A 57,671-nucleotide genomic window follows, 5' to 3' on the forward strand; every position below is an offset into this window, starting at 1 on the left:
TTTCGCCACTCTCGGCATGCGGGCACTCCTCGGTCCCTCGCTTCGAAAGGTCGGGCCGGCGGCCCAACTTACTGCCATTTCGCCACTCTCGACATGCGGGCACTCCTCGGTCCCTCGCTTCGAAAGGTCGGGCCGGCGGCCCAACTTACTGCCATTTCGCCACTCTCGGCATGCGGGCGCCCCTCGGTCCCTCGCTTCGAAGGGTCGGGCCGGCGGCCCAACTTACTGCCATTTCGGCTCTCTCGGCATGCGGGCACTCCTCGGTCCCTCGCTTCGAAAGGTCGGGCCGGCGGCCCAACTTACTGCCTTCCCGGCTCTCTCGACATGCGGGTACTTCTGGGTCATTTGGTCCGTAACGTCAGGTGGTACAAGGCATTGAGTTTCCGGTGCCAGTCCGGTGCTCGACCGGGTTTCGCCTCGCTCGCGTTCTGCGGTGGCCAGCCGTTGCCCGCTGGGCTAGAATAGTCCGTTTAAGGTTTTAATTGATTTCCGGATCGGATATGCTTTTCAGCACAAACAGCTACGATTACCAAGGAACATTCATTCTCTCCGAATCGAGAGATCGAGAAGTGACCGCCGCGGACAGGTTTCCGCGAACAGTGACTTTCTGCTCTCCCTTCCGCACATTCAGACGCCACGAAACCCGTCGAAATGATCGCGGCTCGCGCTCGAAATACCTGCCAAATGTCGGGACGGCGCGGCGGAACGAAAAAATCGTGCGTCCGACGTGATGGACGCACTCTGTAAGGATGAGGCAAATGACAGACGCAAAAGGATTTAGTTGCTACATCATCGGTCAAAACCGCCTGTTGATCGAATGCGCGGAAATCCTGTTGAAAAAAGGGCATGAAATACGCGGCATCATTTCCGCCACGGACGCCATCATCGGTTGGGCACAACACCACGATGTGCCCATCCTCGATCCGGCTTCCGATTACGAGTCCGAGATCACCAAACGGCCCTTCGACTACTTCTTCAGCATCACCCATCTCGCCATGCTGCCGGACAACGTCATTCAAGCGCCCAGTAAAGCGGCCATCAACTTCCACGACGGTCCCCTGCCCGACTACGCCGGACTGAACACGCCGGCCTGGGCCCTGATCAACGGCGAACAGCGCTACGGCATTTCCTGGCACCTGATCTCCTCCGGCGTGGATACCGGCGACATCCTGAAGCAGAAGATGTTCGACGTAGTTCCCCGCGAAACCTCGCTGTCCATCAACACCAAATGTTTCGAAACGGCCATGGAGGCCTTCTCCGAACTCGCGGACGAATTGGTGGCGGGCACCGAAACCCGCACCCCGCAGGATCTCGCCGGACGCCGCGTCTTCAAGCGCAGCGATCGCCCACCCGCGGCCTGTACCATCGATTGGCAGAAAGACGCCACCTCCCTGGAAAACTTCGTACGCGCCCTGTTCTTCGGCCCCTACGAGAACCCGATCGGCTCGCCCAAAATCACGAAAGACGGCAAAATCTTTCTGGTGACCCGCGCCCGCGCGCTCGACGAAGAGGCGGACGAGGATCCGGGCATCATCGCCGAGGTGAGCGACGACCACATCCACGTCTGCACCGGCGAAGGCCTGCTGAGCCTGATGGGTTTCACCCGGACCTGCGGCACGGAAGTCAGCGTCAAGGAAGTGGTCGAAGCCCTGGATCTGGACGAGGGCGAGAGCCTGGACGTGCTGGATCAGGCCACCGCGGATCGACTCACCGCCCACGCCGAAGTCCTGGCCAAGTCCGAGCCGTTCTGGGTCCGCCGCCTGGGCCGGCTGGAACCGATCGAGATTCCCTACGCCTCCGCCGACACGGTTCGAGAAGCGGCGAGCTACGGCGACGCACCGATCGCCGTCCCCCAATCGTTCCGCGATCGCTTCGATGCGGCCGGGCTGGGCGATGCCATGGTCACCGCGGCCGCCGCCTACCTGTCGCGCATCGGCGGTAAGGACCTGTTCCACATCGCCTACACCGATCCGGCCATGGCCAAGGCACGCGAAGGCTTCGAACACCTGGCCGCCGAACGCGTCCCGCTGCGCGCCAAGCTCAGCCCCTCCAGCGGCTTCGGCAAGGCCCAGACGACGCTCGCCAAGGAGTTGGCGAAAGTACGCAGCCGCGGCTCCTGGCTGGGCGACATCATGGCCCGCTACCCGGAACTGCACCAGCGCCCCGAGCTGCTGACCGGTAAGCTGGTCCCCGTCAGCATCGAAGTCCGCGATCCGGGCGAGACGGTCGAACCGGCACCGGGCACCCAACTCGCCTTCGTGATCTCGCCCGACGGCCAAACCTGCCGCTGCATCTACGACACCAACGCCCTGTCCAGCGGCGCCATGAACATGCTCCAGAAGCAGTTCGCCAACTTCCTCGACAACGCGGCCGCCAACCCCGAACAGCCGCTGGCCGAACTGGACATCCTGTCCCCCGAGGAACGGCGCCAAATTCTGCAGGACTTCAACCAGACGGCGGTCGATCTGGGCCCCGACATCTGCGTCCACCAACTCTTCGAAGAACAGGCCGCCCGTCACCCCGACAAGACCGCGGTCGTCTTCGAAGGCGAGGAAGTCACCTACGGCGAGCTGAACCGACGCGCCAACCTGTTGGCCCACCACCTGCGCGGCCAGGGCATCGGCCCCGACAAACTGGTGGGCATCAGCGTGGAGCGTTCGGTCAACCTGATGGTCGCCATCATGGGTACCTTGAAAGCGGGCGGCGCCTACGTGCCGTTGGATCCCGACTACCCGACCGATCGCCTGGCCTACATGATCGAGGATTCCGAAATCCCGGTTCTGATCACCCAGGACAGCCTGCTGCACGACCTGCCTCAACACAGCGCCCTCACGGTGCGCATCGACGGCGAATGGCCGATCATCGAACAGGGCTCCGAAGAGAATCCGGACAGCGGCGTCACCGGTAGTCACATGTCCTACGTAATCTACACTTCGGGCTCCACCGGAAAACCCAAGGGCGTCATGGTCGAGCACCGCAACGTGGTGAACTTCTTCCACGGCATGGACAGCCGCATCCCCCACGAAAACGGCGGCACTTGGCTGGCGGTGACCAGCCTGTCCTTCGACATCTCGGTCCTGGAGCTGTTCTGGACCCTGGCCCGCGGCTTCAAGCTGGTGGTCTACCTGGATCGCGCCCGCAACGCCGCCCCCGTCTCGGCCAAGATCGCCGGCAAGGGCATGGACATCGGCCTCTTCTACTGGGGCAACGACGACGGGCCCGGCCACCAGAAGTACAAGCTGCTGCTGGAAGGCGCCCGCTTCGCCGACGAAAACGGGTTCAGCTCCGTTTCGACACCGGAACGTCACTTCCACGCCTTCGGGGGCCCCTACCCCAACCCGGCCGTCACCGGCGCCGCCGTCGCGGCCGTCACCAAGCGCGTCGACATCCGCTCCGGCAGTTGCGTGCTGCCGCTGCACCACCCGATCCGCGTGGCCGAGGAATGGGCCGTGCTGGACAATCTCTCCAACGGACGGGTCGGTCTGGCCTTCGCCTCCGGTTGGCAGCCGGACGACTTCGTCCTGCGCCCCGAGAACTACAAAGAGTTCAAAAAGAAGATGTTCGAGAACATCGAGGTCGTTCGGAAGTTGTGGCGCGGTGAAGCGGTCGACTTCGAAGGCGGCCTGGGCAACCAGGTTCCGGTGGTCACCCAACCGCGACCGGTTCAAAAAGAACTGCCCTTCTGGATCACCACCGCGGGCAACCCCGACACCTACCGCCTGGCCGCACGCGCCGGCGGCAACATTCTCACCCACCTTCTCGGCCAGAGTGTCGAGGAGGTCGCCGAAAAGATCCGCATCTACCGCGACGAGCTGAAAGCCTGCGGGCGCGATCCCAAATCCGGCAAGGTCACCCTGATGCTGCACACCTTCGTCGGCGATGACGACGACGAGGTATTCGAGCTGGTACGCAAGCCGATGAAAGAGTACCTGGGCAGCTCGGTCAGCCTGGTCAAGAATTACGCCTGGGCCTTCCCGGCTTTCAAGCGTCCGGAAGGTCAGGAGGGCGGCGCCCTCAACGACATCGACCTGGGTGGTTTGGACGAAGCCGAAATGGACGGCGTTCTGGAGTTCGCGTTCGAGCGTTACTTCGAGACCAGCGGCCTGTTCGGCACGCCCGAGCGCTGCATGGAGATGATCAACCGGCTCAAGGAGATCGGCGTCGACGAGATCGCGGCCCTGATCGACTTCGGCATTCCCACGGAACAGGTCCAGGGCATGCTGCCACGCCTCAAGGAGGTGCTGGACCTGGCCAACGCCAACGTGGGCACGGGCGACGGCAACGACTATTCCCTGGCGGCCCAAATCCGGCGCCACCAGGTCACCCACATGCAGTGCACGCCGTCCATGGCGCGCATGATGTTGATGCACGACGAGACCCGCGAGGCGATCGGCACCATCCAGCACATGATGGTCGGCGGCGAGGCCTTCCCGGTCGCCCTGGCCGAAGAACTGACCGACCTGGTCAAGGGTTCCGTGACCAACATGTACGGTCCCACCGAAACCACCATCTGGTCTTCCACCCAATCGGTCGAACCCGGCCTGTCGTCGATCCCGATCGGTACGCCGATCGCCAACACCCAGCTCTACGTGCTGGACGGCCACGGTCAACCGGTTCCGGCCGGTGTACCGGGCGAGTTGTTCATCGGCGGGCACGGCGTGGTGCGCGGATACCTGAAGCGCCCCCAACTGACGAGCGAGCGCTTCGTGGCCAACCCCTTCGTGGAGGACCGTCAGGCCCGCATGTACCGCACCGGCGACCTGGCGCGCTGGCGCGAGGACGGCGTGCTCGAGTTCCTGGGCCGCATCGACCACCAAGTCAAGATTCGCGGCTACCGCATCGAGCTGGGCGAGATCGAAACCGTGCTCAACAGCCACGCGGGCGTCGTCGAGGGTGTGGTCATCGCCCGCGAGGACACACCGGGCGACCAGCGCCTGGTGGCCTACTACACCTCGCACGAGCCGGCCCCGGACGAAGGCGAGCTGCGCGGCCTGATGCGCGCGAAGCTGCCCGAGTACATGGTCCCCTCGCTGCTCGTCGAGATGGACGCGCTGCCGCACACCCCCAACAAGAAGATCGACCGCAAGGCCCTGCCCGCACCGGAGTCGCTGGAGAAGAAGTCGAAAGCCGAGTTCGTCGCACCCGAGAGCGAGCTGGAGACCAAGGTCGCCGAAATCTGGCAGGAGACCCTGGGCGTCGACAAGGTGGGCACCGAGGACAACTTCTTCGACATCGGCGGCCATTCGCTGCTGGTCGTCCGCATGCACCGCATGATGCGCGAGCGCCTGGCCGACGTGTCGGTCCAACTGACCGACCTCTATCGGTTCCCGACCATCAAATCGCTGGTCAACTTCCTGAACAGCGACGGCACCAGCGAAAACGTGGCGAAGAGCGCCGATCGCGCCGCCCGCCGTCGCGAGCGCATGCAGCGTCGTCGCCGGCGTCGCTGAGCGAATCAAGCGCAGGCCCGGCAGACACGCATGCAGCCGGGCTCGCGATCATCCCCAAACACTGAGGCGGGCAGGCCCCGATTGGGCCTCCCGCCTTTTTTGGTTGATTTTCGCTTGCAGGGCTTCCCCAGGGTCACCGTTCACGGATCGGCCGGGTTTTCGAGGCGGGATCAGGACTCTTCGTCCCGGGAACGCAGGGGAATGCCAGGATCCGCAGAACCTGGACGAGACCACGGCAGGCCCCGATGTTCGAGGCTTCCCTTCCCGGCTTTGGCGATTCCGGGCTTCCCGGTTTTTGTGTCACCGACGGTAGGCCGAGCCCATGCACGAGACCAACCGCGTCTCAGTCGCCGTAGATCTTCGTGTCCATCATGAACGCCAGCCAGGCGAAGGCGAAGTCGTTGCCGTGCGCGATCGGCTTCAGGGACTTGCCCTTCATCGGGCCCGCGATCGCGGTGCCGGTGATATCCCATTCGCTCTTGGTCTGGGCATCGACGAACAGCCCGTCACGATAGGAGAATTTCAACACCTTGCCGTCTACTTCGGGATCGAACACACCGGTGGCGCCGATGTCCTCCGAAGCGGCGATCTCCTTTTTATCCAGGGCCGAAGCCGCACCCTCGGCATGAAAGACGACAATCTTGCGCTTGGCGATCTTGTCGTGAATCACGCGCTTTTGGCGGGTTCGGCTGTAGGGGTAGGCCTTGGCCTTTTTGCCGATTTTCACGGTGATCACGCGCTCCATCGGCGGTAAACGCTCGTCGAGCGCGTCTTTGAAGAGAAAGGGCTTGCGGTCCGTCTCGTCGTAATCGACGTAGGGATTCTGACCGTAGGCGCGATCGTGGCCTGTCTCGCGCGACAGGACCTTGCCCTGGGGATGCGCCTTCCGGAACTGGGCGAACCCGATCAATTGGCTGGGGACCACATCCAGGAACTTGCCGGCGTGGGTGCCCACCAGGCCTTCGCCGGTGAATTGTTGCCATAACGATTCGGTTTGGCGGTCGTACATCACCAGATCCGATTTGCGCAAAAAGCCGGACACGCCGAAGTCGAGCACCGCGCCTTCGAAGCGGCGGTCGAACACCGCGGTGGCGTTGCAGAGCGGGCAAAAAGTCACCGACACGGGGGTACCCCCGACCGTATCGTTCACGATTTCGTGCCACATGAGGATTTGCAGCGGGTAGGCCCGCGCGTCGTCACCGACCTTCAGGGCGATCACGGGATCTTTGGCATCGAGCCACGCGGCCGCATCGGAGACGGTGACGAACACGGGATCGTCGATCGGGGGAATGCCGTCTTTGCCGGGGCCGCCGGCGAGCAATTCGCCGAGATCGATTTCGGATTTGGTGAGGTCGGTCTTCCAGGTCTGGAGAATTTTCACGGGGTCGGGTCGCTTCTTCTTTTGGGCGAACGCATGTGGGGCCATCGTCAGGCAGAGACACACTGCGACGATGCGCGTGATTTGGGCCAGCATCACGAAAACTCCTTGAGTGAGGTATCTAAGGTTATTAAAAGAAATGACATCAGCATAACACCCAGGGAACGCCAATACTTCCCCCGCATGCGCCAAAAACCGAACGGGACGGATGGCAGGAAATACCGGATGCTTGGATGCGCATTGTCCACCATCAACCGCATGCTTGGATGTTCGTCGTCCCGGATCAACCCCATGCTTGGTTGTTCGTTGTTCGCGGCCAACCGCATGCTTGGATGTTCGTCGTCCGGAATCAACCCCATGCTTGGTTGATCGTTGCCCGTGGCCAACCGCATGCTTGGTTGTTCGTCGTCCGGGGTCAACCGCATGCTTGGATGTTCGTCGTCCCGGATCAACCGCATGCTTGGTTCTTCGTCGTCCCGGATCAACCGCATGCTTGGTTGATCGTTGCTCGTGGCCAACCGCATGCTTGGATGTTCGTCGTCCGGAATCAACCGCATGCTTGGTTCTTCGTCGTCCCGGATCAACCGCATGCTTCGTTAATCGTTGTTCGCGGCCAACTGCATGCTTGGTTGATCGTTGCTCGTGGCCAACCGCATGCTTGGATGTTCGTCGTCCGGGATCAACCCCATGCTTGGTTGATCGTTGCCCGTGGCCAACCGCATGCTTGGTTGTTCGTTGTCCGGGATCAACCGCATGCTTGGTTGATCGTTGCTCGTGGCCAATCCTGAAGGGATGGCCGACCTCATGTTTGGACCACAAATAATTTAAAACGCGGGCCTCTGGCCCGCCACCAGCAGGGACCCTGTAAGGGTCACACATTACAGCGAAGGGTTAAGGAGGCGGCGCCGACGCAACCCTGGTTGTTTGGAGTGCCCGAACCCCAGCCCTGGAGGGGCGGAACTACCAAGCGCCTCCCGGAGTTCCCGTCACCTCCGTGGAGCCCTTCGCGGAATTTCCGTCACCTCCGTGGAGCCCTTCGCCGAATTTCCGTCAAGTCCGTGGAGCCCTTCGCGGAGCCGCCCCTTCAGGGCTGGGGTCCGGGAACCTCGAACAACCAGGGTTACGGTGCCTTGGCGGCACCTCACCCTTCGCTGTACTGTGTCGTCCCTTCAGGACGCCCGCTGGTGGCGTGCCTTCGGCACGCATTTTTATTTAACGTTGATCCAAACATGGGTTTGGCCATCCCTCCAGGATTGGCCCGGGACACCGCCCGTCCAATGATGGGTCAAGAAGGAACGTTGGCCATCCCTCCAGGATTGGCCCGGGACACCGCCCGTCCAATGATGGGTCAAGAAGGAACGTTGGCCATCCCTCCAGGATTGGCCCGGGACACCGCCCGTCCAATGATGGGTCGAGAAGGAACGTTGGCCATCCCTTCCGGATTCGCCCGGGACGACCCACATCCATCCATGGATTCATGGATGGGAAACGTTGGCCACCCCTTCAGGATTCGCCCGGGACGACCCACATCCATCCATGGATTCATGGGTGGGAACCGTTGGCCATCCCTTCAGGATTCGCCCGGGGCGCCGCCCATCATGGATCGATTACCGGGGAACGTTCCAGCCCCCCGGAATTCGATCATCTTGATTGGTACCTGTCGGACAGCGCCTCGTTCAGATGCGGCCTTCGGCCTCCTGGATGCACCGACGCAGCTTGGTCGCCAGAATCCGCACGTTCGGCTCCAACACCATGCTGTCGTGGTTACCCGGCACTTCGAACACTTCCAGTTCGCCCACGTGCGGCGTCCACAGGTTGTCCTCGAAGACGTATTCCATCTCCGAACTGACGTAGCGGTCGTCGCCCACCGGATAGCATTTGTCCAGCTTGGGCCGGAACAACTTGACCGGCCCCGTATAGTCCTTCAGGTCGTATTTCTCCAGCGACCGGTAGAAGGCGGCCTCGATATCCTGGCTGTGGAACGCGACCTGGGGCGTCTCCTCTTCGACCTCTTCGCCCATACGCCGCCGGATCTTCTTCAACTCCCAGGCATAGCGTTCCTCGGCCCATTCGCGCAAATGGGCGAAGCCGCGCTGCTTGAGCTTAATCAGGTGGATCTTGCGCCGGTCGGTTTTGGTCAGGTAGGGGCGCTTGGGGATCGGCGTGTCCAGCATGACCAGCAGACTCACCTCTTCACCCTGCTCGCGGAGCTGCTGGGCCATCTCGTAGGCCGTGATGCCGCCGCCGCTGAATCCGCCGATGAAATAAGGTCCCTTGGGCTGCACGGTGCGCACCTCGGCAAGGTAATCGCGCGCCATCTCCTCGAAATTCTCGTGGGGCTGGTCACCGCCGTAGAGGCCGCGTGCCTGCAGTCCGAAGAACTTGCGATCGGTGCCGATCAAATGCGCCAAATGTCTCAGATTCAATACGTTGCCGAACATGCCGGCAACCAGGAAAAACGGCGTTCGGTCGCCGCCCTTGCCCTGGTGCATGGCCACCAGGTGGGTGTAGCGACGCTTGCGCGATTCGCTCTCGGCCGATGTGCTCGCGGCCTGATCTCCCTCGGCCGCAGCCTGATCGCCCACCGCATCGCGGATCATGTCCGCGCAGCCCTCGATCGTGGGCGCCTCGAACAGGACCGAAATGGGGTACTCCACCTGATAGGCCTTCTTGATTTTGGCGAACAGCCGGACGGCGATCAACGAGTGGCCGCCGAGGTCGAAGAAACTGTCCTTGATGCCGATGTTGTTGACACCCAACAGTTCTTCCCAGATACCCGCCAAGGTCTTTTCAATCTCGTCACGGGGTTCGACGTACTCGCTCGAGAGCTCGGGTCGGTCGAATTTGGTCGACTCGTCGGCCTCTTCCTGTTCGCGAGTGGATTCCTCGGTCTGCTGGATCAGCTTGTGCAGATCCAGCGAACTGAAGATCACCTGGGGTGTGGCCTCGGCCTCCAGGATGTGGGCCAGGGCGCGGGTGCCCTCCTCGGGCAAAATCCCCTGGCCGAGGTTGTGCCGGAACATCTTCTCCGCGGGCGAGAGCTGGCGCTCGCCTTCGTCGTTGTGCTGGACCTCGAACTCCAATTCGGATGCGGAAGGCGGCTTGGCCACCGCGAAATCCGGTCCGCCGTCCAGCTTCTTGATGCTGAATTGCTCCACTTCCAGCAGGACCTTGCCCTGCTCGTCGGTAATCGTGATGTCGAAGGTCGCCGTCTCGCCCTCGGCCCGGTTGCGGCCGTGGTTGCGCATCCAACTGTACACCAGGCGCGGCAGGGGCCCGCGAATGCGCACACTCTTGTAGTTGACGGGAACCCAAAGCTGATCGGTGCCCTCGTAGCCTTCGATCAGGTCCATCGCGTATCCGGTCGCCAGATCCAACAATGCCGGGTGAAGCTGGTAGTCGGCCTGCTCGGCCTCGAACGCTTTTGGCAACTGCAGCTTGGCGATCGCCTCGCCGTCGCCGTAATCGGCGGTCTGCAGTACGCGCCAACGCGAACCGAACTGCATGAAGCGCTCCTGACCGGTGCGGAACCCGTCGGGATCCGCTTGGTGCTTTTGGGTGCAGCGCGCCCGTATCGCCTCCAGATCGACCGGATCCACGGCCGGCGAGGCGTAGGGAATCAAGCGGGCCTGGGCATGGGTTTCCCAGCCGATGCGGCCGTCGTCGAACACGCGCTTGCTCTGCACGTCGAACAACAGTTCGTCCTCGTCCGGGCGCATGCGCACGCGCATGTCCTTCTGCTCGTCGTCGGCGACGTAGAAGGGACGGAAGAAGTAGAGGTCGGCGATTTCGTAGGAATTCCGCTCGCCGCGCTCGACCAGCGCGGCCCGCGCCATTTCCAGGTACCCGGTACCGACCACGATCGCGTGGCCTTTCAGGGTCCGGTGCTGATCCAGAACCCACTGATTCTTGGTGGTGTAGGTGGCGCGCAACACCGAGATGCCGTGCTCGTCGGTTTCGCGGGTGTCGAACAGCGGGTGTTTGGCCGGCGCCAGGTCGCCGGAGGGCTCTTCACCACCCTGCATGCGCCCGGCGGCGTCGGCGGCCATGCCGACCTCGCCCCAGACGCCCCAGTTGATCGCGACCGTGTTGCGGTTGGGCAACGAGGCCCGGCTCTGGGCGTAACTGTTGAGAAAGGCGTTGGCGGCCACGTAATCGATCTGACCGGCCGGCGAGATCACACTACTGGTAGAGGAGAACAACACCATGAAATCCAGCTCGCGATCGCGGAACAACTCATCCAACATCAGCGTTCCGTGGATTTTGGGCGTGAACACATCCTCGATGTCGGACTGGGTCTTGAGCTGGATGAGATCGTCCTTGAGTACACCGGCCGTGTGCAGCACCCCGTCGATCGACCCGAACTGACGCTCGGCCTCTTCCACCACCTCGCGCATGGCGTCGATGTCGGTGACGTCGGCGACGCCCAGTTCCACCTCGGCGCCCAACTCTTCCAGGTGCCGAATCTTGGCGATGCGCTGGTGGGTGCGGTGGGTTTCCGGAGTGCTATCCAGCCAATGATCCCATTCCGAACGAGGCGGCAACGGGCTGCGGCTCATCAACACCAACTTGGCCTTGGCGTGCTCGGCCAGGTACTGGGCCATGACCAGGCCCAAACCGCCGAGACCGCCGGTGATCAGATAGGCGCCGCCGGCCTTGATGCGGTTGGGGACGCCCTTGACCTTGCGTGGCGCATTGCGATCGTAGTGCAACTCCCAACGGGTCTGACCGCGATAGGCACACAGGTGGTTGCCCGGTTCGGCCAGCAACTCGTCTTCCACCAGCGCCGCCAGGCGGTCGAGGCGGTAGGCCTCGGGAAACCGCTTGCGCCCGAAACTGAGCTGATCGATTTGGGGCAGTTCCACATCGACCGTGGCACAGGTGATTTCGGGGAATTCGCGGGGAATGACCTTGGCGGGACCCAACAGCGTGGCTTTTTCGGGATAGGGCAGGTCTTCCTCACCTACTTGAACGGTGCCGTTGGTGAGCACCACCATGTGCATCGGACCCGGCACGTTCTCGTTGGCGAACGCCTTGGCCAGGAAGAACAGGCTGTAGAAGCCGCGCTCCTGGTTGCGGTGGAAAAAGCTGGACCCCGGCCGGAACGATTCCTCGGCGGTCAACATCCAGCAGTGGGCGATGCGGTGCGGAGTCTTGCCGTTGTTGACCAGATCGCGCAGCAGGTCTTCGTATTCCTTGAGGCCGTGTTCCGGCGACAGCAGATACTCGTTGGGCGAAATCTTGTAGTAGGCGTCGCCCTCGCGCACGGTGACCGCTTCGTGGCCGTTGGCGTGCAGGAATGCCACGAGTCGCTTGCCGATGCCGGCATCGTCCAGAAAGACCAGCCAGGTGTAGGTCTGGTCTTCCGAGGAAGGAATCGGCCGGCGCTTTTTCCAGGCCGGCTGATAGTACCAATCCTCTTCCTTCCTCATTTTGTAGAGCATGTGGGCTGCGTCGTCTTCGGCGAGCTTGATCTTGCCGGGCTCGATGAAGAAGCGCTGGTGGCGGAAGGCGTAGGTGGGCAGCGAAACCCGATGGCGGAACTCGTCGCCGAAGATCTGCTTGAGATCGATGTCGAAACCCGCGGCCCAGAGCCGGCCGCGCGCGGCCAGCAGAAAGGCCCGGTCGTCGACGAGATCGCGCGGGTGACGCAGCGTGTGGAGCAGGTTGCTGGTCGGCGTAATGCCCGAATGTTGCTTGACCAACGAGACCAGGGTCCGCCCGGGTCCCACTTCCAGAAAGACGCGGTTCTTTTCCTCGAGCAGGATGGTGACCCCCTCGGCAAAGTGGACCGTGTTGCGCAGGTGACCGACCCAGTAGTCGGGACTGGTGGCTTCCTGGTCGGTGATCCAGGTACCGCTGCCGTTGGACACGAAGGGAATCTTGGGCGGATTGAGCTTGATGGAGCGCAGGTATTCGCCGAAGGGCAGGAGAATGTTCTCCAGCATGCGCGAGTGGGCGGCGATGTCGATCGGCACGCGACGGGCCTCGATCTCGCGCGCTTCAAGGTCGCGCAGCAAGGCGTCCAACGGTTCGGAGGGGCCGCTGACCACGCAGAACTCGGGACTGTTGATGGTGGCCAGGTCCAGGTCGGGGTGGTCGTTCAGAATCTCCCTGACCCTCTCCGGCGCGAGCCCCACGCTGATCATGCCGCCGCGCGGTACGGTTTCGAAGAGCTGGCCGCGCAGGGTCACCAGGCCCAGCGCATCCTTGAACGAGAAGACACCGGCCACGCAGGCGGCCGTGTTTTCGCCCAAGCTGTGGCCGATCAATGCCTTGGGTTCCACGCCCTGGTCGATCCAGTATTGGGTCAGGGCGTATTGCACGATGAAAATCAGCGGTAGCTGGACGGCCGGTCGCTGGAGCACCGTGTCCACTTCTTCGTCGCGACCCGCCTCGGCGAAAAACAGGTCCCGCGGATCCCAGTCGACACCATCCAGCTTGGCCAGGAGCTTGAGGCCGCGATCCACGTGTTTCTTGAAGACCGGCTCGGCTTCGTAGAGATCGCGGCCCATGCGCGGGTATTGGCAGCCGCCACCGGCGTACATGAACACCAGCGAGGGGGTACCGGATTCAACCGTGTGGGTGAACAGGCGGCGCGTGTCGCCGGACGCCAGTAACTCGGCCGCCTCGGCGGCATCGCGCACGGCCACCACGCGGCGGGTATCGAACGCACGCCGCCCGGTCAGGAGCGTGTAACACACATCGGCCATGTCCAGGTCGGGATGGGCCCGCAGGTGGGCCGCCAGGCGCTTGCCGTAATCGTCCAGGGCCGCGCGGTTGCGGGCCGACAGGGTGATCAGGTGGAAGGGGGCATCGTGGGGATCGGTGGGATCCCGTTCGGGCGCCTCTTCGACGATGGCGAAGGCGTTGGTGCCGCCGACACCGAGGCTGTTGATGCCGGCACGACGGGGCGTGTCGCCTTCCTTCCAGGGGTTGAGCTGGTGGTTCACGTAAAAGGGACTGCTTTCGAAATCGATCTGGGGGTTGGGCGCCTCCCAGTTCAGGCTGGGCGGCAGCTTGCGGCCCTGTAGGGCCAGGCTGGTCTTGATCAGGCTGGCCACGCCGGCGGCCGTATCCAGGTGACCGATATTGGTCTTCACCGAGCCGATGCCGCAGAAGCCCTTGCGTTTGGTGGTCTGGCGAAAGGCCTGGGTCAGCGCGGATACCTCGATCGGGTCGCCCATGGGCGTGCCGGTTCCGTGGCACTCTACATAATTGATGGTATCGGCCTCGAGGTTGGCGACAGCCAGGGCCTCGGCGATGGCCGCCGCCTGGCCGTCCACACTGGGCGCAAGGTACCCGACCTTGGCCGAACCGTCGTTGTTGATCGCCGAGCCCTTGATCACGGCATAGATGTGGTCGCCGTCGTCGAGCGCATCGTCCAGCCGCCGCAACACCACGACGCCCGCGCCGCTGCCGAACACCGTCCCCTTGGAGCGGTGGTCGAAGGCGCGGCAGTGGCCGTCCGGCGAGAGAATCTCGTTCTCCTTGAAGTAGTAGCCGCGACGATGGGGCATGTCGATCGTCACGCCGCCGGCCAGAGCCAAATCGGTTTCGCCGTTGAGCAGGTTCTGGCAGGCCGTGTGGACGGCCACCAGCGAGGTGGAACAGGCGGTCTGGACGTTGATGCTGGGACCGGTCAGGTTGAAACAGTAGGAAACCCGCGTGGAAAGAAAATCTTTGTCGTTGCCGGTGTGGCGCAGCAGGAACATGCCCACGTTGTCCACCAGGTCGGGATTCGTGAGCAGGTTGAACATAAAATAACTGCCCATGCCGCAACCGGCGTACACCCCGATGGAGCCGTCGTAGGTTTCGGGCAGGTGGCCGGCATCTTCCATCGCCTCCCAGGCACACTCCAGAAAATTGCGATGCTGGGGATCCATGATGGCCGCTTCTTTGGGGCTGAACCCGAAAAACTCCGCATCGAACTGCTCCATGTCCTGAAGCACGGCGCAGCGTTTCACGTAGTTGGGATGTTTCAGCGTTTCGGCCGAGACGCCCTCGGCCAACAACTGCTCGTCGGTCAGCGGAAGGATCGATTCCACGCCGTTCTGCAAATTGTGCCAGTACTCGTGAATGTTGCGCGCGCCTGGGAAACGGCAGGCCATGCCGACGATGGCGATATCGTTTTCGCCGCCTTCCTGGCCGTCGCCATTGCGTTCTTCCTCGTCGTAGTCCCGTTCAGTCATGGTTCAGTCCTCGTAACGCGAATGTGTGTGGGGAAAACCCGAAAGGGGGAGGGGTAGCGTCGAATAAAAGCAAGATCATAGCACCCAAAAATCAGCCCCGGAACCTGCCGGATGACGAAAAAGAGGGTTCCGGTAAAAAGGACGGCTCATCGGGGATCGGGGAACGATTGAGGCAAAAAATACCATGATTCGATTCAAAGAAAATGGGAAATCACGCCTGGTGAACGGCATTTTTGCGCCGCATCTCGGCACAGCCGAGAACTCGAAAGCGAGCGGAAAGGGGCCGTACCCGACCACAGGAAACTTGCCGCACCTCGGCATACCCGCTACAATGGAATCATGTTCCATCTAACCCCGAGACTCTTCGCTCTGGAATTCACGTTCAACCGGCCTCTCCTTCGACCCCGACACACCGGCCGGATGCCCGCTGGGGCTTCCATCCATTCCGATTCCTCCTGCATCTCCCCTTCGAACTCTGGACCTCGTCTCGGGCGGATTGCGAATGCGATCCGCGAAACTCAGTCATGAAGGTGATCCCATGAGAGACTTACAGGGAAAACAGGCTCTAGTAACCGGAAGTGCGCAAGGTATCGGGCTCCAAATTGCCAAACGGCTGGGCGAAGCCGGGGCCCACTTGGTCCTCACCGACATCAACCGCGCCAAACTGGACGAGGCCGCCGAAGAGCTGCGCGGCTTGGGCTACGAGGCGGCGGCCTTCGAAATGGACGTGACGGATTACGAATCGGTCACCGCCGCGCGCGACAAGATTCTGCGCGAAGCGGGACCCATCCACATCTTGGTCAACAACGCGGGCGTGGTGTTCGGCGGTTCCTTTTTGGATGTGGACATGTCGAAACACGAATTGACCTACAAGGTCAACACCATGGGCCTTGCCGCGGTGTGCCACGCCTTTCTACCCGGCATGATCGAACAGGAACAGGCCCACCTGGTGAACATCGCCAGTGCCTCGGGCCTGGTGGGCCTGCCCTTCGGCGCCACCTACGCCTCCAGCAAATGGTCGGTGATCGGCCTTTCGGAGTCGCTGCGGCTCGAACTGAAGCACCTGGGCAAGGAACACGTCAAGGTCACCACGGTCTGTCCCAGCTACGTCAAGACCGGCATGTTCGAAGGCGTCCGGGCCCCGATGCTGACGCCGTTCCTCACCCCGGAACAGTTGGCCGACAAGGTCTACGAAGCGGTACGCGACGATCAGATCTTCGTGCTCGAGCCCTTCATGGTGAAGCTGATCCCCTTCCTCAAGGGCGTCTTCCCCACGTTCGTCACCGACGTGCTCAGCGACATGCTCGGCGCCTCATCCAGCATGACCTCGTGGAAGGGTCACCAGAAGAAGGCGACCCATCGTCCGCAACTGCGCGCCGTGCCCAAGCAGGTTTCCTAAACGCGCTGATCGGGACCTTCGATCGAAGTGGCCATCTCGAGCGTTTCCGCATTTCTCGGAGAGGCGTCGCGCAGGACGTGTCGGTGCTGCACGACGTCTCCATCTCCAGGCGAACGCTGCCGAAACGAACCCCGTTCGCAGTGCCCGCATGCCGAGAGGGGCGTCGTGGTTGTAGGTTGGCCGGCCCGGCCGACGTTTCGAAGCGACGAGCATGGGGGTGCCCGCATGTAGAGAGGGGCGTCGTGGAGGTTGGCCGGCCCGGCCGACGTTTCGAAGCGACGAGCATGGGGGTGCCCGCATGTAGAGAGGGGCGTCGTGGAGGTTGGCCGGCCCGGCCGACGTTTCGAAGCGACGAGCATGGGGGTGCCCGCATGTAGAGAGGGGCGTCGTGGAGGTTGGCCGGCACTGCCTGCATTGGCCACTTCGGTTTGGAGGCCTTCCGCATCGAGATGGGCTTCGCTCTTGAATTAACGTTTTATTCCAAGTAGATTGCTTCGATTGGTGGAGCTGGCAGCTCCACCTACAGGCCCATCGACTCTCTCGTGATGCGGGAACTTTCCCCAGCGGTTCTTCGATCGGGAAAGCCGAAGCCGCTCAGGCGTCTTCGGCTTCGGCTTCGGCTTCGGCTTCGGCTCCAGCGTTCGCATCCGGGTCGGATCCGGCCATAAAGGCTTCCAACGCATCGAATCGGGATTCCCAGAACTTCTTGTAGTAGGCGATCAGCTCGGTGGCCGCCGACAGTGCTTCGGTCTTGAGGTTGCACCGATAGATCCGGCCCTCTTTCTCTTTGCTGATCAGGCCGGCCCGCTCCAGGATCTTGAGGTGCTTGGAGATCGCAGGCAGGGACATGTTGTGCGGCTCGGCCAGCTCGGAGACCGTACAGGTCTTGCGGCTGACCGCCAGCAGGATCGAACGCCGGGTTCGATCGGAAAGCGCTGAAAAAATGCGGTCCAGTTGTTCCTCTTGCGCTTCGGTTCGCTGCAGTTCTTCCAATAGTGAGTTCCTCGAGTTCGATGAAAGGGTGGTCTGGTTTCGGAGCACCGTCGATTCGGCGGCCGTACACCCGCGCGAAAGGCATTCGGTGGAGAGGGTGACGGCCAACGGCCGGCCCTCTCGCGGGGCGTCACATGGCCTTGTTCTGGAGGATATGTTGCCACATACCGTCGCGCCCTTCGATGCTTGCCTTGATATGGGGCCGCTCCATGAGCACGGGTCGCAGGTTCCGCCAGCCGGACAGCGCGTCGAGCGGGTTCGGCCGATCGTAGAGTTCGGCCAACTTTTCCACCAGGTCCAGCGAGACCAAGGCGATCAGATCGGCGTGACTGAGATGCTTGCCGGCGATGTAGGGATCGAAGACGCATACCTGAGCGAGGTACTGAACCCCTTCGTTCACCTGCGTGAAACCGGCATCGGTGACCGCTTGGTCCTCGGGTGCGCCGAAAAAGCCGGTCGGTACCAAGCTGCCGGCGGCACCGTTCACGTAGTGGGTGAGGAACTGGTGGATCTGCATGGCCCGACCGGCAACCATGGGCTCCTGCGGGAACAGGGCGGGATTGGGCTGTTGGGCTTCGGCGTAGGCCACGATGGCCAGGGACTCGCTGAGCACACCCGCTTCCGTTTCCATACAGGGAATCTTGCCGACGGGCGACATGGCCAAAAATCCCGAGGTTTTTTCATTGGGATGTTGGGGAACTTCTTCGAACGGCATGTTTTTCTCGAGCAGCGCCAATTTGGCGAAGTTGTAATAGCTGCTGGCGAACACGCCGTAGAGCTTCAGGGTCATGACTTTACCTCCTCACCGGATTCGCGACCGGCGTTTTGAAAGAAACGATCTAAATTGGTCAAGCAACCGGTCCAGCCCTGCTCGTGGAGACGCTGTTGCTCCGGTTCCTGGAATTGGGAATGGACCAAGGTCAGCAGGGTTCGCTCACCAATGGATTCGAAAGTCACCGAAACCAGCGTATCGGTGGCGACATGCGAGTTCCAGGTGAAGGAGATATGGCGCTGATCGACGATCTCGCGGTAGTGACCGTGATGGACGTATTCGCCGTCCTTGGCGATCATGCGCAGCTCATAAGCACCGCCTGGCCGGAAATCGAGGGTCGCCTCACAACGCATCTCGCCGGGGAAGAACCATTGACGCATGAACTGGGGATCGCTCCAGGCTTGGAAGACGCGGGCGACCGGCGCATCGATGGTGCGGGTCAGGGTCAGTGAAGACATGATTACTCCTTTGAAAGAACAGGTCTGGCAAAGAAATGCAAAAAGCTTAACCTTTCGGTTAAGTATAAAGCACTCCCCCGTCCCGTCAACCAAAAACTTAACCAAAGGGTTAATCTTTTCTCAAACGAGTTCCCCCGAATTTCTCCATTTCATTTAACTCACTCATATTCAACAATTTGTCCAAAAAAACAAATCAAGACCGAGCCCACCACGGATCCAATGGACTCGATTTCGGACGGTGAAACGCAAAAGGCCTGGCAAGGAAACCCTCCTCGGGGACTTCCTTGCCAGGCCTCTTTTTGGATCTTTTTCGCGATCTTGGGACTTCCCCGGATCAGGCTTCCTCGTAACCGCTTTGGAACCCGCCACCGAGAAAGAAAAGGACGGCGCCGAGTACGATCAGCCCGGATCGGATCAGCCAGCCGATCCCCTCTCCCCAGGCATCGATCCAGGCAAGGATGATGAACTCCATCTGGAGAAAGTAAAGAATGACGGAGCCCACGCCAAAGAACATCAAGGTCTTTCCAATTTCACGCATGTTTTCACCACTCGAAAAAATTTCGGTCATAGAGCAACCTGACCCATTGAATCACACAGACACCAAAAAGACAAAATAAAAACAATTTATTTTCGTCAATCAAACCCCTTAAAAGAGTCTATAAACACATCAACAGACCCAACAAAGGCGTCTTGGTCGTTATCTGAGAGGAACACATTCCTCCGCGACTCCCCCAGACAACCCATCGCACCAACAGTAACGGGACTTCGTTTTTCCCAAGGCAACCGAAGTCGCGCGTTGCCGAGGTCGCGGTGGGCCCTCGGCGCCCCCCATACCGACGCGACCTTCATGGACCCTGCACCGCTGTTGGCCCCATCCGGTGCCCATCGAGAAACAGGGTTTTTCTAAAAATGCACCTCTGAATCGGCAGGGTTGCCAACCCCAACCGGTATCGGCAGTCAGGTATCAGGTGTCAGCTCATAGCCTTTGCACGATGATCTTGCCAAGACCGGACTCCCGATACCTGACCGCGTGCCCATCCAGCCGGACCGCTCGGGAAGTAGAAATGATTTCGTTACCGGATGGGCACGATCGAGATGTCGCCCCGCCGCGATCGAAGATTGTTTCGCTGCCGCCCGGACACTAAATTAAAGACAACTACCCAGTGTGTCAGCAACAACATCGAGTCGCGAAACCCGTGTGACCCAATGGCTTTGCGCGGGCATTCCCGTCTCAGGGCCAGGGTCCGTCCAAGGGAGGCAGGCGATGAAGGTAACGCGCATTTCATGGATATTGATGTGGTGTGTCTCGAGTTGGGGCTGGTCGCAGCAAGTGGCGGACGAGACCCGCTTGGTGTTCCCCTGGGTTTCACACAACAATCAGTTTTCGAGCGTCGTGTTCGTCACCAACCTGGGCTTGTCGGAAGTGACGATCACCCTTACCGCCTATCGCGGCCAGAACGCGAGCGATTCGGTGCGGGAAGCCACCACGACCCGTACCATTCCCGCTCGAGGGTTCCTGGAAGAGGAAGCGAACGCCCTGTTCCCTCAACTGGGTATCGGTTCGGGGTTCACCATCCTGCTGGAGGCGGCGGCATCCGACATCGAGGGCGGCTGGGTGACCTACAATCTCACGACCGTGACCGGCAAGTCACCTTCGCAGGGCCGCGCCATTCCCATCCACGAGCTCACCGACAGCCGGCAAGTGGGTACGGGCCGCGAGATGCTGTTCCCCTACCTGCCCGTGCTCGAGGGGTCGATCTCGGCGCCGGCCATCGTCAACGTGGGCGATACGGCCGTCGATGTCACGCTCCACCTGTTCACGCGCGAGGGCACCCAGCTTCCGTCGGTCACCGTGCAAAACCTGGAGCCGTTACGTCCCCACGCGGTCCTGGCCAACGACCTGGCGGGCGGCCAACCCACATCCAATCTGCAGATCATCGCCGAAGGCCCCCAGGGTAGTTTCCTCACCGGGGTCTCGTTCGTCTTCAACGCGATCGGCGAGCCCTCCATCGGGAACGCCTACGCGACCGGAGTCACCGACGACAGCCAAGCCCTGTTCTTTCCCTGGGTATCGCGCAACGACCTCTTCGAAACGGTCGTGTTCATCAACAACCTGGGCGATTCGGAGATGGAGATCAACTTGAGCGCGCGCCGCGAGAACGGTCAATCGACCACGCAAACGCGGCGTGTCCCGGCCGGCGGATTTTTGGAGGAAAAGGCATCCAGTCTGTTCGACGCATTGGGTGCGGGCAGCGGCTTTTCGGTGTTCGTCGAAGCATCCGACCCGTCTCGGCTCTTCGGTGGTTGGGTCACCAACAACCTGGCCACGGACAGCAAATCGTCCCCGTCCCAGGGCAATGCGGTCCGGTTACCCGGCAGCGGCGGCAGTGACGACGTGGGCACCCAACTGGTCTACAATTTCCTGCCGGTCAAGGACGGCTTCACCTCGGGTCCGGTAGTCGCCAACGTGGGCGATGCCGCCGCGGACATTTCCCTGTTCTTCTTCGACGGGTCGGGCAACCGGGTCGGCAGCCAGGTACTCAGCGCGGTCCAGCCAATGCTGCCCTTCGCGAGGGTCGTGGGCGATCTGGTAACCAGCGGCGAGAACCTGTACATGGTGGCTCAGTCCGACCAACCGCTTGCCGGAACCTCCTTCGTGTTCAACGACCGCCAGGAGCCCTCGATGGGCAATGCCGTCGCCACCCTGTTGCCGGTCTCGCCGGAATTCGAGGTCGCGGGGGAAATGACCGTCGACGGTTCCGGCGGCCAAATCTCGGCCGGTGACTTGACCTTGACGGTCCCCGCGGCGGCATTCGCCGAATCGAACAGGGTCGCCATCCTCAGCGGCGACAGCGCTTCGACCCATGAATTGGCTACCGGACCGGGCTACTTTCTCTCGGGTCTACCCGTGGATTTCAACCAACCCCTGACGGTTTCGATCGACATGGCGGATCTGGACGGGAGCGCCTCTGCAGGCATCGGATTCTCGGACGAAAGTTTTCTGACCACCCAGGGCGCGACCCAAAAGACCTGGACCCTGCTGGATACTCAGCGTTCGGGCAACATCCTCACGGCCACGCTGCCGGCCCCGCCGGCGCTCAAAACGAGCAAGCGCCGAGACGGCGGACTGAATATCAGCGGCGAAATACGGGTACTTCTGTATGCCGAACACCTCAGCGACGAAGGACATTTCCACATCACCTACCCGCGACTGGGGACATCCGAGAGCGACGTCCGCAATTTGGGCGAGGCATTGGAAACGGCCTATTCGCGGATCCAAGCCCTCGGCTTCGACTACGGTGCGCGCACGGTTTGGCCGGTACGGGTCACCGTTCGCAGGCTGGATGATTCGGTCTTCGGCTACTACAGCAGTTCCGTGTTCGGCGACAATTACGGCTACCTGGAATTCAACTCGATCCACCTGGCCGAAACCGAGGAGATCAACGTCACGGCCGGCCACGAGTTCTTCCACCTGGTGGAAGCGCTGTACGATCCGCGAAACCGTTACTCCAAGGCCAAATTCGAATCGACCCACTACTGGTTGAGCGAAGCCTCGGCTTCCTGGATCGAGGAGCGCTTCACCGACACGCCGAACTGGGTGCCCGGCACCTTCGGCGGCAACGGCGAGGCCCCGTTTCGCGGCATGCACGCCGGTATCGGCAACGGCAGCCGGAATCACGGGTACGGCATGGCATCCCTCTACAAGCACCTGGTGGACACCCAGGGCGACGCCGTCTCGCTGAACATTTTCACCAAAATCCGCGATGAGGCCCATCCCGTCAAAGCGGTGGTCGACACCGCCGGCGAGGTGGCCGGCCTGCCATGGTGGACGAATTTCTTCCAACGCTACATGCAGGGCGAGATCTACGGACTCGAATCGGCCTTCTTCCTGGGTCTGCGCTCCGGACTCTTTCAAATCCAGGATCCCGACGACGAAACCGTCTTCAACTTCGGCCTGGCCGACCTGGCCGCGGCAATGTACCTGATCCGGCTGGACGATCCCGACATGCCGGAAAAGCGGAAAGCCGTCTTCGACATCAGCGGCGGCGACAGCCAGGTCATGGTGTTCCAGTTCAACCAGCAGTCCGGGACGATCCAGCACGTTTCGGGGCCGAGCACCTCGGCCTCGGTCGGCAATCTCAAAGGGTTGACCGAAGGCGGCTGGCACCTGATGGCCGTGGCGTTGAACCCACGCCACCTGAGCCCCTACACCGCCGTGACCCAGGTCAGCCTGAGCGTCAAGGTGGAGTTGGAGGAAAACCTCTTCACGGCCAATCTGTCCTTCCCCTCGGAGGGCCTGAGCTATGGGTACGAGGGAAATTTCATCGCCGGAGGGTTGGGCAGCCTGAACGATGTGCCCGGTTTTCCGTCCGTGGTCACCAGCGACGCCGAGATGATCACCCAAGGGAGCCTGCTGGACGACATTCTGATCACGATCGCCTTGAACAAGGGCCTCACGGCGCCGGGTACCTACTCGTTCGCGCTCATCCCCTTCGAAGACGGAGACGCCCTGCTCTTCATGTCCGATCCCCGAATCAAGGACGGGATCACCGACTTTCCCGTGACCTTCAGTTCGACCGGCGGCACGGTGAACCTGGAAGCCTACGGGGCCAACGAGGGCGACACCTTGTCGGGCACCTTCAACGCGAGCCTGCTCGGTGCCCGGCTGTTCCTCAACGAAGAGGGCGATACCGAAGCCGAGGAGATCACGGGAACGATCGACGGCAGGTTCGAGGCGGAGATCCTGCCCACGACGATCGGCAAGCGGACCCTGCTGCGCATCACCGACATATGCGCGATCTCGCTCCCCTCCGCGGAGTAGCCCGGGCCCCCCTTGCCGAGCCACGGGCAGACGGCAACCCGCTCAATCCGCTCCGACCAGCTTTTTCAACTCGGCCAGAGCGGCGTGCTCCGGAAAGTCGCGTTCCAGGCGATCGAGGGAATTCGCCGCCTTTTTCCCGAAGCCCTGCTCATGCTGGGCACGCACCAGCGCGTCCAACAGCATGGGGTGTGCGACGTGCCGGGAAACCGCCGCCATGATGCCCAGCTCGGTGCGCTTGTCCGCCACGGTTTGGGCGAGGCGGTAGCTGTAAAAGGCGTAGAGGGCCAGGTATTGGTGGTCGTAAGCGGCGGCTTGGCTGTTGAGCGCCAGGTCGATCTGATAGCTGCCCGAAACCCTGGCACGGGCAAGCAGTGCCATGGCGGCCTCGTCCTTGAACAAGGTGCGCGGCCGCAGCGTCAAACCGAGCTTGCTCACGAGCGCCTCGCCGGCGCGGGCCACCGAACCGGGGTTTTGCGCCGTGATCAGATTTCCATCCACCGCCACGTAGGGCAGCATCGGCGCGTTGGACACGTAGATCGCGTTCCGTTGGCGCATCCGGTCCTCGATGAAAAAGGGAAAGCGATCGAGCATCTCCGAGCTGAAGGCCTTTTCCTCGACATTGGTGAAGCTACAGATTTGTTTGCCGGCCACGAAAAAACCACCGTCCGGCGTTTTGATATCCGTCAAGGCCGCGGGTCCATGGCAGACCGCGGCAATGGGCCGTCCCGCCTTGACGAGTTCGGTAAGCAGCTTTTGGGTGCCGGGATCGGAAGGCAAATCCATCATGGCGCCACCGCCCCCCACGATGAAAATCCCGTCATACTTACCGGGGTCGGCGTTCTTGGCGGCGATCGTCGCTCCCAACTGCCGGAGCGCGGGCGTATGGTTCTTGAACCGTTGAATATAGGAAAGCGTGTCCTTGTTGGTTTTGACGGGAACGGCACCGCCCGCGGGACTGATGATGTCCAGGGCGATGCCATGGTCATGCAGGACCAGGTAGGCCTGGGCCAATTCCTCGAGGTCATAACTCAGGTCCGGCTTGAGCAGGCCATAACTGGAGATCAGGACAGCCACCCTTTTGCCGGTGGCTTGATTCCCTGAGAACCAGGCCCCCACAAACGGTGAAACGAACGCCAAAAACAGAAACACTTTCATCGTGAACACCTCCTGTTCGCTCCGAAAGATAGCAATCCATTTGTCGTGAATTCGTGAAGGTCCGCCAACGCACGACGACATGCACGAGGTTCTCTGGCCTGGAGGTGGTTTTCGGAGGCGGAAAAGGCGCCGGCGTCGTCCCCGGAAAAGCCCGGGAAGCAGCGCCGGAACGCGTAGAATAGGACCATGCAGACGCTTTCCATCCTGATCATCGAAGACAACGAAGATATTGCGGCACGCGTCGGCGATTACCTGCAGGGCCATGGGATGACGATCGATTTCGCGTTCCGCGCCGATCAGGGCATTCGATTGGCGTTGGAAAACCGCTACGATGTGGTCATCCTGGACCTCATGCTACCTGACGCCGACGGGGTCGACGTGTGTCGGCAGATCAAGGGCGATCATCCTCGCGAAGTGCCGGTTCTCATGTTGACGGCACGCGACAGCCTGGAAGACAAGGTGGTTGGTTTCCAGGCGGGCACCGACGATTACCTGACCAAACCCTTCGCTCTCGAAGAGGTGCTCGTCCGCTGCCAGGCCCTGGCCCGACGCCGAAACCTGCACCAGTCCAGGGAAATCGTCATCGGAACCCTGAGCGTGGACCGACACAGGCGAACCGTGTCGCGAGAGGGGCGACCCATTACCTTGAGCCCCACCGATTTCGACATCCTGCTCGCCATGGTGGAGGCCTACCCCAACGCCGTCGGCCGTCATGCCCTGACCCAAAAGATCTGGGGCGAGGACCATCCGGACAGCGACGTGTTGCGCTCGCACATCTACACCTTGAGGAAAGCCGTGGACAAACCGTTCGGAAGCCGAATGATCAAGACGATTCACGGCGTGGGCTTTCGGCTGGAGTGCGACGATGCGCTTTAAACGGGGTATCGCCACCCGCATCCAACGTTTCTTCCTCGGCTTCGCCCTGTTGATGAGCGCCGTTTTCAGCGTGTTGATTCTCGGTTATTCCTGGGTCATCGAAGACAACATCTTCAACCGCCTGGTGGAACGGGAGGCGGCCTTCATCGCGGATCAATACGCGAAAACCGGAATGGTCGTGGCACCGCGTCCGGCGTTCATGACCCTCTACGACTCTTGGGACCAGATGCCGGATCCGATTCCACGGCAACACCGTGCAGACCCCAACCGCATCGAATTCGACGACGCCGTCGATGGCACGATCCACACGCGCCAGGTTGACCTGGGCCCGACCACCGCGGTCCTGGCCGCGAACGTCTCGGGCTACGAAGTCAGCCGTGACTACCTGCCCACCGTCTCCTTGTGGCTGCTGCTCGGTATCGCCTTGACCTGTGCGTTGGCCGCCTGGGTTTCCTCGCTGGTGGCCAAGTCCGCGGTGGAGCCGCTCCGTCGCCTGACGGACGCCGTCGCCGAGGTCGGCCAACGGGACATGAAACCGGGATTCGCCAGGGATTACCCTGACGACGAAGTGGGTTTTCTGGCCGAGACGATCGAAGCGAGCATCACCCACCTCCAAACCGTTCTGCAACGAGAAACGGATTTCACCCGTGACGTGAGCCACGAGCTGCGCACGCCTGCCTCCGTCCTGACCCTCCTGAGCAACCAGTTGGAGACCGATTCGGACATGACGCCGGAGAACCGCAAGCTGCTCCAAAACACGGTGGTCGAGCTGAACCAGACCATCTCGACGCTGCTGGCCCTCGCCCGCGAGGAGAACATGGACATCCGCGAAACGGCCTTGTTACCCCTGCTGGAAGAAAGCGTGATCCATCACTTCCAACTGTCCCGCAACGACAGCTTCGACCTCCAAATCGAGGTTCCGTCCCCCGTGAAGGTTCGGTGCAATGCCCACCTCGCGACGATTTTGTTCAACAACCTGCTCACCAACGCGATGCGGTACGCGTCCGAGCCCGGGCTGCGCATCAGCGCCGATGACGGGCACCTGATCTTCGAGAACGCGGCGGACGGGGACGCCCCTCGCGCAAGCGGAGGCCTTGGTCTCGGCTTGAACCTGGCCAAACGGGTTTGCAATCGCTTCCATTGGACGATGCGCGTCGAGAGAACCGAATCGGTATTTCGCGTCAGGATCGAGTTTCCAGGCGGCTGAGAGCCAAGCTCGAAAGAGATACGAGATCTCGGCTCAGGTGATCGTGACCTCGGCTTCGGGCAGCTCCAGATGGGTGGCCACGATTTGCGCCTCCGCGGCAACCGCCTCGGTAAACGAGGCACGCCAACCGCTCAGCGGCGTCACCTTCACGCGTAGCCCACGCTTGCGCGGCTCGTGTTTCCAGGTGGCCACGATTTTGCCCCGGGCGTGGACCGTGGCGGTCACGTAAGCCCCGGGACGCCAGACCCGCTTGCCGTCCGCGGGCTCGGGAAGCAACCAGGACTTGTCTTTGTGGCCCATCAGCAGGCTGTCCCACAACGGCAACAAACGCACGGGCCAGTCCTCCTCGTCGCCAGGGGTTTCGCGGAGGGTATCGACATCGACGGCCAGGGCGAGCAAACCCTTGCGGTCACCGCATTCGACGGCGACGAGTTCACCCGCCAGAGCCGCCAACCAGTCCCGCACCTCCCGCACCCGGGCGCCGAAGAACTGAGCGATATCCGCCGGCGTGGCGGGGGCGTAGGAGGCCAGGTAACGACGGACCAACCGCGCCGCAGCTTGCACGGGATCCGGATCCTGTGGCCAGGCCATTTCGGGAAATAGCCAGGTGCGGGCACCGTAGAGTCGTTCGGCTCCCCGTTTCCCCGCGAGGGATACCGTGCCGCTCTGGGCGAGAGCCCACATCACCCGGGTCGTGGCGAATCGCAGGGGCTCCATCTGCGCCTTTTCCGCATAGGGCAGCAGGCCCTCCAAAAGGCTTTCCGGTACCAGTCCGTCCACTACGCCTTTGGTCATCAGCGCATCCGCGGCCTCGACCACCTCGCCACAGGCCGCCAGCGTCTCCAGGCTCGGCCGCGGGCCCAACCGGCGACCTGGCCCCCACTGATCCCGTGCGGCGACCACGTCCGCCCAATCGGCCAATTCGAAAAAGAAAAGCGTATCCCGCTGGCCCCAGGTGTGCACCAGTCCCTCGGGTACGGCGGTCAATGCCGCTTGCAGCGCCGCAACATTTGGCCTCGCCGCCATGCGCTGACTGAGCGCCAATCGGGCGGGCCCCTCCTGCTGGGCCTGTACGCCCACCAGAGCCCGCGCGACGCTGGCCGCGTCCGCCGCACCCGGCCCCGCCAAAAAACCCCGTCGCGCCCGGAACCAAAGCGCCTGTTCCTCGTTGATGGTGATGGTGTTCATCGCTCCCCCTCAGGCCGATCATAACCCGCCACGCCACCCGGTGGTACCGGCGGCCGTCGATCCATTCCCTGCTCGCCCGGCACCATGAACGCCAGGAAGGTGTCGATCACCAAACTGGGACTGCGCTTTTTCTTCGTCGTCATGTCGATGACGGCCGTGATCGCCTGACTGTCCGAAACCACGCGAACCAACTCGCCGCGCGCCACCTCTTCCGCGATCATGAACCAGGGCAGCACCGCCATCCCCACGCCTGCCAGAGCCGCCGCCTTGAGGCAGTTGTCGGCCGAGACCATCATCCGCGGTAACTTGGCCTGCACGCGCGGGAGCAAGTGCGGCGCATTGCGCTTCATCCAAATGGTGAAACCGGCACATCCCAAGGTGAAATCGACCACCGGCATCGCCACCACGGCCGCCAGGTCTTCGGGTGCGTGCTCCCGCAAAAACGCGGGCGTCGCGTAGAGCTGGTAGTCGACTCTCGCGAAGGGCCGCCGCTCGAACAGTTGGTAATTGCCGAACTCCACGATGAAGGCCACGTCCAGTTCGTTGTCGGTCAACAACCGCTCGAGGTCGCGATCCTCCTCCAAGGTCAATTGGAACCGAACGCCGGGATACGCCTTCTGGAACGCCGCCAAGCGCGGCATCAGCAGCGGCGCCGCGTACTCGGCGAAGATCCCCAACCGAATCACGCCCTCCACGCGCCCCAGCCCGTACCTCATGCGATCGACCACGGCGTCGATGGTGTCCAGATGCTCGTTGGCCAGGCTCACCAGGCGCTCGCCCTCGCGGGTGAGATAGACCCGACGATGGGCACGGGTCAGCAACGCCATGTTCAGGTCCGACTCCAGGGCGTGAATCTGTGCCGAAACCGCCTGCTGGGTGAGGTGTAATTGCCGCGCGGCCGCGGTGATGCCGCCGCTTCGGGCGACCACGGCGAGGGTTCTGAGTTTGTTGTAATCCACGGCTGCCTCACAAACTTCCACAAAATTTTCTTCATTTTCTTCAAGTATTTTTCGTTTTTGTTTGGGATTTGGCAACTCTATAGTTTGGATCAGGCCGCCTTACCCGGGGAGGCGGCACACTACAAATGAGAGGGCACTATGTTGATTGAAATGGTTCGCTACGCGTTGTCCCCGGGCGTCGCACCCGAGGAACACCGCCAAGCCGCCTTGGAAACCCACGAAACCGCCATATCCCAACTCCCGGGCTTTCGGGACCGGATTCTCTGCCCCCCGGGCATCCACGAGGAGTGGATCGACCTGGTCATTTGGGAGGATCGCCACGCCTTCGAGCACGCCTCGAAGAGCGTACACACCGACCCCAAGCTCGCCAAATGGATGGGCCAGATAAACGAGTCCTCGGTGGTCATGCAGGTCGGCGAGGTTCGCTGCGTCCACGGCACCGAGCCGCCGGCATTGAAGCACGCCGGATGCTGGCTGGGCGTCTGCTGGAAAACGCTGCCGGATGTCGACCAGGACGCCCACCTGGCACTCGACAAAGAGGTTCACCGCGACATCATGGCCAAGATCGACGGCTACCTGGGCGCCTACACGGCCAAGGACGAAAAGTCGGGCACCTGGTTCGAGCTGGTCGCCTGGCGCGATCAGGCCGCCGCCCATGCCGGCTCGGAAAAGGCCGTGGTCGATTGCCTGGCCCACCCCGTCTACAAACGCCACATGGAAGAATGTGACGAGGCCAGTGTTTCCATGACCTTCATCGAACCCAAGGTGGTGATGCCCGTCGTCACCAAGACCGGCTAACCGTCTCGCCCGGTGTCGCCTCGAGCGGCGGCCCGGGCCATTCCTCACTATTTGCACACAGTTGGGCCATCGCACAGAAAAAATGCCGCTCCCGGATATGATGAAACCCAAAGTGTGCGATTCGGGTGGATGCAATCGCTCAAGATGCTGAGGCGAAACGTGCTGGGAAAAGCGCAGGCGTACTTGGAAAGTACGTTGAGCATTTTCACAATGCGTTGCAGCCCAGCAGATTGTGCGGGTGCGCCGCCAAGAATCGCTCAATTTGGGTGAAACCACGGCCGATACGCCCTCGGGCCCGAGCAGGCGTCGGTCGTGATTCGCAACATTCCATCCATCCGATTCACCTTTTCGGGAGAGAAATATGCTGAAACCACTATCTTTTTCAATGGCCTTGCTGTGGTGTTCCAGCCACCTCTTCGGCCAGTCCTATCACGACCTCACCCAAAAAGCGGAAGCCAAATTCAAGGAAAAGGCCTACGCCCTGTCCGTCGATTACTATTTCCAGGCGTTCGACATCGATCCTCCCAATTCCGGCGAGGCGTTCGACTACTACCGTGCAGCCCGGGCTTCGGCACTCAATCGCGATCCGGAACAGGCGATCGAGTTCCTCGCCACCGCCGTGCGCATGGGTTGGACGGACGACGCCCACATGCGTAAAGACGCCACACTGCGCAGTCTCCACACCCATTGGCGCTGGAAAAACCTGGTCGCCCAAGCGGTGGAGAACCAGCAGATGTATCAATCCCAATTCAACGCACAGCTCGTCGATGAATTGAAATCGATCCGTACGGCGGACCAGGAAAATCGCGTTCAGTTGGACGCAACGATCAAAAAACACGGATCGAATTCACCCGAGGCGCGGGAACTGCGCGCCAAAATCCAGGCGACGGACAAGGTCAACCTCGCCAAGGTCGAGAAGATCATCGCCGAGCACGGTTATCCGGGCAAGTCGATGGTGGGCTACCAACAGACCACGGCCTTTCTCGTCATCCAACACGCGCCGCTGGAGGTGCAGGAGAAGTACCTGCCGCTGCTGTCCGCGGCGGCCGAATCGGGCGAATTGCCCAAGAGCTCCATGGCCCTGTTGGTGGACCGGGTGCTCGCCCGCACGGGCAAGAAACAGCGTTACGGCTCACAGGTCGTGCGGCAACCCGACGGTACCTACCAACTCCACCCCATCGAAGACGAAGCCAACGTGAACATCCGTCGCTTGAAAATGGGCCTGGAGCCTCTGGAACAGTACGTGGCCAAATGGGGCATCGAATATCGACCGACCATTCGAAACCATTGATCCCCAGAAATGCCTGTGGATTGAACAGGTTCCCGAATCCCCACACCACAAACCCGAAACCGTGCCTCTTCGGAAAGGGACCCCCCGCTTCCGAAGGGGCGCGCTCATTTCAGGCGGAAACCGGCATCGGTGTATGCTTTCAACTTCCGGTACAGCGTGGCGGTACCGATCCCCAGGGCCTTGGCCGTGTGGGTCTGGTTTCCCTCATGGGCCGCGAGCGACGAGAGGATGACCTCGCGTTCGATATCGGCCAGGCGTTTGGTAGGCGAGGCCGTGAAGTTCGGCATCACGGCGCCGCGCACGTCTTCGGGTAGATCGTCGCGCCCGATGCGATTGCCGAAGGCCAGCACCACCGCGTGCTCCACGGCGTTTTGCAACTCGCGCACGTTGCCGGGCCAGGTGTGGCGCTGAAGTTGATCGGCGGCCTCCGGATGAAAGCCCTCCAGGCCGTCGCGACCCAAGCGCTCGCACAGCTCGCGGAGAAAGTGGCGCGCCAGGGGCAGGATGTCCGCGCGCCGCTCGCGCAGGGGAGGCAATCGAAGGCCGATGACCTTCAAACGGTAATACAAATCCTGGCGGAACCGACCCGCGGCGACTTCCTCGGCGAGATCGCGATTGGTGGCGGCAATCAACCGCACATCGATGGCACGACTGTGATTTTCGCCCACCCGCCGAACTTCCCGTTCCTGCAACACCCGCAACAGCTTGACCTGCATCGTCTGGGGCAGCTCGCCGATTTCGTCCAGGAACAGCGTGCCGCCGGCGGCGGCCTCGAACAGCCCGGGTCGGTCCTGGGTCGCGCCCGTAAAGGCACCGCGCTTGTGGCCGAACAGCTCACTCTCCAGTAGGCTCTCGGTGACCGCACCGCAATTCACGGCCACGAACGGCCCGCGGAAGCGCGCCGATTCTTCGTGGATCAACCGCGCGAACCGTTCCTTACCGACACCGCTCTCGCCCGTAATCAACACGACCGAATCGACCTTGGCCACCCGCTTGGCCAAATCCATGGCGCGCAGCATGGCCGGAGAACGCCCGATGATCTTTTCCGAGAGAAGGGTCTCGTCCTCCAACCAACGGGAACGATTGCGCAGCTTGTTCTCCAATTTCTTGATCTTCTCGGCGGCCACTTGCAGCGCGTGGTCGAGGCAGGGCGAGAGAATCGGCGCCTCCAGCTCCTCGGCCTCGTCGCCCCAATCGGACTTGCGCTTGGCGACGAGGTAGCACACCGGATCGCCCTTGCCGCGGCACCGCACCTCGCGAGCCAGGATCTCCTCGCCATTGGCCTGACTCATGTAACCCGAAGCGAATCCGGTCAGGGCCCAACACACGGGCTCGCTGTCCTGACCCAAATGCAGAATGTGCTGTTCGGCCTCGTAGGATTGCTTCCAGATACACCAGGCGAACAGGTTGTCCTCCCGCTCCTCGGCGTCCTCGGGCACCTCGGCCAACACGTGGCCCTGAAGCTGGTGCAGGCGGGCTCCGGCGCGTCGCCACTCACCGTCGTCGTCCCAGGGGAAGTCGTCCTTGAGGTTCTGGGCGGTGACCCATCCGTGGTAGTAGCCCATGCGCATCAACAAGCCGCGGGCGACGTGGGTGCCGAACATCCGGACGAGTTCCTTGCGCAGGATGCCCAGGGCCATGGGATCGAAAATGAGGGCCCGACGGCCACCGAAATGGACGAGGCCGTCGCGGATTTCCAGCATTTCACGCAAGTCCAAATCAGAAAATTTCACAGCCACTCCCCTGCCCGCGATGCTTTGAAAAAGGCACCAGATGTACCCCCTTCATTTTGACACCGGCACTCGATCATTTTGATTGATCCATCTTAACGCAAAGCATTCCCCGGCAACCAGCTTTCCCCTCAAATGACTGAAATCTTTCGCGTTATCTCCTATACACCGGCATGGCACGATGGTTGTACTGAGGTCCGGTGTCCAATCAAACGCACGGAGGTTGCACGATGAGCCAGTACGAGACCCTGAAAGCCAAGATCGATGACCTGAACAACTCGATCCTCACCGGGAAAGCCCTGGAAGGATTCGACAAACACTACGCCGACAACGTCGAGATGCAGGAAAACGACGCGGAACCCTTCGTCGGAAAGGAACTGAACCGCAAGCGCGAAGAAGAATTTTTCGGCAGCATCACCGAGTTTCGCGGGGCTGCGGTGAAATCGGTGGCCGTGGGCGACAACGTCACGATGGTACTCTGGCACTTCGATTACACCCACAAGGACTGGGGTGTGAAGAAATACGACCAGGTGGCCATTCAAGAGTGGGAAAACGGATTGATCGTGCGCGAGCGCTTCATCTACAAACCGTAGCCGGGCCAGCCTTCGAAGCATTCCGCGACACCAAATTTCTCCACGAAAATCGACACTTCCTTTCTCAAAAATTCCCTTTTCAAGCGGGCTTCACGGCCCGCTTTTTTATTGCATCCGTGTCCCAGATCAAGTTCGGAATGTGTTCGTGCTCATTCGAATGCGCAAACACGACGATAGATGGTGGAAAGACGCAAAAAACTCGTGACATGCTTTCAACGGACGACAGAGTCGCCGCTATCCACATTCTTGACCACCTAAACCCACTTTTCGTTTTTTTGTAAGTGGCGTCGAGGCAACATCGCGGCTAATTCACTTAAATGGACCCATCCGTTGAGAAGACTTTTTTTACTCATTCACATCGTTTTTCTGAGCCTCACCATCCCGGCACGCCCAGGCGAAGCCGCCATCCAAGGCCAAGCCCGACCCACCGGCTGGATTCTGGTTCTCGAGTCCCCATCGCTTCGACAACGCCTGGCTCAATGGCGCCAGGCCCGGCTCGCGGAAGCCACCATCGCCACCAACCTGGAACAGGCGCGGCAGCGAAATCGAGCGGAACGAGATACGTTGATTCGCGATCTCCAAGCCGCGGGAAATTTCGGTGAGCCGACACAGGTCCGGCACTTCGAGCAATTGATTCACGCGATTGCCGTTCCGGCGAGCCAGGCGCAAATCTCCCGCTTTCAACGCCATCCGCTGGTCGCGGGCGTGTTTCCCGATCACCGACTGTCGGTACCGATGGACGCGGTGTCGCCGGCAGATGCGAAAACACCGCAAACCTCACCGTCGCCGGCGGGAAAGCGGACCGGTGCCGGCACGGGTATGCGTATCGGGATCCTCGACAGCGGCATCGACCACACCCATCCCGACCTGGGCGGCGGCTTTGGTGAGGGCTTCAAGGTCGCGGGCGGTTGGGATTTCGTCAACGGCGACGCGGATCCGTTCGACGACGTGGGACACGGCACCCTGGTGGCCGGCATCGCGGCCGCGGACGGCGTGGTTCAAGGCGTGGCTCCCGGCGCCCTGCTGATCGCCTACAAAGTGGCGGGCGCCGACGGCTCGGCCTCGACCAGCGCCACCATCGCCGCCCTCGAACGGGCGATGGATCCCGACGAGAATCCGCTGACCGACGATCACCTGGACATCGTCAATTTGAGCCTGAGCGGCGACGGCGGCCCCAACGAGCCCCTGGCCCAGGCCATCGACATGGCCGAGTCCGCCGGCATCTGCGTGATCACGGCGGCGGGCAACAGCGGCCGCTATGCCAATATCAAGGGGCCGGCGGCAGCGCGTGCGGCAATCACCGTGGGCGCCGCCAACGGCGACAGCGAGGTCGCGAACTTCAGCACACGCGGACCGGTGCGTGATCCGGGTGCGCCCGAGGTCATCAAACCCAACCTGATCGCACCGGGCACCGCCATCGTGACCACTCGCCTGGGCGGCGGTCACGGCAAGGCCAGCGGCACCAGCATGGCGGCCCCCCACGTCGCCGGAGCCGCGGCCCTGCTGCGCGAAGCCCATCCCAATTGGACGCCGGCCCGCATCAAGGCCAGCCTGATGAACCACGCGATCGATCTGGAGGAGAACCTGTTCGCCCAAGGCGCCGGCTCGATCGATCTCGATTCGGCCATGGAGCCTTTCGCGCTCCTGGAGCCGGCCGAGCTGTACCTGGGCCGCGTCAATCTCCACCGAACGCCGTGGCAATACACGACCCTGCTGACCCTCACGAATCCGGGCAGTGAACCGCAGGATTACGAACTCCAAATTGGCGCAGACCTTCCCGAGGGCATTCACCTGGAGATCGTGCCGAACCAGCTCACCCTGGCCGCGAACGAATCGCGCGAGGTGCAACTGCTCTGTCGGGTAGACACGGCCAACCCGCCGGCACCGGACCTGTTGGCACGCGGCCACGAGGGTCGCATCGAGGTGCACTCCCAGGACCGGGTGCTTTCCCATCCCTGGCTCCTCTCCCGCACGGTGATGTTGTCACCGCGATTCGACAAGCCGCTCTCGCGGCTTCAGATCTTCGACGACGAGGGCACCTTCGCTCGCGATTGGATCGCGACCGAAGACGACCCACTTCCCGAGGACTTCGCCTTCGAGGTACCGCCCACCCCGATCCACATGATTGCCTGGCTGCACGGCGACGACACGACGGGCGCGTACCTCCTCGTTCACGAACACGCCCTATTCGACCTCGACGACGCGCCCTCGTTCAAATCTGCCACGGCGGAACACCGCCTGGACCTGTCCTTGCTGGATCACGCGGGCATGCCTCTCGCGTGGCCGTCCGCCGCCCAACGCGACGTGCTGATCCGGCTTCGACACGAACCGACCCAAACGTTGTTCGCGATCCAACACCAGAAGATCCCGACCCTCGCCACCAACCAGATATCGAGCCAATTCTCCATCGACCAGGTCGCCATCGCCGAGTTCGCCTGGGATCCCCATACCTACGTGGCACGAGCCGGCCAGACCGGGGTGACGGCATCGTCCACTGAGACCGCCGACGCCCGCGACTTCAAGTCCATCACGTTCAGCCTGGACCAGGCCGATCTCCCGGGTGGCACCGTGCTCTTTCCCGACCTGCAAGTCGCCGGCATCGGTCAGCAGTTCATGTCGCAGAACACACTCCAACCCACACGCGACGCCACGGGCCACCCACTGCGCCACGCGTTGCTCCTCAGCCCGGACGACGAGCATGAATCACCTCAGTACCTGAGATGGGTGTGGTACCGCGGCAACTCCTCGGTCCAACCGGATTTCGAAAACCCGGTGGCGCAAAGCACCTGGTTCGGAGCCAATGATTCAGAGCGCCTGGTGCTGTATCCGCAATTGTCCCAGCTAAACCGCAACGCCTCGGGCCAGGACCTCACCGAGACCGGACGCATCCGCGTGAGCCAGGGCCTCAATTACTTCAATCCCACGTTTGCGATCAGCGATGCCCAGGTCCGCATTCAAAGCCCGGTCACCAACACCTTGTCGCCGATGCTGATCGCCGACGCCTGGCACGGCGGGAGTCAACGGGCGCTGGTCTACCAAATCGTCGACAGCAGCGGCATTCCGCGCTCGGGAACCTTCACCTCCACCAAGGCCCTCGACATCGAGCCGGGACCGGTGCAACTGGAACTGAGCTATCGAGGCTGGCAGGCCGACACCACCTGGAGCGGTTCGGTCGTGGTCGACGTGGACTCGACCCGCAAGGACGCCGATCCACCGCGTTTCACCGCACTGCGGCTGGAGCTCGATGGCCGCAGGGTGGAGGATCCCACACCGGGCACCGAGCTGGTGTTCGACGTCGCGGACGAAAGTGGCGTAGGTACGGTCACGGTGGATTGGCGACCCAACCAGGCCCCCGAATGGATCGCACTCGCTCCGGAGGTCTCGGATGGCACCTACCGCGTCGCCCTGCCCGAACCCGAGGGATCCCAACCCTTCACCGACCTGCGCATCGCCGCCACCGACGCGCTGGGCAACCGCCAGGAACAGCGAATGACTCGCGCCCTGGCCTGGCGCCGGGAGGTCTCGCTGGCCGACAGCCGGCTCTACGACCACTTGCTCGCGCTGCACGACGACAACGAGGACGGGTCGCTGAGCCTCGAAGAGGCGCGGCGGATCGAGACGATCTCGGCGCGCGGGCTGGGTTTGGAAAGCTTGGAGGGCATCCATTACCTCGAGAACCTGACCGACCTGGACGTGGCGGCAAACGCGCTGACCGAGCTGCCCGAGACGTTGGCGTCGTTGCCGCTGAGCGATCTGGACCTTTCGGACAACCAATTGAGCGAGGTCGAAGTGGTGACCCGGATCGCCACGATCCGCAGCCTGCGCCTGGAAGGGAACCTGCTCGGCCCCAACGATTGCCCCTCGATCGAGCGCCTGCGAGGTCACGCCGCGCTCGACCTGACCGTCGAGCCCCAGACCGATGTGGCCCAAATCGCGTGCGACTGCATGCCCCGGATCGTGGATCAGTCGTTGCGCGTCGAAGGTTGTTCGGGCGATGCGGTCTCGCTGGCGGTCGCGGCAGAATCCTGTCCCGAGCAGGGATTGGTCTACCAATGGTGGTTCGAGGATCAACGCGTGCAGGGGGCCAACGATGCGGAACTGGTCCTGAACGACTTCGACAGTGGCCAGGCCGGGTATTACCGAGTGGAGGTCGGCGGCTCGCAAGGCGTCATCGCTTCCGCATGGATCGAGGTGGCGGCCGTCGCGGTCGAAACGGGCGTTGCGGCCGAGACCGTGCTGGCCGCCGGCAGCGAGCCCACCATGTTGACGGCGGAGTTCTCCTGCGCGGCAGATGAACTGGTTTGGCACTGGCGAAATCTGGAGGATCAAAGCATCTTCGGGGCGCAGGCCAATCCGGTGGTCTTGGAGCCACGGCCGAACGCCACCGCCCACTACCGTTTGGAAGTGAGTCATCCGAGTACCGGCCATGAAGCGACCCACGACATCACCGTCCTGGTGCCCGCGGATCCGGAGCGATGGCCCGATCCCAACGACGACGGCCGCGCCGACATCGCCGATCACGCGGTGCTGCGCCCAGTTTGGTCGGAGACCGGGCACGGGTCGGACCTGGACGTGGACGGCGACGGCTTCGTCCGCGTGACAGACTTCCTCTACTTCCTGAGCGATACCCCGTAGGTTGGGTCCCCGCGAAGTTCCCGCATGCCGAGAGGGGCGTTGTGCCCGGTAGGTTCATCGGCCCGATGAACCATTCGAAGCAACCCACATAAATCCAGCAACTAACACTAGAGAGCGAAGCGTCGACGTTGGCCTATCCGTGTTCATCGAAGAACGGCAGTGCAAAATACCCACAAGCCCAGGGAGACGTCGCGTCTGTAGGTGGAGCAGCCTGCTCCACCATTCGAAGCAACTCACATAAATCCAGCAACCAATACCAAAGAGCAAAGCCCTCGTTCTCCCCCGAGCCGCTCACCGAAGGAACGTGCCCCAAGTTCCCGCATCTAAAAGGAGACGTCGCGTCTGTAGGTGGAGCAGGGGCGGTAAGCCAGCTTGCTCCACCATTCGAAGCAACTCACATAAAATCAACAATTAACACCAGAGAGCGAAGCCGCTGTTCTCCCCCGAGCCGCTCACCGAAGGAACGTGCCCCAAGTTCCCGCATTTAAAGAGAGACGTCGCGCTTGTAGGTGGAGCAAGGGCAGTAAGCCAGCTTGCTCCACCATTCGAAGCAACTCACATAAAACCAGAAACCAACACCAAAGAGCGAAGCCCTCGTTCTCCCTGTAACCGCACACCGAAGGGATGTGCCGCACAATGCCCGAATGTTGCTGAATACGCTCCGAAAAAATGTTCTCTCTTGGGACAACATGTTTATTTCAAAATCAATGCTTCGATCACGACGGCCTTCCCAGCTTACGAGCACTTTCGAGCTATCACTTCGGGGAGAGCCAGAGGGATGAGTTGGGCTTTGCTCTTGGGTGTAACCTGTTTTCGTTATTGGGGTTGCTTCGAAGTGTCGGCCGGGCCGGCCAACCTACTGCAATGGCAACACTCTGCGGGATACGGGTACTCCTAGATAAGGAGCTTCGATTGGTGGATCCAACGGATCCACCTACCTGGCACGACGACGCACTCGTCATGCGGGAACGCCCAAGCGTAGCGCTTCGGGCGGGGTCAGCCCGCCTCGAAGGCCGACGTCACCTGGATCCGACTTCGACCGCTTCCCAATGGCCGCACCACCACCCGCGTACCGATTCGCTCGATCAACGTCGGGATGTGCGAAATGACCCCCACTTGGCGGCCCGTCGCCTGCAAGCTGTCCAGCGCGTTGATCGCCAAATCCAGGCTCTCGGGATCCAGCGCGCCGAATCCCTCGTCGATGAACAGGCTTTCGACTTGGGTCGTTTCCGCGGATAACGACGCCAACCCCAACGCCAACGCCAGCGACACCAGGAAACTCTCGCCGCCCGACAGGCTGTTGACGCTTCGGATCTCGTCACCCATGTCGCGATCCAGGATTTGCAGCTCCAAGCTCTCGATGTGGGGCACCCGCTGGAGCTGGTACCGCCGAGCCAGGTCCTCCAAATGGCGGTTGGCGTAACCCAGCAGGGCATCCAGCGTGAGACTCTGCGCGTATTGGCGGAACTTTTTGCCGGTGGAACTGCCGATCAGATCCTTCATCGCCTTCCACAGCCCCGTTCGCTCACATTGGCGCGTGTACGCTTCTTGAAGATCCCGCTTGCCCGCGCGGATCTCGTCATCCCGCTCGAGACGGTGTTTGAATTGGTAAAAGGCCTGCTCTCGGTCGGCTCGGTCCTGACGCGTCTGCTCCAGGGTTTCGCGAACCTCCTTCAAAGACAGAGGGTTGGACGGCTCTTCGGATGCCTGATCCAAATGCGGCGGACGCTGCGCCGCGTGCTTCTCCAGTTGATGGGCTCGCTCCTGCAAGCGAACTTGGGCCGCCTGGTGGGCTTGCTGGCGGGTCTCGATGCGGGTGCGCTTCGCTTCCCAGGACGCCGGATCCTGATCGAGCCATTCCCGAATACGCGGCTCCGGGTGCGGTGCGTCGCTCAACGCCTCGTTCCATGCGGCCGCGGCCTCATCGAGGGCCTCTGCCTGTTCGCCGCGTTGCGCTTCCAAATCGTGCGCCCGTCGTTCGAGGACCGCCAGCTCGCGCGCCGCGTGTTCCTCGCCTCGCTTGATCCGCTCCAAGTGATCCGCCGCTCGCTGTTCGGCTCCCTCCAACGCTTCGGCCACCTCCACGGTGGGCTTGCCATCCAGCAATTCGGCGCGCTGTGCACGCTGGGCCTCGAGCGCGGTTTGGGCCTCGGTGACCTTCTGCCGCCAAAGCTGTTCGCGATCCCGAAGCGACGTCAGGTCGGTGACCAAACGCTGGCGATGGGGGTCGATCTCCTGAAGCTTGACTCGATGATCCGCCGCTTCTCGCTCCACGCGATGCCACGCGACGGCGCGCGACTCGGCCGTTTCACGCACCTCGAGCGGGTCCGCACCCAGGCGCGCCTCGAGATCGGAGACCCAGGCCAGCGGCTTCGCCAACACCGCCGACAGGTCGCGTTTCAACTGCTCCGCATGGAGAACCTCGCGTTCCTTGGCGCTCGAAATGGACTTTTCCTCCAACCTGTTTTGGACCGCTTTTTGGGATGCCTCCGCGATCTGGTCACGCTTGGCTCGTTGCTTGTCACAAAGCGCCTGGAGATCGGAAAGGTCCTTGCGCGCCGCTTTCAATCGGTGTTCGCGCCGATCGAGCGCATCGAGCTGGTCGTCGATGCGCGTACCTCGTGCGACCAACAGGCTCTCGCAATCGGGCGAGCCGGGATCTTCCGGCAGAGATTCGATGGCCACCGCCTGGTGGGCCGCACCCCATCGCGTCATCGCCTGGCTTTCCTCTTCCTGGAGCGACTCCAGATCCTGTTTCGATCTTTGCGCTTCGGTCCGCATCAGTTTGATTTCGGCCTCGGCGTGGCTCCGCTTTTCGGTTTCCCGGTTCAGGGTCGCTTCCAGCTCGCGCACTCGGGCGACCTGCTCGCCGAGGATCCGGTGCGCGGGCGCCTCGCTGGCGTAGGGATGCTCGGCGGCACCACAGACCGGGCAGGGCTGACCTTCCACCAGGGTGGCGCGCAGGTCGCGCACATCGCTGCCGGCCGCGAGCTTCAAACGATCCAAGGTGTCGCGAGCCTCGTTGTGGCGAACGGCGAGCCGTTCGCAGGCGGCCCGGCAGCTTTCGAGTTCTACCCGCGCTTTTTTTCCACGGGCGACGAGTTCGTCGTAGGCCTTGCCGGCCCGCTCCCGAGCCTGCTTGCACCGCAACAGTTCGGTCCGCTGTCGGCGAGCCTCGGCAAGCCTGTCCCGGGCCTGCAACAGGGCTTTGCGCTGCTCCGGCAAATCGGTCGCATCGATGTCCTCCAGCGCTCTTTCGGCCTCGCCCAACCGTCGCCGCAGTGCGTCCAGATCCGCCGTGGCCGCGGCATGAGCCTGGTTCAGCTCGCGTTCCCGTTCGGCGAAGGTCTCCGCGCGACGTTTCATTTCGGCGAGTGCGTGCGAGGCATCGGCCGCCGCCACGTGGGCCTTGTGGTAGCGGTCCAGTTCGTCGTGCCAGCGCGTCCACTGCCCGGCCAGCAACCCGATCTCTTCGTTCTGGGCAAACCACGATTCGGCTTGGGCCAGACACTCCAGCAAGCGATCCTTCGCAGCATCCAGCTCGGCCAACTCGGCTCGCTTGCGCGTCGCCTCCGTTTCGACCTTCTCGAGTGAATGGCGTGCCTCGGTCAGATCGCCGGCCGTTCGATCGATGGCGGCGTCCAGCTCGGCCGCGCGCGCAAGTTCCGGTTTGATTTTGATCAGGCGATTCCGCGCCTCGCTCCAGGTGACCTGGGCCGCCGCTTTCTCCGTTTCGGCCGCCTGATGCGCGGTGCGTTGCCGATCGCGCGCGGCGATAGCTTCGGCGCAGGCGATTTCGGTCCGGTCCAAGAGCTCGCGCGCCCGGTCATGGCGGTCGCGCAGAGGGCGCAACGTCTGAATGCGCCGGTACTGCGCCCATTCCTCCTGGATGTCGGCCGTGGCGGCCAGCGCTTCTTCCGCCAGGGCGGCCTCGGTCCGGGCCCGCGCCTCTTCCTCCTCCAGCTTCTCCGTCTGGGCCAGCCACCGTTCCGCCCGGTCCAATTCCTTTTCCCGTTCCTGGGACCGTTCCAATCCGGACTTGGCTTGGTCGCGCGCCAGGAGCGCGTCGGTCCGTGTCGCGTCGTCCATGACCTCGTGGAAATCCAGCTTCTCCCTCAACAGGTTCTCGGCGTCCTCCTCGGCCCGAGCCCGCTCGTGGCACCTGACCGAGAGCCGCGAATAGATATCCGTGCCGGTCATGCGCTCCAGCAGGTCGGAGCGCTCGCCCGTGTCGGCTTTCAGAAAGGCAGCGAAGTCACCCTGAGCCAGCAGGACCGAGCGACGGAACTGAGCGAAGGCGAGTCCGATTTTGCCTTCGATGAGGTGCAGCGTTTCCGTGAGCGTGCGCCCCAGGGTTTGCTCGGCGGCCACGTCGACCAGGCTCATTTCCACCTTTTTCAGGATCCCCTTGGTCGCGCCTCGCGAGACGCGCTCCACCCACCATCGGGCGCGGTAGATGCGCTCGTCGACACCCACGAATTCGGTCTCGGCGTGGCCTTTGGGCGCACCGCGCCGAATCAGGTTGCGGGGATCGGCATGGTTCAAGCGGTCGCCGCCCTCGTGGCCGATTTCCACACCGCGGCCCAGGTTTTCCAGGCGCGGAATCTTGTTGAACAAGCTGACGCAAAGCGCGTCCAGCAAGGTGCTTTTCCCGGCCCCGGTGGGTCCCGTGATGGCGAACAGGCCGGTCTCGTTGAGGGGCTCGGCGTTGAGTTCGACCGCGAAGGAACCGGCGATACTGGTCAGGTTCGCACCGCGAATGGCAAGAATCTTCATGACTAGCGCTCCATCAGGGTCGCTTCGAGCAGTTCGTGGAAGGCCTGGCGCATCGCCTTGGGCGGCTCGTCATCGAACTGGCTGCGGTACTTTCGCGCAAAGACTTCTTCCGGCTCGAGCTGGGCGAGATCGATGCTTTCGGCGGTATCGGCAAGGGTGCTGGTGGGCTTGGGATAACGCGTGCGAATCTTCAGGAGCCGAACCGCCTTGTCCGCCAGAGCCTCCTCGATTTGTTTGCGCAGCCCCGGTTCCGGCTGCGGCAGGAAGACCGTGACCTCCAGAAAGGGGTATTGCTCGGGCGGAAGGTCGGCGCCCCGTTCCGGAAGCTCGCGCAACTCCGCCAACACCTCGTCCAGGGTTTTGTCACCGCGCCCCTTGGGAATGCGGATGATGTCCACGGCGCGCGGCACGGGCAGCGGTTTGATCTCGCGACATCGTTCGCCGTCCAGCGAAACCAGCAGGACCTGATGGAGGTAGCCGGCCTCGTCCAAGGAGAGCGGCAACGGGGAGCCGGAATAGCGGACGTTGTCGCGACCACCCACGCGCTGTGCCTTGTGGAGATGGCCCAGCGCCGTATAGGAAGCCCGTTCGGGGAAGATCGCGACGGGAAGGGCGTGCTGGTTGCCCACCTGAATTTTTCGTTCGGAGAGTTCCGAGAGCTCGCCGCCGGTCATGTAGGCGTGGCCGGTGGCGATCAGGGCCTGGCCGGGTTGGCGCCGTTGCTCGAGGGCCGCGAACACTTCGCCGTAAACCTGGCCCACACCGCGTTCCAACCAATTTTCGGTCTGGCCCATGCGGGGCAGGTCGGCCGGCCGGAGAAACGGGACCGCGGCACACCAGGCGGCGACGTCGTTGTCGCCGTTGCGCAGCGGAACCAGCAACTGGTCCAAATCCAATTGGCCTTGCGGGGTTCGCGCCACGCTGCCCATCACGTGAATGTTGAAATGGCGAAGCAAGGGCTTGGGAGCGTCGAGGCGCGAAGCCGAATCGTGGTTGCCGCCAATGACGACGAGATCCAGGCTGGGGAAACGGTGGCGGGCTTCGGCGAGAAAGCGATAGTAAAGGGCCTGGGCGGCGGCGGGCGGATTGGCCGAGTCGAACACGTCGCCGGCGATCAGCAGCGCATCGGCGCGCTGGTCTTCGATGGTGTTCATCAGCCATTCCAGGAAGCGGCGATGTTCGTATTCGCGGTTCACGCCGTGAAGGTGGTGCCCGAGATGCCAATCGGAGGTGTGAATCAAGTGCATGATGGGTCGAGGGTCCCTTCGGTGGGTTGGAGCAGGAGCCTATTCTAACCTCGAAGGCCGGAGAAAGGGGATGGTTCCGAAACGCGGAGCGGGCCGAGCCCACCCGTTCCGCCACGGCTTCCCCGAGCCAGGGGATCCGCGGGCGTCGAGACGTCGGGCTATCATGACGAAACCCAAAGGCATACAGCGGTGATTGGCATCATTGCCGTCACCATCTTCACGGACCATGATTCCCACATGCCATTACATCATTGAATCGGTTGATACCGACATGTCGTGCCAGGGAGAAATCACGATGCCCATTAATAATGTAGGAAGACACGAGAAGGTGCCGACTCGCGGTGCCTGGAAACTATGGCGATTGGCCTTCGGGTGGCTGTGGCTGCTGCCGGCCTTCGCGGGGGACGCAACCCTCTACGTCGCTACCGACGGCGATGACTCCAGCGGTGACGGCAGCCAACAGAACCCCTACGCCACCATCACTCGCGCACTGGACAACTCTTCGGACGGTGGCCTGATCCTGGTGGAACCGGGCACCTATACGGGCCGCATCCGTCTGCGCGGCGTCTTCGCCCAGGACGTCACCGTTCGCTCCCAGGTCCCCTACGCGGCCAAGCTTCGCCACAACTCGACGGTGATTACCTGCTTCGACGGCATTGGAATCGTGGTCGAAGGCTTCGACATCGCTCACGACGGACCCGGCGCCGCAGGCCTGGTGGTTCAGATCCAAGATCTTCGTGGCGGCCCCGGCGGCGAGGACGCCACCAGCCGCATCACCATTCGCAACAACATCATTCACGACAGCTACAACAACGACCTGCTCAAAATCAACAACGGTGCGCGCGATGTCCTGGTGGAGCACAACGTGTTCTACAACCAGACCGGCAGCGACGAACACATGGATGTCAACGGCGTCACCAACGTCACCATCCAAGACAACATCTTCTTCAACGATTTCGCCGGTAGCGGCCGCACCAACGACAACAGCACTTCCAGTTTCATCGTGATCAAGAACTCCGGCGGCCACGCCCAGAACGCCAATTTCACGATTCGCCGCAACGTGTTCCTCAATTGGGAGGGCAGCACCGGAACCAATTTCCTGTTGCTCGGCGAAGACGGCACCGATCGGTTCGAAGCCGAGGATGTCCTGATCGAGAACAACCTGATGCTGGGCAACAGCAGCAACGTGATGCGTGCGGCCTTCGGCGTCAAGGGTGGCCGCAACATCGTGTTCCGTAACAACACGATCAGTGGGGACCTGCCCGCACTGGCCTTCGCCATGCGTCTCAACCGGGAAGGCGCCAATCCGGCCAACGAGAACATTCAGTTCTACAACAACATCTGGTCGGATCCCACCGGAACCATGGGCTCGGACGGTAGCGGCGCCAACGACTTCTCCGATACGCCGCCCGACCACACCACCAGCTTCGCGCTCGACCACAACCTCTACTGGAACGGCGGCAGCGCCCTGCCCGAATCGTCCTCCGAACTGATCAATCCCTCCGACGACGCCAACGGCGTCACCGGCGATCCGCAACTCACCGAACCCGTGGGCGTGGTACTGCCGCGCTGGGACCCCGACCTGTTCGAGTTCCTCAGCGGCAACGACACCATTCGCGACGAGTTCGAACGTTTGGTGCTCGCCTACGCCCAACTGGGCGACGTGAGCATGGCCCTCGACGCCGCCGACCCCTCGCAGGCACCCGCCGACGACATCATGGGCCAACCGCGTGGAAACCAGCCCGATATCGGCGCCTTCGAACTACAGCCCTGTTCCCTCGTCGGCGATATCAACGGCGACTTGGTGGTCGGCGAGGACGATTTGGTGCTGGCGCTGCCGGAATGGCCCAACTTCGGCGGCAACGCGGACCTCGACGAGGACGGCAGGGTCACGATTCTCGACCACACCCTGTTGGTCAACAACTTCGGGGAATGCCGCCCGGATTGAGCGCACTCCCGCAGGAAAACCCATCTCACCGGCCCGGGAACCAGGAGGAGCCGGGCTAGGTGAGATCACGAACACTACTCGGTAATTGGCGGGGGCGAACTACAGAATTACGAAAATTGTTTCATTTTCATGAGGTTGATACCATCGCAAAACATCGCGAGATCAGCAAATTATCTCATCTCGCATTTTTACATCGTAATGTCGCGACGAGGTTCGCCCATGAAAACCATTTTCGTATTCCTGTCCTTGTGCTTCGGCCTGATCTCGTCTCTGGGATTGCTTGCCTTTCAAGCCTATCACCGAGACGAAATCGCCTGGCGGCAGGAAGCCGCCCACGGTGTGCTCGCCACCGATCTCGCGCACTTGAATCAGTGCATCCTGGAACTGAACGAGTCCCTTAGCGAATGCGAGCGCCTGCCAGGGTATCTGCCCGACGAAACCTGCGTGGACACCGCGCTCGAGAACTGGACCACCTGCGCGACCGGCCCCTGAGCTGTCCCCGGGGTTTCGCATCGAAGTGCCAATCATCGGGTTCCCGGCTGGATACTCACCCCATCGAGTCGACCCGGAGAACCCGTATTCCATTGCAGGAACGGTCAGGTACGCAAGTTGCCGGTCTGGATCCCATCGAAGTCTCGTAATCCGAAGTGCCCGCATTCCTGGGAAAGCGATCAGGCCTGTAGGTGCCGGGCCCGCCCAGGGCACTGGGCCGACGCGCCGAAGTAACCCAAGCAACACCAATCAATTGCGCCAAAGAGCGAAGCCGATCATTTCCCTCACGACCCCAATCCAAAGCCGCAAAGTCCAAATTCCCCGCATCTCGAGAGGGGCGTAAGGCCTGTAGGTGGAGCAGCTTGCTCCACCAATCGAAGCGATTTGGCAAAGGACAATCAAAAGCTCCAGGAGCGAAGCCGCATATGATGTGGAAGGGCGCTCATTCGAAGCAAGGAAACCAGGACATTCCAGAATGCAGAGAGAGCCACGGTGCCAGGTAGGTTCAGCGGCCCGCTGAACTCATCCAAGAGACTCGGCTCGGAGAGCTCGAATATTTGCGAGAGACGTAAAGCCTGAAGGCGCCGGGCTCGCCCAGGACGCTGGGCCGACGCTACAAAGCAACATGTGTAACAGAAGAGAGTTACGCCAAAAAGTGAAGCCGATACCTTCCTTCGCTGCGCGCCATCGATGTGACCTGGCACAGATAGAAATCGATCATCGAGAGATTTTGAGCCCCGACTTTTCTGCTTCGCGCTTTTACCACTCGATCTCGCGAAGCATGGGCTGCTTCGAAATGTTCAGCCGGCGGCTGAACCTACCGGGCACGACGATTCTTTCGGCACGCGGGAACTGCGGCATGGCGCGCTTCAGCCGCTGACGCCGCCGGGTAGGAACTGCAACTCGCTGAAATAGGCGGCGTGAGATGTGACCTGGCACAGATAGAAATCGATCATCGAGAGATTTTGAGCCCCGATTTTTCTGCTTCGCTCTTTTACCACTCGATCTCGCGAAGCATGGGCTGCTTCGAAATGTTCAGCCGGCGGCTGAACCTACCGGGCACGACGACTCTTTCGGCACGCGGGAACCACGGAACGGCGCGCTTCAGCCGCTGACGCCGCCGGGTAGGAACTGCAACTCGCTGAAATAGGCGGCGTGATCGGATAGCTGACGCCAGGGCTCACCGGTAAGCACCGTGGCGTGCAAGGGCTTGAACCCGCGGAAATAGACGCGATCCAGCTTCAACACCGGCAACCAACTGGGAAAGGTGCGCGCGTGCTGGTCGTGCAGGTCCAAATGCGCTTCCTGCAGGTCGAGCTGAAAGGCCAGCCGATCCGTGATGCGCTCGCGCCAATCGTTGAAATCGCCGGCCACGATCAGGGGCTCGTCCTCGGGCACGACCTCACCGATGCGCTCGGCAAGGTAATCGATTTGGCGCCGACGTCCCCGCTCCAACAAATCGAGGTGCAGGCAAATCACGTGAAGCCGCAAATCGCGATCCGGAACGTGTACGACCCCGTGCAACAAACCCCGGTTTTCCAAGGCATTGGTGGACACATCGATGTTCTCCCACTCGATGAAGGGAAACTTGCTCAAAATGGCGTTGCCGTGGTGCCCGGCGTTGTAGACGGCGTTCTTGCCGTAGGCGTAATGGGTCCAGACCGAATCCGCCAGGTACTCGAACTGGGAAGTGGTGGGCCAGTTCGGAATGCGTCGCGAGTGACGCTTGTGGTCGCCCAATACCTCTTGCAAAAAAACCAGGTCGGCATGAACGCTTTTGATCGCTCCGCGAATCTGCTCCAGGACATATTTCCTGCTCGCGGTACTGAAACCCTTGTGGATGTTGTATGAAAGAACCTTGATGGCAAAAGGATTCTGCATGAGGCGCCCAAAAGAGAGTCGAGAAAAATCATAGGCGACGGGATATCGCGCACCGAGCCCGCGACCACCACCGATCCGGAATCCCTATTCTACCAGATGAGGTGGAACCCGCGGAAACGACCGCGACACCACGAAGTCGGATCGGTGACCGTCGTCAAAAGGCACCCGCTCGAGACACCCCGAGACAAAAAAAACGCCGCGAGTCGAAGCTCGCGGCGTTTTTGGTATGAGTGGCGGGAGCGACGGGACTTGAACCCGCGACCTCCGGCGTGACAGGCCGGCATTGTAACCAACTCAACTACGCCCCCGCGTTTGGAACCCTGAGATTCCGATAACTTGTATTCGGGCTTTTCGCCCGGGCTCGACGGCCCAAAAAAACCGACCATATATCGGATCGATGAAGTAAGTGGCGGGAGCGACGGGACTTGAACCCGCGACCTCCGGCGTGACAGGCCGGCATTGTAACCAACTCAACTACGCCCCCGCTCTGGGGATGGTGGGCGATAACGGACTCGAACCGCTGACATCTTGCTTGTAAGGCAAGCGCTCTACCAACTGAGCTAATCGCCCGACCCAACGAGCCGTAATTATCATTTCTGGGAGCCAATTCTGTCAAGGGAATTTTTGACTTTTTTTAACGAGCTCTCAACAATAGCATTACCACCTTTGTTCTCAGTGGGTTAGGCCACCAAACAACCCACTCTCGGACGCCGGGTCCACCGCTCCCTGCCGCGTAGGTGGCACCTGCGATTCGCAGCCGAGGACGAGGCACCGAAAGCCGATCGCGGCCGTCGCGAAATGCGCCCCTCTCTGGTCATCGAAGGGCGGCAAAAGCCTCGGCCAGATAGACTTCCTGCGTTCCCTCCGACTCGACGGAACGCCCCTCCGATGTTTCGGGCGTTTCCCAATGGGCCCCAAGCTCGGGCACCCGTTCGACGGCCCAAGCCACGATTTGCTCGGCCAACTGCATCAGAATCGACACGTTCTCCTCGAACCGCACCACAAATGCCTCGTCGTCCAGAGGCTCGCTCAGCCCCTCGTTGAGGCGGTGCATCAACGGTATCTCGGCCTGATTCAGGAAGGCGTGCGGCACTTCGGGACAATCATGGCGATGCCATTCGCGGAAGAAGGCCTGCATTCGGTTGTTCAGGTCGCCCGCCTGCAGGAAACGGTCTTGGATGAGCGCATAGAGACCCAATTGGGTGAGTCGCCCCTGGACGAAGACAAACGCGAACAGCGTCCAATAAACGGCGTAGTCCCAGTAGATCTTGATCGGCATGATATGCGGGTTGCCGAACAATGGATATTGATCCCGGTAGACGGCGAGCGTGTTCTTGAAATAGGAGAGGTAGAGCTGTTCGTAGATGTTGGCCGAGCCGGCGATGCGTTTGCCGTTCAGGTCCTTTAGGATCAAATCGGCGACGAAGGTGTTGCTGACGGCGATGAAGTCGCTGCCCGGCGAGTAGAAGGGATCCAGAAAAATGCCGGCCTCGCCGGTCAGGGCCCAGCGATCGGCACTGAACACCCGTTTGCACCCGTAGGAGAAGTGGCGGAGGACGAGAAAATCCTGAAGGTCCTCGCGATGGCGGGCCACGACCGCGGCGCAGTCGGGTTCGTGACGGCTCAGCCAATCGAGGGCGCGCTCGAAGCGATTCATGTCGCTCAAGAGATGGATGCGCGGGTCGGCAACGATTCCCACGCTGGTGGAACCGGACGAGAGCGGAATGACCCAAACCCAATAACCGGAGCCCATCAGGTGATTGGTGCTGAGCCAGCGTCGGCCCTCGGCCCCCGCCTCGGCGGACCAGGCCGGGCACCACTGATCCAGCGGCGGCAAATCCTTGATGCGAAACCAGACCGCGTTGACCTTGTGGGGAATCTCTTCGGCCAGGTTCAGGCGACGTTTGAGCAGGCTCGCGCGGCCGCTGGCATCGACCACCCAGCGGGCCGAGACGGACCTGTGCGACGCCTCACGGGTGAAGGACACGCGATGCAGGTCGCCCGCTTCACCCAGGGCCACCTCGTTCACCTTGGCACTGTCCAGGAAAAACACCCCGGTTTCGCGTAACTGGGCCGCCAGGTGGTTTTCCAGGCGACCGCGATCCAACTGGTAACTGGGTGTCGGAAAAAACCGATCGGCCCCCACCTCCAAACCCGTGGTCAACCGCGAGCCCGAATCGTCGGCTCGGGCACCTTTGAAGAAAAACCGCAGGCCCAACTTGGGTAGATGGTCTTGGGCGATGTGCGCTTCCAACCCGAGCACTTTGGCGAAATAGTGTGCGCCCAGCTCGACCGAAGATTCGCCCACCTTGAACGCCGCCTCCGGCACCGGGTGGCTCCCTTTCTCGAGCACCAGGATCCGGGTCTCGGGACGAGCGCGGCGCACCTGAAGCGCCAGGGTCAACCCGGCCAAACCACCTCCAAGAACCACTAAATCCAAGGGTTCCTTTCCCAATTGGGGAATCACATCACCCATGAGGTCCACTCCTAACCCGGGCGCACCGGCCACGATGGTATTGGGGAATCGATCGACGTCCGGCCCGGCGACTCGCTTGGGTTGGAAACGCCAGGGGCACCACCGCCTGCCAACTCGTTCGACCGTTTCCCGAATACCGCGGAAAAAACCGTGATCGAAGGAGAAGGAGGCCAGGCATACCGAATTCAGAGAAACCCAACGTGAATCGAGGTATTCGACCGGTTCTCCTCACACGGGGCTTGCGTTCGGGGCCTCGGCCCGCGCGCTCCTGGAAGATCGATTCCAAAATTCCCTATTGACGACGACCCTTCCCGATAGAGCGAGTATACTGGAATCCAAAGATCACCCTTCACAAAAATTCAACCCACGTACCAAGTCGCATCCGGTCAGGGAGGCACCATGGGTCACCACGACAGGCGTCTATACCAAAACGCGATGTACCGCTCCGGTGCGGTCGACCTGACGCATGACGACCTTCAGTTGATTACCAGCGCCATGAAGGCCGGCCAAGAGTACGCGATTTCGGGAGACGTCGCCGGCATCGCCGAGAAAATCCTGGCCATCCTGAAGCTGCATCCCCATTTCAACGGCGTGGATCGGGTGTGCCTCGCCAGGAAGGTCGGTCACACCAATCAGCTTCTGGTGCTTGATTCGAGCATGATTCCCATTGCCGAGAACCTGATGGGCGGCGGCTATCGCTGCTACGTGGATGCCCACGGCTCCCTGTTCTCCCTCAAGGCCGGCGAGATGCGGATCCTCCACGACGTCACCGAGATTACCGACTCCTACCATCTGCAAAGCCGCCCGGTGCAGCGGTCCCTGCGCTACATCGGCGAAATGGGGTTCAGGAGCGGGCTCTGCATTCCCTGCACCTTCAAGGACGAGTTGTTGGGTTATCTCTTCATGAACTCCAGTCAGCCGATCTACTTCCACCTGCCGCGAAACCAAGACTACCTCATCTATTCCCAATTGGTTCAGATCGCCACGAGCATCATTCAACGGTACCGACTCCCCGCCTCCTACGAGGGCCTGCCGGAATTGGCCTACCTGTACTGCTGGGACAGCCGCATCTTCAATACTTCGTTCTTCGCCAAGCACCTGACTCGGGTTCTCACCGAACAGTTTCATACCGAATTACCCGTCGAAGTCACGGCGGCGCAGAACATCCCGACCTTTCTGTATTCACCGACGATGATGGTGTTCTTCGTCTGGCACGCACTGGTCCAATTGCAGGTTCAGGACAAGCTGACCGCGCTCCGGATCCACGTCGAACCGACCGCAGACGGGGACCTCGTCGGCCGGCTCGGATTGGAAGGCACCACCCCCCATGCCTACCTGGTCCCGCCGATCCTGGAGCAGGCACAGGCCATTGGATATCGCGCGGAAGTTTCGGACGGCACGCTTTCCTATTACTGGAAAAAGGACGAACCGGCCAGGGGCCGCACGGACATCCTCTACAGCGTCTGATTTCCGGTTGGCGCCGGCGCATTTTGAGTTCTCCAGCCTGTCCGATTTTGATAGAGTGAAGGGCTCCGAAGGACATGTTCGCCCGCCGCGGGCTCGGCGCTTTTTCGCTTCGGTCCTCCGTTCGTCGGGGCACCGGCTCCGCCTCCGCGGCCCTCGCCGTTCGAACCCCTCGTTCGTGCACCGTTGCGGTGTTCGAACGATCCGTGGAGGCTGATTGCCATGGTCAACGTCGCTTTCGTAGCGCCCTTTTTCCTGCGCGCCACCCTTCAATTCATCGATGGCGCCGCCAGTTTGTCCGGTGTCCGCCTGGCGCTGATCACCCAGGACCACTTGGAAAAAGTGCCGCCGGATTTGCGCGCCAAACTGGCCTATTTCGATCGCATCGACAACGCCCTCGACGCGACGCAGATCCAAGACGCGGTGCGGCGAGCCGCCCAAAAGCTGGGCCCCGTGACGCGCCTCCTGGGCACCTTGGAAGATCTGCAGGAAATCCTGGCCGAAGTGCGCCAAACACTGAACATTTCGGGAATGGGCACCACGGCGGCCACCAACTTCCGCCAGAAATCCCGCATGAAGGAGATCCTGCGCGCCTCGGGAATCCCATGTGCCCGCCACTGCCTGGCCACCCACGCCGCCGAAGTCAACGCGTTTGCGGAAAAGATCGGCTTTCCCCTCGTCGCCAAGCCGCCCGCGGGAGCCGGCACACGCCATACCACCCAAATCAACGGTCGCGACGAGCTGGCATCCTATCTGGCCCGTCACGAACCGACCACCGCGTTCCCGATCCTGTTCGAAGAGTTCGTCATGGGCAACGAGCACACCTTCGAGTCGATGTGGATTCGCGGACACATGGTCTGGCACTCGCTGACCCGCTACTTCCCCAGCCCGCTCGAAGTCCTCAAAAACCCTTGGATCCAGTGGTGCATCCTGTTGCCGCGCGAAATCGATCATCCACACTTCGACGACATCCGCGAAATCGCGGCCGCGGCCAATCGCGCGCTGGGCATCGACACCGGCCTCACCCACCTGGAGTGGTTTCGCCGGATGGACGGCAGCGTGGCGGTCAGCGAAGTGGCCGCGCGCCCGCCGGGCGGTCAGCTCACCAGCATCACCGGCTTCGCGCACGACTTCGACATCCACCGCGCCTGGGCCAGGCTGATGGTTTTCGGCGAGTTGGATCCCCCCAAGCGAGCCTACGCCGCGGGTGCGGCCTTCATCCGCGCGCAGGGCTCCGGTGACCGCATCGAGGCCATCCACGGCGTCGACAAGATCCAAGAAGAGCTGGAACCCCTCATCGTGGAAATGAAAATGCCGCAAATCGGCGCGCCGCCGTCGGGCACCTACGAGGGCGAAGGCTACATTCTCCTGCGGCACCCGATCACGGCGGTGGTCGAAAAGGCGTTGTTCCACATCATCACCACGATCCGCGTCGAGCTCGGCTAACCCGTTTCTTTCGAAAAACATGCAATACATCAAACGGATCGACCCGGTGGCCCCACCGGGGGTGCGACTGGGGAAACCCGGCCAAACAGGTTCATGAACCCCCATTCACTTCGTCCTGTTCTCCGCTCCCCGCTTTGTGTTAGGTTTTTGGACGGCCCCTCTACCTTCGCCCCCATCACGCGGTTTCGCCCTTCCCGGGCCTCCCGCTCGAGATCCAGGAGTGCTTCCCCATGCTTGTTTCCGGACCTACCATCCCCGTTGAACCCATCGCCTCGCGAGCGCGAACCCTGGGCGACCTACTGACGGTGCGTGCGGCCCACACTCCGGATCGCCCGGCCATGTTCTTCAAAACGAAAGCAGCCGCCGGCAAGGACCACTGGGAAGGCCTGACCTGGTCCGAGATGGACTACCGGGCCCGCCAGGTAGCCCATGCGCTGCTGGACCTGGGTCTCGAGCCGGGCGATACCGTGGCCATTCTGGGCCCGACCCAACCGGCCTGGTGCATCTACGACATGGGAGCCCAACTGGCGGGCATGGTCACCGTCGGTGTCTACCCGCGCCAAGCACCCGAACAGGTGGCCTACGTGCTGGAGCACAGCGACGCCAAGGTCATGTTCGTGGACGGCACCGACGAGCTGAAAACCACCCTCGAAGCGGTGCGGAACAACGAGAAGTTGCTGGGCATCGTCCCATGGAACGAACTGTCCTATCGCGCCAACCGCGATCAGGACGCGCGTTTCCTGTCGCCCACCCAGTTCCAGAAAGGGGTCCTGGATCCCGATCGGGTAGAGGCCATCCAAACCGCGATCACCCCCGACCACACCGCGATCTTGATCTACACCTCGGGCACGACCGGCCGTCCGAAAGGGGCCATGATCAGCCACGCCAACATCCTGGCCATGCTGCCCTCGATCGAGAAAGTGTTTCAACTCTACGAGAACGATCTGTTCCTGAGTTTCCTGCCGATGGGCCATGTGACCGAGCGCGTGCTCTCCTTTTATTTCCGCATCGACACCGGGGTCGCCGCCGCCTACGCCACCAGCATCGGCAACGTGCTGAACGAGGTCAAGGAGGTGCAGCCCACCGTCTTCGGCTCGGTCCCGCGCATCTTCGAAAAGGCGTACAACAAGGTGCACAACCAAATCGAGTCACAATCCCTGCCCATTCGGACCCTGTTCCACTGGGCCGGAAACCTTTCCAATAAACGCCTGAAATACACGCTCGAAGGATATAACGCACCTTTGACCCTCGAGGCGGGCTACCAGCTAGCCAACGCGGTGATTTTCAAGAAGATCCACGATGCGTTCGGCGGGCGCATCCGCATGTTCATCACGGGCGCGGCCCCGATTTCCAAAGAGATTCTGGCCTTCTTCTGGGGCCTGGGCCTCCCGATCTACGAGGCCTACGGGATGACCGAGGCGACGGTGTTGACCCACATGAATCCCGCGGGCGCGCCACGTCTTGGCACGGTCGGCCTGCCGCTTCCCGGACTGGAACAGCGCATCGCCGAGGACGGCGAAATCCTGTTGCGCGGCAAAACGGTCTTCAAGGGCTATTACAAAAACGACGCGGCCACGCAGGAGGCCATCGTCGACGGATGGCTGCATACCGGCGATATCGGTTCCATCGACGAGGCCGGGTACCTGCGCATCACCGACCGCAAAAAGCACCTGATCATCACCGCCGGCGGGAAAAACGTGGCGCCGGCGAGCATCGAGCGCGCGATCAAGAACCAGAGCCCCCTGATCAGTCACGTTCACGCCCACGGCGATCGCCGCCCCTACATATCGGCGCTGATCGCCCCCAGTCCGATCGAGACGTTGGAATGGGGCGCCGCCCGTCAAATCATCGGGAACGAAGAAAAAGACAAACTGGTCGAAGAGCTGATGGCGAACCCGCAGTCGCGATCGATGGCACTCAACGCCGCGATGGCCAAGATCGTGGCCAACAAGGCCTTCCGCATGGTGTTCCTGGAAGCCGTAAAAGCGGGCAATCACCTGTTGGCCCGAGCCGAGCGCGTGCGTCGCTACTGCGTACTCGAACGCGATTTCAGCTTGGAGCACGGCGAGTTGACGCCAACCATGAAACTGAAGCGCAAGACGGTGGAGAAGCTCCACTCGGTCCTGTTCGAAAAGGTCTACGACGACCCCAATTTCGCCATCGACGTGGAACACTGACCGACAACGCGTTCGATTTGTCTCCGTTGCCTCCGCGACCTTCACCGTCACCGCCGATCGGGGTGGAACTCGACCTTCCCGGCTCGGGTCGCGCGCGTTTCCAGCCAGCCGGGCCGTTTCGGAAGCTACAATGCTTCCCTTTCTGGATGGGCCCGAGCTAGAATGTCCCTGCTCTGCGCCGCCGCGGTCTTCGCGACCCGAATCGCGAAACACCGAGGCGGTTGCGAATCCCTAAACGGGGCCGTAATGCAGACTCGGTTTTTCTTTCCTCGAGGTTCCCGAAGACCGCAAAGGGAACAAACGCCGAAACAGGTTGAGCGGGACCAATCAGGCGCTCGTTCCGTCACGCAAAGCCATGCCTTTCGAACCAAACACAACCTTTTGAGTGTCAGAGCGTTATCAACAATGAGCTACTTTTGTTTCACGGAAGGTCCTCCATGAACCCGGTCCGCCTTGGACTTTGGACACTTTGCCTCTTCGGCGCCGGCATCGGCTTTTTCCAAGCGAAACCCGCGAAAGGCCCGCAGCCCGCCTCGCCACCCTGCCCCGAATTCGAAACCGGGGTTTCGCGTGGTTGGGTAAAGCCCGCATTCATCGACGAGGCCTCCGGAATCGTCGCCAGCCGCGACACACCCGGCGTGTTCTGGGTCCACAACGACTCCGGCGACATCTCCCGCGTTTTCGCCATCGACGAGGCGGGAACCCTGTTGGCCACCTGCGAACTGGCCTGCGTGGACGCCCGGGACTGGGAAGACATCTCCATCGGCCCGGGTCCCGAACCGGACAGGGACTACCTGTACATCGGCGACGTGGGCGACAACAAGGCCAAACGCGACCTGATCCACGTCTATCGCGTGCCGGAACCTCGAGTGGACCCCACCAAATCGGGCGTGTCGATGATGCTGAACCAGGTGGAAACCATCACCCTGGCCTTTCCCGATCACCCCCGCGACGTGGAAACCCTCATGGTCGACCCACTCTCCGGCGACCTCTACCTGATCAGCAAACGGGAAACGCCCTCGCGGATCTATCGGGTACCCTATCCCCAATCGACCACGTCGACCAACGAGCTCCAACTCGTGGGCACGCTGCCCTGGGGTTGGGCCGTCGGCGGCGACATCTCGCCCGACGGTCAATGGATCCTGATCAAAGGCTACTTCAACGCGGGTCTATGGCGAAAACAACCCGGCCAACCGCTGTGGTCGGCATTCGCCCAGGAGCAATGCCAGATCACCCTGAGAAGCGAACCCCAAGGCGAAGCGATCGGGTTCCGCGCCGACGGATGTGGCTTCTACACCCTGTCCGAACACATCAACCAGCCGCTTTACTACTACAAGCCCTTGGCGCCCTGCACCCCCGCGCCGGTTCCGGTCCGGGAGGTGAGAAGCGAGCAGGGGCGCTGAGGCCCACGTGGGTCACGACCCCCATCCTCAAACTTTCCAACCGTTTCCAGGGTCCTTCATCAGATGCGCCGCTTCGCGGGAATCTTTGACATGGGGTCGTTGTTGACCTAACCGCCGAACGAATCACACCCGACCACGCGTCGGAACACGAGGGAGACAGTCCATGCGCCACACCCTTTCGGTCCTGCTCTTTTTGGGATGGTTCCACGCCGCTTTCGGCCAATCTTCGCCGGCGGCACAAATCGAAACGCTCAACAAGGGTATCCAAACCGTGTACGACGCGATCGTGGCCGAGGACGGCTCGGTCGATTACGCCGAACTCCATCGGCGCCCCGAACTGCAGGCGCACCTGCAGGCCTTCATCGACTTCATTCGCGACTTCGATCCCGATACGCTTTCCGACACGACCGAAAAAATCGCGCTACTCTCCAACACCTACAACGTCTTCACCCTCGCCGGTGTCAA

At 61.8% G+C, this 57,671-nt stretch carries 33 protein-coding genes and 3 tRNA genes (1 of these 36 cut by a window edge); 16 read left to right on the forward strand and 20 right to left on the reverse strand.

All coding sequences use genetic code 11. The features are described from left to right. The first annotated feature begins 758 nt into the window (after positions 1 to 758). Positions 759 to 5,450: a MupA/Atu3671 family FMN-dependent luciferase-like monooxygenase gene (locus tag J3U87_RS07560; RefSeq protein WP_237382431.1), complete on the forward strand. Its 4,692-nt coding sequence runs from the start codon at positions 759 to 761 to the stop codon at positions 5,448 to 5,450. Between the two features lie 343 nt (positions 5,451 to 5,793). Here J3U87_RS07560 and J3U87_RS07565 read toward each other — a convergent pair whose 3' ends face one another. From J3U87_RS07565 to J3U87_RS07580, 4 genes are all read right to left on the reverse strand, one after another. Further along, the gene (locus J3U87_RS07565) at positions 5,794 to 6,924 is read right to left on the reverse strand and encodes a DUF3179 domain-containing protein (RefSeq protein WP_237384488.1); all 1,131 of its coding nucleotides are present in this window, start codon (positions 6,922 to 6,924) and stop codon (positions 5,794 to 5,796) included. Then, positions 6,924 to 7,319: a hypothetical protein gene (locus tag J3U87_RS07570; protein ID WP_237382432.1), complete on the reverse strand. Its 396-nt coding sequence runs from the start codon at positions 7,317 to 7,319 to the stop codon at positions 6,924 to 6,926. Before J3U87_RS07570 ends, J3U87_RS07565 begins: the two co-directional genes overlap by 1 nt. Positions 7,320 to 7,424: 105 nt before the next feature. Further along, complete coding sequence (locus J3U87_RS07575; RefSeq protein ID WP_237382433.1) at positions 7,425 to 7,583, reverse strand: hypothetical protein; 159 nt, start codon at positions 7,581 to 7,583, stop codon at positions 7,425 to 7,427. A gap of 921 nt (positions 7,584 to 8,504) precedes the next feature. Next, the gene (locus J3U87_RS07580; RefSeq protein ID WP_237382434.1) at positions 8,505 to 15,020 is read right to left on the reverse strand and encodes a type I polyketide synthase; all 6,516 of its coding nucleotides are present in this window, start codon (positions 15,018 to 15,020) and stop codon (positions 8,505 to 8,507) included. 538 nt (positions 15,021 to 15,558) lie between these two features. On the opposite strand from J3U87_RS07580, the gene J3U87_RS07585 reads away from it, so the two are divergent. Further along, on the forward strand, positions 15,559 to 16,419 hold the full coding sequence (locus J3U87_RS07585) for an SDR family NAD(P)-dependent oxidoreductase (protein ID WP_237382435.1): 861 nt from the start codon (positions 15,559 to 15,561) through the stop codon (positions 16,417 to 16,419). 594 nt (positions 16,420 to 17,013) lie between these two features. Here the strand turns inward: J3U87_RS07585 and J3U87_RS07590 are convergent. The 4 genes from J3U87_RS07590 to J3U87_RS07605 all read right to left on the reverse strand — a co-directional run bounded on the left by J3U87_RS07590 (position 17,014) and on the right by J3U87_RS07605 (position 19,180). Beyond that, entirely contained in the window at positions 17,014 to 17,412 is a 399-nt protein-coding gene (locus J3U87_RS07590) for an ArsR/SmtB family transcription factor (protein WP_237382436.1), read from the reverse strand. 130 nt (positions 17,413 to 17,542) lie between these two features. Continuing rightward, a complete protein-coding gene (locus tag J3U87_RS07595; protein WP_237382437.1) occupies positions 17,543 to 18,202 on the reverse strand; it encodes a glutathione S-transferase family protein in 660 nt (219 codons plus the stop codon). Next, the gene (locus J3U87_RS07600) at positions 18,199 to 18,642 is read right to left on the reverse strand and encodes an SRPBCC family protein (RefSeq protein ID WP_237382438.1); all 444 of its coding nucleotides are present in this window, start codon (positions 18,640 to 18,642) and stop codon (positions 18,199 to 18,201) included. Before J3U87_RS07600 ends, J3U87_RS07595 begins: the two co-directional genes overlap by 4 nt. Before the next feature lie 334 nt (positions 18,643 to 18,976). Beyond that, on the reverse strand, positions 18,977 to 19,180 hold the full coding sequence (locus J3U87_RS07605; protein ID WP_237382439.1) for a hypothetical protein: 204 nt from the start codon (positions 19,178 to 19,180) through the stop codon (positions 18,977 to 18,979). Between the two features lie 726 nt (positions 19,181 to 19,906). Between J3U87_RS07605 and J3U87_RS07610 the strand changes: the two genes are divergently transcribed. Next, positions 19,907 to 23,464, forward strand: a complete 3,558-nt coding sequence (locus J3U87_RS07610) for a hypothetical protein (protein WP_237382440.1) — start codon at positions 19,907 to 19,909, stop codon at positions 23,462 to 23,464. Between the two features lie 42 nt (positions 23,465 to 23,506). Here the strand turns inward: J3U87_RS07610 and J3U87_RS07615 are convergent, their stop codons facing one another. Then, the gene (locus tag J3U87_RS07615) at positions 23,507 to 24,619 is read right to left on the reverse strand and encodes a type 1 glutamine amidotransferase domain-containing protein (RefSeq protein ID WP_237382441.1); all 1,113 of its coding nucleotides are present in this window, start codon (positions 24,617 to 24,619) and stop codon (positions 23,507 to 23,509) included. 186 nt (positions 24,620 to 24,805) lie between these two features. Between J3U87_RS07615 and J3U87_RS07620 the strand changes: the two genes are divergently transcribed. Together J3U87_RS07620 and J3U87_RS07625 are read left to right on the forward strand one after the other, a co-directional pair. Further along, entirely contained in the window at positions 24,806 to 25,495 is a 690-nt protein-coding gene (locus J3U87_RS07620) for a response regulator transcription factor (RefSeq protein ID WP_237382442.1), read from the forward strand. Beyond that, positions 25,485 to 26,702 carry a sensor histidine kinase gene (locus tag J3U87_RS07625; RefSeq protein WP_237382443.1) on the forward strand — a complete coding sequence of 406 codons (1,218 nt, stop codon included), beginning with the start codon at positions 25,485 to 25,487 and terminating at the stop codon, positions 26,700 to 26,702. The genes J3U87_RS07620 and J3U87_RS07625 overlap by 11 nt, the downstream gene beginning before the upstream one ends. 33 nt (positions 26,703 to 26,735) lie before the next feature. On the opposite strand, the gene J3U87_RS07630 is transcribed toward J3U87_RS07625, so the two are convergent. Together J3U87_RS07630 and J3U87_RS07635 are read right to left on the reverse strand one after the other, a co-directional pair. Next, positions 26,736 to 27,890 (reverse strand): winged helix DNA-binding domain-containing protein, encoded by a 1,155-nt coding sequence (locus J3U87_RS07630; protein ID WP_237382444.1) that lies wholly within the window; start codon positions 27,888 to 27,890, stop codon positions 26,736 to 26,738. Continuing rightward, the gene (locus tag J3U87_RS07635; RefSeq protein WP_237382445.1) at positions 27,887 to 28,849 is read right to left on the reverse strand and encodes a LysR family transcriptional regulator; all 963 of its coding nucleotides are present in this window, start codon (positions 28,847 to 28,849) and stop codon (positions 27,887 to 27,889) included. Before J3U87_RS07635 ends, J3U87_RS07630 begins: the two co-directional genes overlap by 4 nt. Positions 28,850 to 28,987: 138 nt before the next feature. Here J3U87_RS07635 and J3U87_RS07640 point away from each other — a divergent pair, with 138 nt between their 5' ends. Both J3U87_RS07640 and J3U87_RS07645 read left to right on the forward strand, forming a co-directional pair. After that, positions 28,988 to 29,647 carry a hypothetical protein gene (locus tag J3U87_RS07640; RefSeq protein WP_237382446.1) on the forward strand — a complete coding sequence of 220 codons (660 nt, stop codon included), beginning with the start codon at positions 28,988 to 28,990 and terminating at the stop codon, positions 29,645 to 29,647. 361 nt (positions 29,648 to 30,008) lie between these two features. Next, positions 30,009 to 30,938: a DUF6624 domain-containing protein gene (locus J3U87_RS07645; RefSeq protein ID WP_237382447.1), complete on the forward strand. Its 930-nt coding sequence runs from the start codon at positions 30,009 to 30,011 to the stop codon at positions 30,936 to 30,938. A 104-nt stretch (positions 30,939 to 31,042) separates the two neighbouring features. Here J3U87_RS07645 and J3U87_RS07650 read toward each other — a convergent pair whose 3' ends face one another. After that, entirely contained in the window at positions 31,043 to 32,641 is a 1,599-nt protein-coding gene (locus J3U87_RS07650; RefSeq protein WP_420038290.1) for a sigma 54-interacting transcriptional regulator, read from the reverse strand. A 257-nt stretch (positions 32,642 to 32,898) separates the two neighbouring features. Here J3U87_RS07650 and J3U87_RS07655 point away from each other — a divergent pair, with 257 nt between their 5' ends. Then, the gene (locus tag J3U87_RS07655; protein WP_237382449.1) at positions 32,899 to 33,261 is read left to right on the forward strand and encodes a nuclear transport factor 2 family protein; all 363 of its coding nucleotides are present in this window, start codon (positions 32,899 to 32,901) and stop codon (positions 33,259 to 33,261) included. Positions 33,262 to 33,591: 330 nt separating this feature from the next. Then, positions 33,592 to 37,896: a S8 family peptidase gene (locus tag J3U87_RS07660; protein ID WP_237382450.1), complete on the forward strand. Its 4,305-nt coding sequence runs from the start codon at positions 33,592 to 33,594 to the stop codon at positions 37,894 to 37,896. Between the two features lie 996 nt (positions 37,897 to 38,892). Here J3U87_RS07660 and J3U87_RS07665 read toward each other — a convergent pair. Continuing rightward, the gene (locus tag J3U87_RS07665) at positions 38,893 to 42,672 is read right to left on the reverse strand and encodes an AAA family ATPase (protein ID WP_237382451.1); all 3,780 of its coding nucleotides are present in this window, start codon (positions 42,670 to 42,672) and stop codon (positions 38,893 to 38,895) included. A 2-nt stretch (positions 42,673 to 42,674) separates the two neighbouring features. Continuing rightward, the gene (locus J3U87_RS07670; protein ID WP_237382452.1) at positions 42,675 to 43,919 is read right to left on the reverse strand and encodes an exonuclease SbcCD subunit D C-terminal domain-containing protein; all 1,245 of its coding nucleotides are present in this window, start codon (positions 43,917 to 43,919) and stop codon (positions 42,675 to 42,677) included. A gap of 295 nt (positions 43,920 to 44,214) precedes the next feature. Between J3U87_RS07670 and J3U87_RS07675 the strand changes: the two genes are divergently transcribed. After that, entirely contained in the window at positions 44,215 to 45,867 is a 1,653-nt protein-coding gene (locus tag J3U87_RS07675) for a right-handed parallel beta-helix repeat-containing protein (RefSeq protein ID WP_237382453.1), read from the forward strand. A gap of 219 nt (positions 45,868 to 46,086) precedes the next feature. Then, positions 46,087 to 46,359, forward strand: a complete 273-nt coding sequence (locus J3U87_RS07680) for a hypothetical protein (RefSeq protein ID WP_237382454.1) — start codon at positions 46,087 to 46,089, stop codon at positions 46,357 to 46,359. An 869-nt stretch (positions 46,360 to 47,228) separates the two neighbouring features. On the opposite strand, the gene J3U87_RS34980 is transcribed toward J3U87_RS07680, so the two are convergent. The 6 genes from J3U87_RS34980 to J3U87_RS07705 form a co-directional block, all read right to left on the reverse strand. Then, positions 47,229 to 47,360 (reverse strand): hypothetical protein, encoded by a 132-nt coding sequence (locus J3U87_RS34980; RefSeq protein ID WP_272932472.1) that lies wholly within the window; start codon positions 47,358 to 47,360, stop codon positions 47,229 to 47,231. A 103-nt stretch (positions 47,361 to 47,463) separates the two neighbouring features. Next, a complete protein-coding gene (locus tag J3U87_RS07685) occupies positions 47,464 to 48,240 on the reverse strand; it encodes an endonuclease/exonuclease/phosphatase family protein (protein ID WP_237382455.1) in 777 nt (258 codons plus the stop codon). A 231-nt stretch (positions 48,241 to 48,471) separates the two neighbouring features. Beyond that, positions 48,472 to 48,548 (reverse strand) — tRNA-Asp (locus tag J3U87_RS07690). A 99-nt stretch (positions 48,549 to 48,647) separates the two neighbouring features. After that, positions 48,648 to 48,724 (reverse strand) — tRNA-Asp (locus tag J3U87_RS07695). Positions 48,725 to 48,734: 10 nt separating this feature from the next. Next, positions 48,735 to 48,810: transfer RNA gene (locus J3U87_RS07700), tRNA-Val, on the reverse strand. Positions 48,811 to 49,054: 244 nt separating this feature from the next. Next, positions 49,055 to 50,716, reverse strand: a complete 1,662-nt coding sequence (locus J3U87_RS07705) for an NAD(P)/FAD-dependent oxidoreductase (protein ID WP_237382456.1) — start codon at positions 50,714 to 50,716, stop codon at positions 49,055 to 49,057. A gap of 399 nt (positions 50,717 to 51,115) precedes the next feature. Between J3U87_RS07705 and J3U87_RS07710 the strand changes: the two genes are divergently transcribed. From J3U87_RS07710 to J3U87_RS07730, 5 genes are all read left to right on the forward strand, one after another. Further along, the gene (locus tag J3U87_RS07710; protein ID WP_237382457.1) at positions 51,116 to 52,183 is read left to right on the forward strand and encodes a hypothetical protein; all 1,068 of its coding nucleotides are present in this window, start codon (positions 51,116 to 51,118) and stop codon (positions 52,181 to 52,183) included. Between the two features lie 219 nt (positions 52,184 to 52,402). After that, positions 52,403 to 53,626: an ATP-grasp domain-containing protein gene (locus tag J3U87_RS07715; RefSeq protein ID WP_237382458.1), complete on the forward strand. Its 1,224-nt coding sequence runs from the start codon at positions 52,403 to 52,405 to the stop codon at positions 53,624 to 53,626. Positions 53,627 to 53,856: 230 nt separating this feature from the next. Continuing rightward, positions 53,857 to 55,803, forward strand: a complete 1,947-nt coding sequence (locus J3U87_RS07720) for an AMP-dependent synthetase/ligase (protein ID WP_237382459.1) — start codon at positions 53,857 to 53,859, stop codon at positions 55,801 to 55,803. A gap of 437 nt (positions 55,804 to 56,240) precedes the next feature. After that, the gene (locus J3U87_RS07725; RefSeq protein WP_237382460.1) at positions 56,241 to 57,206 is read left to right on the forward strand and encodes a hypothetical protein; all 966 of its coding nucleotides are present in this window, start codon (positions 56,241 to 56,243) and stop codon (positions 57,204 to 57,206) included. 163 nt (positions 57,207 to 57,369) lie between these two features. Next, positions 57,370 to 57,671: the 5' end (the start) of a DUF547 domain-containing protein gene (locus J3U87_RS07730; protein WP_237382461.1), read on the forward strand. 466 nt of this gene lie beyond the right edge of the window; the window shows 302 of its 768 coding nt (coding positions 1-302); it begins with the start codon at positions 57,370 to 57,372; the stop codon falls past the right edge of the window.

It is taken from the genome of Sulfidibacter corallicola, assembly GCF_017498545.1.
GTDB classification, from domain to species: domain Bacteria; phylum Acidobacteriota; class Holophagae; order Acanthopleuribacterales; family Acanthopleuribacteraceae; genus Sulfidibacter; species Sulfidibacter corallicola.

What these genes read in the sequence shown, in the direction of transcription:
- J3U87_RS07570 (WP_237382432.1), bottom strand. Translation starts at nt 7,319, where the DNA reads ATGCGGTTGATCCGGGACGACGAAGAACCAAGCATGCGGTTGATCCGG.
- J3U87_RS07610 (WP_237382440.1), top strand. Translation starts at nt 19,907, where the DNA reads ATGAAGGTAACGCGCATTTCATGGATATTGATGTGGTGTGTCTCGAGT.
- J3U87_RS07560 (WP_237382431.1), top strand. Translation starts at nt 759, where the DNA reads ATGACAGACGCAAAAGGATTTAGTTGCTACATCATCGGTCAAAACCGC.
- J3U87_RS07630 (WP_237382444.1), bottom strand. Translation starts at nt 27,890, where the DNA reads ATGAACACCATCACCATCAACGAGGAACAGGCGCTTTGGTTCCGGGCG.
- J3U87_RS07680 (WP_237382454.1), top strand. Translation starts at nt 46,087, where the DNA reads ATGAAAACCATTTTCGTATTCCTGTCCTTGTGCTTCGGCCTGATCTCG.
- J3U87_RS07670 (WP_237382452.1), bottom strand. Translation starts at nt 43,919, where the DNA reads ATGCACTTGATTCACACCTCCGATTGGCATCTCGGGCACCACCTTCAC.
- J3U87_RS07710 (WP_237382457.1), top strand. Translation starts at nt 51,116, where the DNA reads ATGGGTCACCACGACAGGCGTCTATACCAAAACGCGATGTACCGCTCC.
- J3U87_RS07600 (WP_237382438.1), bottom strand. Translation starts at nt 18,642, where the DNA reads ATGTCTTCACTGACCCTGACCCGCACCATCGATGCGCCGGTCGCCCGC.
- J3U87_RS07640 (WP_237382446.1), top strand. Translation starts at nt 28,988, where the DNA reads ATGTTGATTGAAATGGTTCGCTACGCGTTGTCCCCGGGCGTCGCACCC.
- J3U87_RS07650 (WP_420038290.1), bottom strand. Translation starts at nt 32,641, where the DNA reads ATGCTGGAAATCCGCGACGGCCTCGTCCATTTCGGTGGCCGTCGGGCC.
- J3U87_RS07705 (WP_237382456.1), bottom strand. Translation starts at nt 50,716, where the DNA reads ATGGGTGATGTGATTCCCCAATTGGGAAAGGAACCCTTGGATTTAGTG.
- J3U87_RS07665 (WP_237382451.1), bottom strand. Translation starts at nt 42,672, where the DNA reads ATGAAGATTCTTGCCATTCGCGGTGCGAACCTGACCAGTATCGCCGGT.
- J3U87_RS07715 (WP_237382458.1), top strand. Translation starts at nt 52,403, where the DNA reads ATGGTCAACGTCGCTTTCGTAGCGCCCTTTTTCCTGCGCGCCACCCTT.
- J3U87_RS07575 (WP_237382433.1), bottom strand. Translation starts at nt 7,583, where the DNA reads ATGCGGTTGATCCCGGACAACGAACAACCAAGCATGCGGTTGGCCACG.
- J3U87_RS07580 (WP_237382434.1), bottom strand. Translation starts at nt 15,020, where the DNA reads ATGACTGAACGGGACTACGACGAGGAAGAACGCAATGGCGACGGCCAG.
- J3U87_RS07725 (WP_237382460.1), top strand. Translation starts at nt 56,241, where the DNA reads ATGAACCCGGTCCGCCTTGGACTTTGGACACTTTGCCTCTTCGGCGCC.
- J3U87_RS07620 (WP_237382442.1), top strand. Translation starts at nt 24,806, where the DNA reads ATGCAGACGCTTTCCATCCTGATCATCGAAGACAACGAAGATATTGCG.
- J3U87_RS07645 (WP_237382447.1), top strand. Translation starts at nt 30,009, where the DNA reads ATGCTGAAACCACTATCTTTTTCAATGGCCTTGCTGTGGTGTTCCAGC.
- J3U87_RS07675 (WP_237382453.1), top strand. Translation starts at nt 44,215, where the DNA reads ATGCCCATTAATAATGTAGGAAGACACGAGAAGGTGCCGACTCGCGGT.
- J3U87_RS07565 (WP_237384488.1), bottom strand. Translation starts at nt 6,924, where the DNA reads ATGCTGGCCCAAATCACGCGCATCGTCGCAGTGTGTCTCTGCCTGACG.
- J3U87_RS07625 (WP_237382443.1), top strand. Translation starts at nt 25,485, where the DNA reads ATGCGCTTTAAACGGGGTATCGCCACCCGCATCCAACGTTTCTTCCTC.
- J3U87_RS07655 (WP_237382449.1), top strand. Translation starts at nt 32,899, where the DNA reads ATGAGCCAGTACGAGACCCTGAAAGCCAAGATCGATGACCTGAACAAC.
- J3U87_RS07585 (WP_237382435.1), top strand. Translation starts at nt 15,559, where the DNA reads ATGAGAGACTTACAGGGAAAACAGGCTCTAGTAACCGGAAGTGCGCAA.
- J3U87_RS07615 (WP_237382441.1), bottom strand. Translation starts at nt 24,619, where the DNA reads ATGAAAGTGTTTCTGTTTTTGGCGTTCGTTTCACCGTTTGTGGGGGCC.
- J3U87_RS07685 (WP_237382455.1), bottom strand. Translation starts at nt 48,240, where the DNA reads ATGCAGAATCCTTTTGCCATCAAGGTTCTTTCATACAACATCCACAAG.
- J3U87_RS07595 (WP_237382437.1), bottom strand. Translation starts at nt 18,202, where the DNA reads ATGACCCTGAAGCTCTACGGCGTGTTCGCCAGCAGCTATTACAACTTC.
- J3U87_RS07605 (WP_237382439.1), bottom strand. Translation starts at nt 19,180, where the DNA reads ATGCGTGAAATTGGAAAGACCTTGATGTTCTTTGGCGTGGGCTCCGTC.
- J3U87_RS07720 (WP_237382459.1), top strand. Translation starts at nt 53,857, where the DNA reads ATGCTTGTTTCCGGACCTACCATCCCCGTTGAACCCATCGCCTCGCGA.